The 40797-nt window shown below is 37.9% G+C and carries 45 protein-coding genes and 1 pseudogene; 10 read left to right on the top strand and 36 right to left on the bottom strand.

The window, feature by feature from the left end; genetic code table 11:
- Positions 1 to 37: 37 nt before the first annotated feature.
- The 6 genes from bshC to IE222_RS24000 all read right to left on the bottom strand — a co-directional run bounded on the left by bshC (position 38) and on the right by IE222_RS24000 (position 6301).
- A complete protein-coding gene (gene bshC / locus IE222_RS23975) occupies positions 38 to 1672 on the bottom strand; it encodes a bacillithiol biosynthesis cysteine-adding enzyme BshC (protein ID WP_191276915.1) in 1635 nt (544 codons plus the stop codon).
- Positions 1673 to 1763: 91 nt separating this feature from the next.
- On the bottom strand, positions 1764 to 2159 hold the full coding sequence (locus tag IE222_RS23980; RefSeq protein WP_191276916.1) for a DUF3397 domain-containing protein: 396 nt from the start codon (positions 2157 to 2159) through the stop codon (positions 1764 to 1766).
- Positions 2156 to 3061 (bottom strand): 2-dehydropantoate 2-reductase, encoded by a 906-nt coding sequence (locus IE222_RS23985; protein WP_191276917.1) that lies wholly within the window; start codon positions 3059 to 3061, stop codon positions 2156 to 2158. The genes IE222_RS23980 and IE222_RS23985 overlap by 4 nt, the downstream gene beginning before the upstream one ends.
- 121 nt (positions 3062 to 3182) lie before the next feature.
- Entirely contained in the window at positions 3183 to 4724 is a 1542-nt protein-coding gene (locus IE222_RS23990) for an acyl-CoA carboxylase subunit beta (protein WP_191276918.1), read from the bottom strand.
- Between the two features lie 13 nt (positions 4725 to 4737).
- A complete protein-coding gene (locus tag IE222_RS23995; protein WP_191276919.1) occupies positions 4738 to 4950 on the bottom strand; it encodes a biotin/lipoyl-containing protein in 213 nt (70 codons plus the stop codon).
- A gap of 13 nt (positions 4951 to 4963) precedes the next feature.
- Positions 4964 to 6301, bottom strand: coding sequence for an acetyl-CoA carboxylase biotin carboxylase subunit (locus tag IE222_RS24000; protein WP_191276920.1), 1338 nt, complete (start codon positions 6299 to 6301; stop codon positions 4964 to 4966).
- A 238-nt stretch (positions 6302 to 6539) separates the two neighbouring features.
- On the opposite strand from IE222_RS24000, the gene IE222_RS24005 reads away from it, so the two are divergent.
- Entirely contained in the window at positions 6540 to 7004 is a 465-nt protein-coding gene (locus IE222_RS24005) for an N-acetyltransferase (protein WP_191276921.1), read from the top strand.
- Positions 7005 to 7045: 41 nt separating this feature from the next.
- Here IE222_RS24005 and IE222_RS24010 read toward each other — a convergent pair whose 3' ends face one another.
- The 4 genes from IE222_RS24010 to IE222_RS24025 form a co-directional block, all read right to left on the bottom strand.
- Complete coding sequence (locus IE222_RS24010; protein ID WP_191276922.1) at positions 7046 to 7678, bottom strand: RsfA family transcriptional regulator; 633 nt, start codon at positions 7676 to 7678, stop codon at positions 7046 to 7048.
- A gap of 92 nt (positions 7679 to 7770) precedes the next feature.
- The gene (locus tag IE222_RS24015; RefSeq protein ID WP_191276923.1) at positions 7771 to 8529 is read right to left on the bottom strand and encodes an enoyl-CoA hydratase/isomerase family protein; all 759 of its coding nucleotides are present in this window, start codon (positions 8527 to 8529) and stop codon (positions 7771 to 7773) included.
- A 127-nt stretch (positions 8530 to 8656) separates the two neighbouring features.
- Positions 8657 to 8830: a 50S ribosomal protein L32 gene (gene rpmF / locus IE222_RS24020; RefSeq protein ID WP_042456138.1), complete on the bottom strand. Its 174-nt coding sequence runs from the start codon at positions 8828 to 8830 to the stop codon at positions 8657 to 8659.
- A gap of 43 nt (positions 8831 to 8873) precedes the next feature.
- Positions 8874 to 9398, bottom strand: coding sequence for a YceD family protein (locus IE222_RS24025; RefSeq protein WP_191276924.1), 525 nt, complete (start codon positions 9396 to 9398; stop codon positions 8874 to 8876).
- Positions 9399 to 9627: 229 nt separating this feature from the next.
- On the opposite strand from IE222_RS24025, the gene IE222_RS24030 reads away from it, so the two are divergent.
- On the top strand, positions 9628 to 10845 hold the full coding sequence (locus IE222_RS24030; RefSeq protein ID WP_191276925.1) for a nucleotidyltransferase: 1218 nt from the start codon (positions 9628 to 9630) through the stop codon (positions 10843 to 10845).
- Between the two features lie 16 nt (positions 10846 to 10861).
- On the opposite strand, the gene IE222_RS24035 is transcribed toward IE222_RS24030, so the two are convergent.
- Both IE222_RS24035 and IE222_RS24040 read right to left on the bottom strand, forming a co-directional pair.
- Entirely contained in the window at positions 10862 to 11890 is a 1029-nt protein-coding gene (locus IE222_RS24035; protein ID WP_275671502.1) for a SepM family pheromone-processing serine protease, read from the bottom strand.
- Between the two features lies 1 nt (position 11891).
- Positions 11892 to 12677 carry a patatin-like phospholipase family protein gene (locus IE222_RS24040; protein WP_191276926.1) on the bottom strand — a complete coding sequence of 262 codons (786 nt, stop codon included), beginning with the start codon at positions 12675 to 12677 and terminating at the stop codon, positions 11892 to 11894.
- 324 nt (positions 12678 to 13001) lie between these two features.
- Here IE222_RS24040 and spoVV point away from each other — a divergent pair, with 324 nt between their 5' ends.
- Positions 13002 to 14222: a dipicolinic acid transporter SpoVV gene (gene spoVV / locus IE222_RS24045; RefSeq protein ID WP_191276927.1), complete on the top strand. Its 1221-nt coding sequence runs from the start codon at positions 13002 to 13004 to the stop codon at positions 14220 to 14222.
- Positions 14223 to 14264: 42 nt separating this feature from the next.
- On the opposite strand, the gene coaD is transcribed toward spoVV, so the two are convergent.
- The 9 genes from coaD to IE222_RS24090 form a co-directional block, all read right to left on the bottom strand.
- Positions 14265 to 14753, bottom strand: a complete 489-nt coding sequence (coaD, locus tag IE222_RS24050; protein ID WP_191276928.1) for a pantetheine-phosphate adenylyltransferase — start codon at positions 14751 to 14753, stop codon at positions 14265 to 14267.
- 12 nt (positions 14754 to 14765) lie between these two features.
- Positions 14766 to 15326, bottom strand: coding sequence for a 16S rRNA (guanine(966)-N(2))-methyltransferase RsmD (gene rsmD / locus IE222_RS24055; protein WP_191276929.1), 561 nt, complete (start codon positions 15324 to 15326; stop codon positions 14766 to 14768).
- 345 nt (positions 15327 to 15671) lie between these two features.
- Positions 15672 to 15947, bottom strand: coding sequence for a YlbG family protein (locus tag IE222_RS24060; protein WP_191276930.1), 276 nt, complete (start codon positions 15945 to 15947; stop codon positions 15672 to 15674).
- A gap of 119 nt (positions 15948 to 16066) precedes the next feature.
- On the bottom strand, positions 16067 to 16498 hold the full coding sequence (locus IE222_RS24065; RefSeq protein ID WP_191276931.1) for a YlbF/YmcA family competence regulator: 432 nt from the start codon (positions 16496 to 16498) through the stop codon (positions 16067 to 16069).
- Positions 16499 to 16557: 59 nt separating this feature from the next.
- On the bottom strand, positions 16558 to 16974 hold the full coding sequence (locus tag IE222_RS24070; RefSeq protein WP_191276932.1) for a hypothetical protein: 417 nt from the start codon (positions 16972 to 16974) through the stop codon (positions 16558 to 16560).
- A gap of 99 nt (positions 16975 to 17073) precedes the next feature.
- Positions 17074 to 17313, bottom strand: a complete 240-nt coding sequence (locus IE222_RS24075) for a YlbE-like family protein (protein WP_191276933.1) — start codon at positions 17311 to 17313, stop codon at positions 17074 to 17076.
- A gap of 21 nt (positions 17314 to 17334) precedes the next feature.
- Positions 17335 to 17742, bottom strand: a complete 408-nt coding sequence (locus IE222_RS24080) for a YlbD family protein (RefSeq protein ID WP_191276934.1) — start codon at positions 17740 to 17742, stop codon at positions 17335 to 17337.
- A 183-nt stretch (positions 17743 to 17925) separates the two neighbouring features.
- A complete protein-coding gene (locus tag IE222_RS24085) occupies positions 17926 to 18951 on the bottom strand; it encodes a CAP domain-containing protein (RefSeq protein ID WP_223282876.1) in 1026 nt (341 codons plus the stop codon).
- Between the two features lie 182 nt (positions 18952 to 19133).
- Positions 19134 to 19565, bottom strand: coding sequence for a CBS domain-containing protein (locus IE222_RS24090; RefSeq protein ID WP_191276935.1), 432 nt, complete (start codon positions 19563 to 19565; stop codon positions 19134 to 19136).
- A gap of 184 nt (positions 19566 to 19749) precedes the next feature.
- Here IE222_RS24090 and IE222_RS24095 point away from each other — a divergent pair, with 184 nt between their 5' ends.
- Positions 19750 to 20109: a YugN family protein gene (locus IE222_RS24095; protein WP_191276936.1), complete on the top strand. Its 360-nt coding sequence runs from the start codon at positions 19750 to 19752 to the stop codon at positions 20107 to 20109.
- A 54-nt stretch (positions 20110 to 20163) separates the two neighbouring features.
- On the opposite strand, the gene IE222_RS24100 is transcribed toward IE222_RS24095, so the two are convergent.
- The 7 genes from IE222_RS24100 to cyoE all read right to left on the bottom strand — a co-directional run bounded on the left by IE222_RS24100 (position 20164) and on the right by cyoE (position 26775).
- Positions 20164 to 20628, bottom strand: coding sequence for a DUF420 domain-containing protein (locus tag IE222_RS24100; protein ID WP_191276937.1), 465 nt, complete (start codon positions 20626 to 20628; stop codon positions 20164 to 20166).
- 110 nt (positions 20629 to 20738) lie between these two features.
- Positions 20739 to 21641, bottom strand: coding sequence for a cytochrome c oxidase assembly factor CtaG (gene ctaG / locus IE222_RS24105; RefSeq protein ID WP_191276938.1), 903 nt, complete (start codon positions 21639 to 21641; stop codon positions 20739 to 20741).
- Between the two features lie 165 nt (positions 21642 to 21806).
- Entirely contained in the window at positions 21807 to 22142 is a 336-nt protein-coding gene (gene ctaF / locus IE222_RS24110) for a cytochrome c oxidase subunit IVB (RefSeq protein WP_191276939.1), read from the bottom strand.
- A gap of 2 nt (positions 22143 to 22144) precedes the next feature.
- Complete coding sequence (locus tag IE222_RS24115) at positions 22145 to 22774, bottom strand: cytochrome (ubi)quinol oxidase subunit III (RefSeq protein ID WP_191276940.1); 630 nt, start codon at positions 22772 to 22774, stop codon at positions 22145 to 22147.
- Entirely contained in the window at positions 22774 to 24639 is a 1866-nt protein-coding gene (gene ctaD, locus IE222_RS24120; protein ID WP_240009801.1) for a cytochrome c oxidase subunit I, read from the bottom strand. The genes IE222_RS24115 and ctaD overlap by 1 nt, the downstream gene beginning before the upstream one ends.
- A 30-nt stretch (positions 24640 to 24669) precedes the next feature.
- Entirely contained in the window at positions 24670 to 25728 is a 1059-nt protein-coding gene (gene coxB, locus IE222_RS24125; protein WP_191276941.1) for a cytochrome c oxidase subunit II, read from the bottom strand.
- A gap of 120 nt (positions 25729 to 25848) precedes the next feature.
- Positions 25849 to 26775, bottom strand: a complete 927-nt coding sequence (gene cyoE / locus IE222_RS24130; RefSeq protein WP_191276942.1) for a heme o synthase — start codon at positions 26773 to 26775, stop codon at positions 25849 to 25851.
- Positions 26776 to 27370: 595 nt separating this feature from the next.
- Between cyoE and IE222_RS24135 the strand changes: the two genes are divergently transcribed.
- Entirely contained in the window at positions 27371 to 28276 is a 906-nt protein-coding gene (locus IE222_RS24135) for a COX15/CtaA family protein (protein WP_191276943.1), read from the top strand.
- Between the two features lie 34 nt (positions 28277 to 28310).
- Here IE222_RS24135 and pyc read toward each other — a convergent pair whose 3' ends face one another.
- From pyc to IE222_RS24150, 3 genes are all read right to left on the bottom strand, one after another.
- Complete coding sequence (pyc, locus tag IE222_RS24140; protein WP_191276944.1) at positions 28311 to 31751, bottom strand: pyruvate carboxylase; 3441 nt, start codon at positions 31749 to 31751, stop codon at positions 28311 to 28313.
- Positions 31752 to 31815: 64 nt separating this feature from the next.
- The gene (locus tag IE222_RS24145; protein WP_191276945.1) at positions 31816 to 33024 is read right to left on the bottom strand and encodes an FtsW/RodA/SpoVE family cell cycle protein; all 1209 of its coding nucleotides are present in this window, start codon (positions 33022 to 33024) and stop codon (positions 31816 to 31818) included.
- Positions 33025 to 33202: 178 nt separating this feature from the next.
- Positions 33203 to 33484, bottom strand: coding sequence for an Fpa/YlaN family protein (locus IE222_RS24150; protein WP_191276946.1), 282 nt, complete (start codon positions 33482 to 33484; stop codon positions 33203 to 33205).
- Positions 33485 to 33657: 173 nt separating this feature from the next.
- On the opposite strand from IE222_RS24150, the gene IE222_RS24155 reads away from it, so the two are divergent.
- Positions 33658 to 34155: a peptidyl-prolyl cis-trans isomerase gene (locus IE222_RS24155; protein WP_191276947.1), complete on the top strand. Its 498-nt coding sequence runs from the start codon at positions 33658 to 33660 to the stop codon at positions 34153 to 34155.
- 87 nt (positions 34156 to 34242) lie between these two features.
- On the opposite strand, the gene IE222_RS24160 is transcribed toward IE222_RS24155, so the two are convergent.
- Positions 34243 to 35571 carry a PhoH family protein gene (locus IE222_RS24160; protein ID WP_191276948.1) on the bottom strand — a complete coding sequence of 443 codons (1329 nt, stop codon included), beginning with the start codon at positions 35569 to 35571 and terminating at the stop codon, positions 34243 to 34245.
- Between the two features lie 190 nt (positions 35572 to 35761).
- Between IE222_RS24160 and IE222_RS24165 the strand changes: the two genes are divergently transcribed.
- Positions 35762 to 36346 (top strand): YhcN/YlaJ family sporulation lipoprotein, encoded by a 585-nt coding sequence (locus tag IE222_RS24165; RefSeq protein ID WP_191276949.1) that lies wholly within the window; start codon positions 35762 to 35764, stop codon positions 36344 to 36346.
- A gap of 15 nt (positions 36347 to 36361) precedes the next feature.
- Positions 36362 to 36667: pseudogene (locus IE222_RS26535) on the top strand (transposase); the annotation flags it as partial.
- A gap of 242 nt (positions 36668 to 36909) precedes the next feature.
- On the opposite strand, the gene IE222_RS24175 reads toward IE222_RS26535, so the two are convergent.
- Complete coding sequence (locus IE222_RS24175) at positions 36910 to 37365, bottom strand: pyridoxamine 5'-phosphate oxidase family protein (RefSeq protein WP_191276951.1); 456 nt, start codon at positions 37363 to 37365, stop codon at positions 36910 to 36912.
- A gap of 166 nt (positions 37366 to 37531) precedes the next feature.
- Here IE222_RS24175 and IE222_RS24180 point away from each other — a divergent pair, with 166 nt between their 5' ends.
- On the top strand, positions 37532 to 37732 hold the full coding sequence (locus IE222_RS24180) for a YlaI family protein (protein WP_191276952.1): 201 nt from the start codon (positions 37532 to 37534) through the stop codon (positions 37730 to 37732).
- A gap of 50 nt (positions 37733 to 37782) precedes the next feature.
- On the opposite strand, the gene IE222_RS24185 is transcribed toward IE222_RS24180, so the two are convergent.
- Genes IE222_RS24185 through typA form a run of 3 tightly spaced genes read right to left on the bottom strand, consistent with a single transcriptional unit; the run spans position 37783 to position 40257 of the window.
- Positions 37783 to 38073 carry a hypothetical protein gene (locus tag IE222_RS24185; protein WP_191276953.1) on the bottom strand — a complete coding sequence of 97 codons (291 nt, stop codon included), beginning with the start codon at positions 38071 to 38073 and terminating at the stop codon, positions 37783 to 37785.
- 15 nt (positions 38074 to 38088) lie between these two features.
- Positions 38089 to 38403, bottom strand: coding sequence for a YlaH-like family protein (locus tag IE222_RS24190; RefSeq protein ID WP_191276954.1), 315 nt, complete (start codon positions 38401 to 38403; stop codon positions 38089 to 38091).
- Between the two features lie 15 nt (positions 38404 to 38418).
- Positions 38419 to 40257, bottom strand: a complete 1839-nt coding sequence (gene typA, locus IE222_RS24195; RefSeq protein WP_191276955.1) for a translational GTPase TypA — start codon at positions 40255 to 40257, stop codon at positions 38419 to 38421.
- A gap of 140 nt (positions 40258 to 40397) precedes the next feature.
- On the opposite strand from typA, the gene IE222_RS24200 reads away from it, so the two are divergent.
- Positions 40398 to 40583 (top strand): YlaF family protein, encoded by a 186-nt coding sequence (locus tag IE222_RS24200; protein ID WP_191276956.1) that lies wholly within the window; start codon positions 40398 to 40400, stop codon positions 40581 to 40583.
- Positions 40584 to 40797 lie beyond the last annotated feature (214 nt).

The following is a 40797-nucleotide window of genomic DNA, read 5'->3' on the forward strand; positions in this document are numbered from 1 at the left end:
TAACAATTGGGGTGCAGTTCACTTTGGTGGGGTTTCTTTACAATTTGATTACCTTGTGGCTTCCGTCAAATGAATATGACAAAGTCATTAAATCTCGGATAAAATTTATTCCATACTGATTTAAATAATAAAAGATATTCCAAACCCTCTCTTGCGGAAATCCGTCTGGTCTTAATTCCAAATCAACACGGGCAAACTTCTGTAACACGACATCATGTTTTTGCTTTATTGCTTCTTCAATCCTCGCCTGCATGAAGTTAATTTCCTTTAGAAGGTAAGATTCATTCTTCTTAAGAAGTGGTAAAAGACCACGATCCACCTCTTTTGTTTTCACCTCAATATTTTGGTACTGTTCCACTAGCTTTTCTTTAGCAGCAGAAAATAATTCTTCAACTTCACGGTCCTTAATTGCCTCTAAAAAATGGTCCTTAGCACGAGTTGTACCAGACTGTAAGACATGAGAGAGATCCAAATTTAATTCTGCTAAATCTGTTTCAACTGATCGATCAAAAAAAGTAATATTTAATCGCGGGACTATTGGCGGCATTTTAATATGAAAATGCTCAAAGACCAGCTTCAGTTCTGCCCAATAGGAAATTTCACCTGGCCCTGCAATAAAGGCAATAGTAGGAAACAGCCACTCCTGCATTAATGGTCTTGTTACCACATTATTACTTAGATAGACAGGATTTTCGTTTGCAAGATCCACCAATTCCTGTTTTGCAAATGAAACTGTACCGCTTTTACCCACGAAACGTTCTTTTTCCAGATCGTATTCAAGTAAAATCCGTTCTTGTCGTTTTGCATCATAATAAAATAAATTAGCTGAATGTTCACCTGCTTCAATTGCTAGTGGAAAACCTGCTTTTTCTATTTCCTTTTGCTGCTCTAACAAGGAAAAGGTGATGGAATCACGATGTTCAATCTGCTGTTTAAGAAACTCCTTCTGCAGGCGACGAAAATCTGCATTTCCCGAATCAACGATTAGCAGTCCATCTTCCTTAAACAGCTCCATGATTATATTGGCAAAAAAGTCTACGAAGGTTGTCGATTTAGAAATTTGCTCTGCGGCAAATTCTAACAATTTGTTTGTATACTCTGTCTCCCCAAACGTTTCAATGACATTTTGCACCCAAGTAAGACAAATTTCTTTGTCTAACAAGATATCTGATACCATTTTCTTTTGCCATACTTTTTCCGGATAAGTCCATTTATCTACCCTGTTTTGAACAGGAACGTTTATATGATTTACTTCTTGAAAATCATGGTCTTCGCCTGCAATCCAAAAAACAGGTACAACCGGAACGCCTAATTCTTTTTCCTTTTGCTCCGCTAGTTTAACAATCGATATCACTTTATGTATAGAATAAAGCGGTCCAGATAAGATTCCTGCCTGCTGTCCGCCAATGACAACAACACTATTTGGTTCTTTTAACTTTTCAATCGATTTATCGACTGCCTTAGAAGAAGGATAGCGCTTCATGAAGTGCTTAATATGATCAGCTAATTCTTCTCTGTGAAACTGTCGATCATTTAACTCAGTTAATCGATTTATATCTTCATTAGAATCATTATATCGATAATGAAAAAACGGCTGAATCATCGCAGATTGTTCCAAATAATTAGAAGCAAACCGGTTGGTTGCGGGTATAGAGAGATTTAAAATCTCCATTCATTTACTTCCTTTCTGGTCATCCAAATTCATTCTCTTTAGAAGTATACCATTCACCGCCCATTTTGAAAAAAAACTTTGCTTAATTTTTTTAAGTCGCGAGAGAATACATGATGGCTCGATAAATTAATCCATAAAGCGTTAACCCAACATAGGCTAGGAAAAAAATAATAAAGTTAAAACGCCAAAATCCTTTTAAAACCTTTTTAAAATCAATTTCCCCTTTGATTTTCCAATGCACAATGACAAATACCATGGCTATAAAAATGATAACGAGAAGGATACCTCCTAAAAATGAATAACCCCAAATCGTTTTTATTAAAAAATGGACTGAAATAATAAATAAAAGCGTAGTGTAATCAAGTGCTTTATGTACAGACCTTCGGGTATCCTCTGATATGAATTTTAGAATGACAAAAATTAGCAAGAAACCCAAAATCGGCATTGAAAATAATAGTGTTATAACAGCCGAAAGGATGCTGGTCATATTTTTACCTCTTTTCCACCAGTTTCTTTCCCTTTAATTAAATAATAAAAACTCTCTATTAGAGGTGTCTTCTTACCTTTTTTGACCGCTTCCGCTAAAATAAATCCTAATATTGCGTCAATTTCAGTTAACCTTTGTGCCTCTAAATCTTTTAACATCGATGAACGATTGTCTGCTGTTGTATGACAAATATTGATTAATTGCTCAAGATGTGCTTGGGTATTTTCCAATTCAAGTATTTCTGCGACTTCTTCAAAAAGCTTTTCTAATACCCTATAATAATTTGAATTGTACACAAGAGCTCCATTTTCGACATTAAGAATAGCTGTTAATGGATTAATAACTGCATTCACCATTAATTTTTTTACGAGCATATCATGATATTGGTCTCTAACCGCAAACGGAAACTCAACTGGTACAGAAGAAACAAATTGAATTAAAGGCTCACATTCTCCTTTAAATACAGCAACATTAGTCATCCCCATACCATTATGACTTACAGTATAAGGATTTTCTCTAAGGGCACCATGTTCAATTGAACCAACAAATATATTTCGGGCACGAATGGATTCCAGCTGCTTTAAATGCCCCATCCCATTTTGCAAAAACAACAGGTTTTTAGGGTCAGAGGGCAATTGATTTATTTTTTCAATAATATCAACCAACTGATATTGCTTTACAGCAATAATCGAAATATCCTCAGCTCCCTCCCATTTTGAAAATGGCAAGGCAGTTACAAAAGTGATAGTCCTGCCGGAGCCTTTTTTTAATAAAATGCCATATTTATTAATTTCTACTGCCTGCTCTTCAGTCTTTGTGTAAACATTTACATCAAAAGCTCTGCTTAGATAGGCCGCAAATAACAATCCAATTGATCCCGAACCGACTATGCCAACCTTCATTTGACATCCCTCATTCTATCGAAAGTCTTTACACGTATTTTATCAAAAAATGTCAGTCCTTTGTATGGGCTGATAAGAAAAAATCCCTTGCCGCCCAATTTTACGACAAGGGATTTTCCATTTAAACAGGGTAAACCGGGTGTTTTCTTACACTGAAGGTAAGTTCTTTCGTTTCGTAGTAACCAAACCGTTCGATCAGGACATTTCTTAATTCAGACGGAGCAACAATTTCATCGACAATTAATTCTGATGCCAGCTTATATATATCGATATGTTCCTTATACTCCTGATGTTTTTCCTGAACAAAGGCGATCTTTTCCTTCTGGTCCTCTATTTCATTTATCTTATTAGAATAAACTGCATTTACTGCAGCCTCCGGTCCCATGACCGCAATTTGCGCTGTTGGTAGAGCAATGCAGCAATCCGGTTCAAAGGCAGGTCCTGCCATGGCATAAAGACCAGCACCATAGGCTTTCCTAACAATACAAGAGATTTTAGGAACAGTTGCAGAACTCATCGCCGCAATTAACTTGGCACCGTGACGGATTATCCCTGCCCGTTCTACCTTCGTCCCAATCATAAAGCCAGGAACATCAGCAAGAAATAGTAACGGAATATGGAATGCATCACAAAGCTGGATGAATTTTGCTGCCTTGTCAGCAGAATCAACAAACAGTACGCCCCCTTTTACCTTCGGCTGATTCGCAATAATCCCTACTGCTCTTCCATTGATTCGTGCTAGTCCCGTAATAATTTCCGGGGCAAATAATCTTTTGATTTCATAAAAACTGTTGGCATCTATAAGCCGGTCGATACATTCATACATATCAAATGGCGCATTTTGATTTTCCGGAATGATATCTTCCAGCAATCTCCCTTCTTTTGCCGGAGTTCCTACATACATTTTTGGCATTTCTTTAAAGCTTGCCGGCATAAAGCGAACATATTGTTTTGCAGATTCAATTGCTTCTTCCTCACTATAGACAAGAACATCACCACAGCCGCTAATGGTACAGTGCATCCGTGCACCGCCCATTTCCTCAAGGCTGACCTTTTCTCCAATCACTTTCTCGGCCATGCGGGGTGAACCCAAATACATGGAGGCATTTTGGTGAACCATAATGACAATATCACAAAATGCTGGAATATACGCACCGCCAGCGGCAGATGGACCAAATAAGATACATATTTGCGGAATCATTCCAGAAAGCTTTACTTGATTATAAAAGATTCTTCCTGCACCACGGCGGTTTGGAAACATTTCCAATTGGTCGGTAATTCTTGCACCAGCTGAATCTACCAGATAGAATAACGGGACCTTTAGTTTTTCAGCTGTCTCCTGTATACGGATAATTTTCTCAACCGTACGCGCCCCCCAGGAGCCGGCCTTTACGGTTGAGTCATTTGCCATGACGCACACTGTCTGGCCGCCGATTTTACCAATGGCGGTGACGACACCATCTGCTGGGAGATCGCCAGCGGAAAAATTTCCAAATTTCCCGTCTTCCTCGTATTTCCCTTCATCAAACAATAATGCTAGACGTTCACGAACAAACAGCTTATTTTGTGCTTTTGCCTTTTCATGATATTTTGGCAGTCCGCCAGCATCAATCACTTTTCTATTTTCACTTAATTGACGATTATAGTCCCTAGTTGTCTTCATCCGAATCACCTCCCTAAACTAAAACAATCAATGGATCGCCTTCATTCACAAAATCACCTACATTTACCTTCACTTCTTTTACGATGCCTTCAATGCTGCTTTCAACCGGAATTTCCATTTTCATAGATTCCAGCATAACGACCTCTTGCCCCGGCTGAATCCCTTCACCTGCGTTCACGAATACCTTTAAAACCGTTCCTGCCATGGATGCTGCAATTTCTTTCATTATCTGTCACTCCTTAGTTCACTAATTTATTCGTTAAAAAACTTGTCGTATATTCCCCATTAAGAAAGTCCTCATTAGTAAGGATTGTTTGGAAAAGCGGTGCATTTGTTTTAATTCCCTCTATTGTTAATTCCTTAAAAAAGCTCTTTGCTGCGGCTATTGCCTCTTTCCTTGTCGATCCATAAAAAACACATTTTGCAATCAATGGATCATAAAAAGGGGTTACTGTTCCGCCTTCTTCATATCCGGCATCAACCCGGACTTCCTTTTGTTGATTCCATTTAAATGCGGTGATTTTTCCTGGAGAAGGAAAAAAGCGTACCGGATCTTCTGCGTAAAGCCTAAATTCAATCGCATGGCCGCTTGAATAGATTTCCGGCTGCAATAATGGCAAACTTTCTCCCCTAGCCACCAATATTTGCCATTTTACTAAATCAAGCCCCGTAATCATTTCTGTAACTGGGTGTTCTACTTGTAATCTTGTATTCATTTCTAAAAAATAGAAGTTTTCTTGTTCATCTACAATAAATTCAATAGTACCGGCATTTGAATAGTTTACAGCTTGTGCTGCTTTTACTGCTGTATCGTACATCGATTTTCGAACAGATTCGGAAAGAAAGGGTGATGGTGACTCTTCAATTACCTTTTGATGTCTCCTTTGAACAGAGCAATCTCTTTCGTAAAGGTGGACAACATTTCCATTCTGGTCACCAAATACTTGAACTTCAACATGCCTGGCATTTGAAATATATTTCTCAATAAATACTTCATCAGAGCCAAAATAGGCATTCGCCCGGGATTTTGTGGAAGCATAGGATTTAACGAGCGCTTGCTCATTTTCACAAAGGACCATGCCTATACCGCCGCCCCCGCCGCTCGCCTTTAACATCACCGGATACCCGATCTCCTCAGCAAGCTCCAACGCCGCATCAATGGTTTTTAAATCGTTGCTGCTGCCTGGCACAACCGGTATCCCTGCTTTTTCCATTGTTTGTCTAGAGATAATTTTGTCCCCCATTAATTCTATGGTTTCAGGCTTTGGTCCGATAAAAAAAATTCCTTTTTCATTAACCTGTTTGGCAAACGCTGCATTTTCGGATAAAAAGCCGTAACCTGGATGGATTGCATCTACCTCTTCGGCAATCGCCGCTTCCAATATTTTTTCCGCTTTTAAATAAGACTGTTTGACTTGCGGTTCACCAATACAAACAGCTTTCGTGGCAGCCTTTACAAACGGCATCTCTTTGTCGGCTTCTGAATAAACGGCAATCGTTTCAATTCCCATTGCTTGGCAGGTTTTAATGATTCTAAGTGCAATTTCTCCCCTATTGGCAATTAAAATTCTTTGCATCGTTCTTCCCCTTTCTTAACCCCATTTGGCCTCCAATTATATTTTTCTACATAATTAGTAAAATTTCCTGCAAATTTTGTAAACGCTTTCTAAATCTTTCTTTGAAGAAATTTTTATGATTTTGTTATATAATGAAAGTAATCCATTTTGAATAATATGAAAATTATTCACTTCATGGTATTCAAAAGCAATTAAATATATACGAAATAATACACAAACATATTTTAGGAGGGGCAATATGCAAACAAAAGTAGAAAAATTAAAAATAAACTTTAAGACTTTAGAAGAGTTTAAAAAATTTAAGGAATATGGTATCCAAGAGCTTTCAATGCTCGAAGACCTTGAAGCAAATATAATCGATAACGATAGTGAATCCCCATTTTACGGAATCTATTTCGGTGACAAACTTGTGGCGCGTATGAGTTTATATCAAATTGATGAAAAATTTGACCGTTATTTCACTCCCCCACAGAGTTATGTAGAATTATGGAAGCTCGAAGTTCTGCCTGATTATCAAGGAAAAGGATTCGGCAGAGAACTGGTTGAATTCGCCAAAAGTTTCGGTCTTCCGATTAAAACTAATCCAAGAATGCAGTCATTCGATTTTTTTGAAAAAATGGGTTTTAAAAGCGTAGATTACGAAACGGAACGCGACCGCGGGGAAAATCCACTCCTTTGGTACCCAGAAGGTACGGAGGAATAATCATAAATAATACAAAAAGCGGACTTTTTGTCCGCTTTTTGCTATTTTTCTACCCTTTCCAGGTTACCATTTTTGTCCATTTGGAATTTAACTTTCTGCTGTCTGTCTTCTTCCTGAAAAACAACCATTTTTCTAGCTCTCTCCATAATTTCAATTAAAGATCGGTAATCCTCTTCAATTGCCTTCAAATTTTTAGTGAGTCTTTCATTTTCAGCAGCCAAATAGTATGTCTTCTTTTCCAATTCTTTTATTTTCTCAATAGACTTTTCCCGTTCATTATTTATAATGGCATGTGATTCCGCTTTTCTATTTAGCTCTTCTAAATATTCCATTACATTAGTAAAAGATATTTGATTATTTTCAGTTTCTTTAACAGGGGAAGGCTTTTCATTTTTCGCCTTTTCGATTTCGAGAGTTGGCAATTGATCACTTGCAACCGACTGCAGTTTTGACTCTTTTCGCTGCTTCTTCGCAAGCTCTATGCCAGATTTATATTGCTTTCTCACATATGAGTTCCAGCGGAATCCGCATGCTGCTGCAGTCCTTGAAAGCTGTTTACCCACTTCTTCAAATGCTTGAAGCTGTGTACCGCCCTCGCGAATATGCCTTAAAACAACTTCTGCAAGCAGCAAATCCTCGTCTTGTGACCAGGCATCTTGTCTTGTTTGAGACATAAAGAATATCCCTCCTAGTAGTGTTTTTATCATACATATGCAGCTACTAGAAAAGATAGACTTAAACAAAGCCTGTGTTTTTAAGTCTTTTGTTATTTTTTGTTTAGAAAAGCTTGAATATATTGATGATGTGCGTCACTTTCCCATAAAACAGCACATGTCTTAACCTCTTCTTCAATTCTTACACGCAGCTTCGATTCTACCCATTTATTAATCCATATTTTTTTATAAGCCATAAGAACATTTACATCCAACCTTAATATTTTTTCTAAGAATTGTTCACATGCACAAAGAGGTTCTTCATGATATAGATGATGAATAAACCCAATATCATATAAAAACTCTGCTGTTTGCGGTTCTGCTTCCATAAGCAGCTTCATTGCCGCTTCAGCCGGCAATTTTTCAGCAAGAATGGAACCACCGCCCCAACCTGTAGTAATTGCCTGCATTCCTTGGACAAATCCTGCTTTAATTCCTTTTCTAGCCAGCCGGAAATCGCATGCAGACGCAAGCTCACAGCCGCCGCCAACTGCCGTTCCATTGATTACGGCAATCGTCGGTTTAGAAAGGATGGTCAACGAATAAAGAATATCAGCCATTTTCGATAGCATAGAATACGCTTCTTCTTTTGTGTAAAGAGAATGAAATACAGACAGATCGCCGCCAGAGCAAAAAGCACGTTCTCCTTCCCCGGTAATTACCAGCGCCTTAATATCGGAAGCTCCCTCAGCTTCGCTGATCGCCTTTGATAACCCTTCCATAATATCGTAATTGATTGCATTACGCTTTTCACTTCTTGTAATCGTAAAGACTAAATAACCTTTTTCGTTTTTTTCGATCGTGTATGCCAATTTCCCTCTTCCTTCCTTGCCTATTCATCATAGCTATCTTTATATGTACGTCAGGAAAAATCTATCGCCAAATAACAACAAAAGCACAAGGGCCTAGTGCTCCTTGTGCTTTGTATCGTAGTTAATATTAGTCGTTAACTACTTCTTTCCCTTTGTATGTGCCGCAAGCTTTGCATACGCGGTGAGCAAGTTTCATTTCACCACAGTTTGGGCATTCTACCATACCAGGTACATTTAATTTAAAATGAGTACGACGTTTTCTTTTTGCAGTTTTAGACGTTCTTCTAAAAGGTACAGCCACATCAAACACCTCCTTAAAGAGAATAAAGAAACCATATGGTTCTTTAATTTTTTCCTTGATTGTCATTGTCAAAAAACTTAGCAAGTCCAGCTAGTCTAGGGTCAATTTTTTTGGATTCCGCTTCTTCAGAGATAACCTCCCAATCCTTTCCGGACTGCGGCGCGGCCTCCTCAGATTGACCGTCCTCACAAAAGACCTGCATCGGTATTTCAAGTAAAAGAATCTCCCTTATAATGGGCTTTAAATCAATTACTTCTCCTTTTACTTGATGGACTTCCTCTTCAGATTGATAATCTGCATTCTGTAAGAGAAAAGTCTCTGTTGTTTCGACATTAATCGGAAATTTTACATCCACTAAAGTACGAGAACAAGGAAGGATTAAATAACCATTCACCTTAAAATGAAAGGTTGCTTTCGTTGAATCGATATCCCCGCGGCCAGTGACATGCATTGGTGATACCTCTCGTATAGTTGGATCATCTTGTTTTAAATCATCCAACTGAATCGATTCATCAAACGAAAATTCCTTATTTCGATATTTTTGTAATTGACTGATCGTCCATTTCACATGAATCACCCCAAGGCAACAAAGGTAATTATAGCCTTCGATAATATTTTTGTCAATATTTTTTCTTTACACCTCGCAGGGTGATTTTTAGCTTACTTCCTATTTTATCGAAGTTATCCCACTATAGTCTATCCATCTCAATGAATTACAAACATTTTCCATACATTATGCTTATTTTTTATTAATTTTTGCTATAATAGAAATTATTTTACGTAAGGAGAGAAGGTATTTGAAGGCTGTTGGTCTTATTGTCGAATACAACCCTTTTCATAATGGGCACGCCTTTCATTTGCAGGCTTCAAAAGAAGCAGCAAACGCAGATGTGGTCATCGCCGTCATGAGCGGGAATTTCTTGCAGCGAGGAGAACCCGCCCTAGTATCAAAATGGTACCGTACCCAAATGGCATTACAAAATGGTGTAGATCTCGTGTTTGAACTACCATACCATTTCGCTGTCCAAAAAGCAGAAACATTTGCCAGCGGGGCAGTTTCAATATTAGATGCGGCCGGATGTGAGTCTTTATGTTTCGGCAGTGAAAGCGGAGATATTTCAGCATTTTTACAAACGATTAGCTTTTTACAAGAGAAGCAGGGGTTTTTTAATGAAAACATTAAACGGCATATGGCAACAGGTATTAGTTATCCTAAAGCAATTTCCCTTGCCTATCAAGGGCTTTCCGGTGCAGAAAAGTTTTTAAACTTGGCAAAACCAAATAACATTCTTGGCTTTCAATATATAAAGGCCATCCTTGAGCAAAATAGCAAGCTAGAGCCTTTAACAATAGCTAGAAAACATGCAGATTATCACGATGAACATTTTGCATCTGAAACGATTGCAAGTGCAACTAGTATTCGAAAGGCTATTTTCTCAGAGGAAATGGAATCAGCAAATATTGGACAATATGTACCGGAGCCAACAAACCGATTATTACAACAATATAAGCGCGAATATGGCGGTTTTCATTGCTGGGAAAGGTATTGGGATCTACTTCAATACCAGCTTGTCACAACCAATTTAGAGGAATTAAAAGAAATTTACGAAATGGAGGAGGGGCTGGAAAATAGATTAATGGCTGCAGCGCTTTCTTCAACAAATTTTCAAGAATATATGCAAAGAATCAAAACAAAACGATATACATGGACAAGGCTTCAAAGATTATCCGTCCATGTCTTAACGAATACAAAGAAAACTGAAATGAAAAGCATGCCCCAAAAAGCTGCCTATTTAAGACTATTAGGGATGACTGAGACAGGCAAAGAATATCTAAACAAGAGGAAAAAACAATTCAATCTGCCCATCGTAGCAAAATTATCAGCATTTAAAGAAGAGGAAATAATACAAGATATAAAAGCCGCTCGGATTTATGCAATGGCTTTCCCAAAAAAAATAAGAACTCAAATGCTGCTGCAGGAATTTAAGCAGCCGCCGATATTTGTACAAAAATAAGATGGTATGAACCATCTTATTTTTGTTTTTGTATAGGCAGTTTCTCTAGGTATTGCACAGCTTCGTCGAAAGTATCAACTGGGATGATTTTCATTTTTGTTTTAATATCCCGTGCTGTTTCTAGTGCGGCTTGATAATTGGAATCTTTGGCGCCTTTTTCATTTGGAGCAAAGAAGATATCCGCCCCTGCTTTATCGGCAGCAACAATTTTTTGTTCGATCCCGCCGATGGGGCCAACGTTCCCTTCTATATCCATAGTACCTGTTCCAGCTATTTGATAACCTTTAGTTAAGTCTTCCTTTGTTAACTGATTGTATATTTCCAAAGTAAACATCAGCCCTGCAGATGGCCCGCCTATATCGTCTGTTTTCACTTTAACTTTTGGATCTACTACAATTTCTTTATCGTCAACTAATGTAATGCCGATACCCGCCCGCTTGGGGTCCTGTTTTAATGGTTTAAGGGTCAAGGTAACTGACTGTTCTGCCTTTTTCCTCGAAAAGGTTAATGTTACCTTATCACCGGCACGTTTTTTCCCCACATAGCTAATAAATTTATCTGAAGAGGAGAATGTCTGTCCGTCAATCTTATAGATCTTGTCACCCGCTTGAAGAGCACTAGCGGCAGGCATCCCAGGTAATACCTGCATGACATATATCCCTTTATATTTATAATGGACAGGCAGGCCTGCTTTACGGTATGCAACCTCAATTGCATTTAGCTTTGATGCTGCCATTAAATGAAGCTGTCTGACATTGTACTCTTCTTCTGTTTCCTGCTTATTTAGAATCATATCAACGGGATATATTTCTTCATATTTTCGCATTTTTGCTTCCAAGTAAGAATAAATATTTGCTCTTCCCATTCTAACTGTAGTTAACATAAAATTTCCTTTTTCCTTAAAACCATTTTCTACCGTAATAATGGGAGCAAGCTCCTTTGCCATCCCTGGCTTAGAAACATAATATGGCAGAGAAAAATACATTCCGGCAATTAACATAAATGTAAATATGACAAAAGAACCAATATATATTTTTTTTCGCAAACTAAGGTCTTCCCTTCCATTTTTCAATTTCAGCTGTTATTTGTTCAAGTTGTTTTTTCGTTTCATCCTCTCCATGTTTAATAATTTCTTCGATATTCGTGAAAGCCCTGGAGCTAAAATCCTCTACAGGCGGTCTAATTATGATATTCGCCGCACTTTCCTGGTTGTTGATAATTTCAGTTTGCATGATATCTATACTTTGCATTATCACATCATAAATGGAAGTGATTTCAGCACCTCGCTTTACTCTTGAAACATCAACAGCAATGACAATGTCTGCTCCCATTTCCTTTGCTACTGAAATTGGAACCCGGTCCGTCACTCCTCCATCCACAAGAAGTCTACCTTGATATCTTACCGGAACAAAAATCCCCGGAATAGAGATACTCGCTCTTACTGCCTCAGCAGCAGGTCCTTTAGTAAAAATCACTTTTTCCCCAGTTAATAAATCAGTAGCGATTATGGAAATTGGGATTGAAAATTCCTCAATATTTTTTCCGTGGGTAAACATTCTAATAAACTCTTTGACTTTCTTTCCGGTAATAAAGCCCATCTTGGGAACGGTAAAATCCAAAAAGTACTTTCTCTTAAAGGCAGTCGATAATGTATATAAACGATCCAAGTCTATACCTGCTCCGTAAAAACATGCAACAAGAGCCCCCATACTGCTGCCAGCAATTAAATCAATTGGAATATCTGCATCCTTTAATACCTTTATTACACCTAAATGAGCAAACCCGCGTGCACCGCCGGATCCTAGTGCTAAGCCAATTTTAGGGTGCTCCATAAGTAACCTCCTGCCCTCATCACGAAACAAGTTTCGCTTAATTTAGGAAATCTCGTACAATCTTATGGTCTAAATTAATGTTCTATGAGTATATTTCTTTTATATGGGGACAGGCAAAACTAAAGCAGCAAGCCGCCTCGGTCAGCACCGCCAAGCACAAAACGAACCAGCTGAAAGGTTGCTTATTTAATCTTTGGACCGATTGGCTTTTGAACTTGAGACACTAGGCGCTAGATCTGAATAATGTTAAGAATTATTCCTATTTTACCATTTCAATAAATAAATTTTCTAGTAGCACCACCTTTTAGGAGGGAGGACTCTTGATTGTTCCGATCTAAACTTAAAACCATTATCTTATCATTATCAGTCACAATCTTAGCAGCATCACTGATCTTTTTTCCGCAAGAGGCTCTTGAAGCCTCAAGAAGGGGACTTAATATGTGGTGGAAGATCGTATTTCCTTCGCTCCTCCCGTTTTTCATTGTTTCCGAATTATTAATTGGCTTTGGGGTTGTCAGGTTTATTGGAGTTATGCTTGAGCCATTGATGAGACCCCTATTTCGTGTGCCAGGAACGGGGGGTTTTGTGTGGGCAATGGGGCTCGCTTCTGGCTTCCCAGCAGGAGCAAAATTTACTGCCAGGCTGAGGGAAGAAGGGCAGCTAACACGAATAGAGGCGGAAAGACTTGTTTCGTTTACAAACTCCTCCAATCCCTTATTTATATTCGGTGCTGTTGCGGTAGGCTTTTTTCATAACGCGAAGCTTGGAATCATTTTGGCTTTAGCACATTATTTAGGGAATCTTTTCGTAGGAATTGTCATGAGGTTTTATGGAAAAGAATCATCTAGGGGAATAAAGGAAAAACAAAAAAAAGTTACAATCCGCGGAGCGCTATCGGAACTTCATCAGACAAGATTGAAGGATAACCGCCCAATAGGCAAGCTGCTTGGAGATGCTGTTAATTCATCGATTCAAACATTGCTTATGGTAGGCGGATTTATTATCATTTTCTCCGTCATTAACAAAATTCTATATCTATTACAAATTACAGCTGCCTTAGGCAAAGTGGTAGAGGTCCTATTCTCAAGCCTTGCCTTCCCGGAGATGTTAAGCATACCGTTTATATCAGGTATTTTTGAAATCACTTTAGGCAGCCAGCTGACAAGTTCTGTCCAGGATGCCACTCTTCTGCAGCAAGCGATGATTACAAGTTTCATTTTAGGCTTCAGCGGCTTAAGTGTTCAAGCCCAGGTGGCCAGCATTTTGGCGCAGACAGATATCCGTTTCCATCCATTTTTTTTCGCAAGGATTTTACAAGGGATTTTTGCCAGCATTTTCACTCTTTTATTTTGGAAGTCTGTTTACCTGCGTTTGAGCGATCAAGAACAGCCTTCAAACGTGCTCCCAGTCGGCTTTTTTGAGGAAGGATCATGGGCACATGATACATATCAAAAAATACTTGAACTTGGACCGTTAATTACCCTTTTTTCACTTTCCTTGTATGTCTGTATTTTATTCTTTCGTTTAAAAAGGACAAGAATGTAAAAAGCCGGGGACATTTAGATATCGAGTCCCCAGCTCTTTTCATTACTGCGATCCTTTAAACTTCTTTTTTAATTCTCTTTCAACTACAGGAGGAACCAGCGTTGAAATATTCCCATTATATTTGGCTGCTTCCTTCACAATACTTGAGCTTAGAAATGAATATTGATTGTTGGTCATCATAAAAAAAGTCTCAACATGGTCATTTAAATAACGGTTCATTGAAGTAATCTGCATTTCATACTCAAAATCTGAAACCGCCCGCAGGCCCCTTAAAATAGCTGTTGCATTCACACTTTGAGCATAGTCTACGAGGAGACCGGAAAATTCATCCACCAAGACGTTGGGAATCTCCTTTGTTGCCTCCTTTATCAGGTCAATTCGCTCCTCAACAGTAAACAATGGGTTTTTCGATGAATTGTTCAATACCACGACATGAACCTTATCGAAAACCTTTGCACCCCTGCGAATTATGTCTAAATGACCGTATGTAATTGGATCAAAACTCCCTGGACAAACGGCTATGCTAGCCAAATAATCTCCCCCTTATTCCCCTTGTACTCTTGAATAAATAGTTACAGCAATAATACCATATTGTTCGTGTTTTATTTGTTCCAGTCCCCCAACTGTATGAGGTAATTTTACGTCAAAACTATGCTCACAGACAACAATTCCGTTATCGTTTATTACATTTAGTTCGTCCATTTTTTCCATTAAAGAAATAAGCTGTTGTTTTTTATAAGGCGGATCCAAAAAAACATAATCAAAAACAATTCCCCTTTTTACCAATGCCTTAACTGCACGGTCGGCATCATTGCGATAAACCTCAATCCTTTTTTCAAAACTGCAAGCCTTAACATTTTCATAAATAGTTTGAATGGCTTTTGCATCTCGGTCAATAAAAATTACCTTTTCAATCCCTCTGCTAAGTGCTTCAATTCCTAAACCGCCGCTGCCTGCGAAAAGATCCAATCCTAAACCGCCATCAAAATATGGTCCTATCATATTAAAAATTGCTTCTTTTACCTTATCAGTTGTAGGTCTTGTAGATTTTCCTGGTACTGCCTTAAGGGGCCTTCCCTTACTAACGCCTGATACTACCCTCATGAATATCACCACATTTTATACAAAAATCGATTTTCTTTTACATCCTATCATAATTCATTAGTAGGAGACAATCATACCTGTCAGAGTTAAGCACTCAACTAAACATAAGAAAAATATAAAAAAATACGTATAAGCTTTTTGGTTGTGGAAATAATGATAGTAACAACATCAATTCGAGGATGTTGTTGCCAACCGCGGAGAAGACTTACGTTTCCCCATAAGTTCTTCCTCCGGTTTCTCCTCTCCCTTTGCCTTCTATCCTTTTTGGGATATAGAAGGACCCTGTAGTTATTCTACGGGGTTTTTTTTTGTCCAAAAATAAAAAGGTGAGACATTTTCTCACCTTTAAATTCCCATTTTATAATCATATTCCTTTGCTTTATCCGGTGTTGAATTCTCATACTCCATTTTCAAGAAAGGTTTGTATGATGGTTCTACCTTTTTAACAAAAGAAAAAGAATTCAACTTATCCATTACCTCTTGAATATCTTCTTGATTACAATATAGCACAACGTATTTAAGCTTCTTTGAAACATAATGGACATTGCCAAAACGTCTAAGCATTTTGGCGTGTTTTAAAGAATAAAGCCAGACGACAAGTCCTTGTCTTTGTACAAACATCCCCGTTTCCCCTTCAACAAACCTCATATTACATAAAGTCTAGCATAATAAAACGATCTATTTCAATTTAAACTTGTACAGACAGAAAAAAATTCGGACAATTTAACGATTTTCTTGTATTATCCGCAGCCACAGCTTCCTCCGCTGCCGCAGCCGTGACCAGAATCAAAAAACGGATTGCCAGTTGGGACTTTAATGTGTGATGATACAGCCCCCCCGATCGCTTTACTGATTTGATCAAGCAAGCTTTGAAGGTCATTTTCCGCCAATTTAAAGGCTGCAACATGCGGATCCAAATCCATTTCCCTTTTATATTCACGAATTTGGATCATAACCCTTTTGTAATCAGGATGATATTTTCCAAACCGTTGCACTTCTTCATATAGGTCTTTCAGGCGTACAAAACGCTGAATCTTTTTTTGCGTTTCCGGATTTTTTTGCATTTTATATAAACAGACTTGATATTGTTCTGCAACGTCTGATTCTAAAACCATTTTAGCCAAGTCTTCAGCGTATTCCAATAATTGCACTCTTTCTAATGTAGCAAGCATGTAAAGCTCACCTCCAACAATCATTTTAGCATGAAATATTGGAGAAAGCGAGTGACCGTTTATTTAGGTATATCCACTATAAACTCTTTATCAAGACCATATGGAACATTATTTAACTTAACTACTTCCAGCTTTATTTTATGATTACCAGGTGTCAGTCCTTTAATGATAAAGGCTGCTGAATCAACCTCTGATTTTCTTTTTCCATTAATCCACACAACGATTTTTCCAACTTTTTGCTTTGAATAATCGGACTGACGAAATGTAATTCCCGTTACAATACACTCAACAAAAACATGATTTCCCTTTGTTTTGTATTGTACAAATAGCGCGGGGAACGGATGCCCTTGTGTATTAGAATAATTGGTATTATGTTCTACCACTGAATTTTTTAAAGCTGCTTCGGCATTTGGCGTTTGATCTAAACAACCAGCGAGGATTCCGATTACTAGGATAAAACAGATCGTTTTCTGCAATTTAATCACTCCTTATGGTTGTATTGTTCGCCTCTCATATAAATTTTAGTCTTATTGAAAAACAATAAAAAAGGGCACATTATAATCAATGTGTCCACGCTAATTTTGTTCTTTCATGGTTTGAAACATCGAGTACATCATTGAAGCCATTTGCACCCCATTAGTGAATTTCTCAACTTGGTGGGGAATTGTTTTTTTAAAATAATGCAATGATGCAATTTCAAGTGCCTGGAGGTCATATGGATTTCTTGATAATTTCCGGTACCATAGAGGCTGTTCACGTACAAATCGCTTTAAATCCTTTTGCTGGTCCAAATAATCTAATACTTCTCTACGCACTTTTAACCCTCACTCTCATACCTAATCTTGCCTAAAGGAAAAAGGATTCTTTGGTCCTGCCGGAGGGTTTGTTGGAGTGCCTCCGCCGCCATTTCCCTGAAATTGTGCTAATATCCCTTGAATAGCCCCAACAGCCTGACTAAGGTTATTAAGATGGGACTGCACTTGATTTGCATCCATTTTCTTTACCATTCCCATAATATTTGACATAAAGTCCCCTTTTGATTCAGTAATACCTTTTTGATCTTCTGGCTGACTTTCATTTCCAAGCGTCTCCCACCGCTTATCATCTTCTCCTAATAAATACCAATCTTCATATAGTTCCTGCCATGTCGAATGGCCTTTCCTTACCTCTTGAATAAGTTTCGGATTATTCTTTACAAATTCCTTAAATTTTTGGACGGATGGGTGTAATTTTTTTTGCGTCATTTTATTCACCTCTGCCGTAATCATACCTAGGATACAATATGAAAAAAATTAAGAAAGGTGAAAATCCAATGGTTATATTTATTTTTTATTCTTAATGAGATGTAATAAGAAAGCTTCTTAATATCCATAACAAGTACTGTAAACAATTAAAGACCTCCAAAAAATGTATTGGAGGTCTATTCTTTATTGCTCTGATTTTTGAATAAAATTTTGCGTATAGTATTCTTGAAACACACCTACACCCAAGTGAGTATAATCCTTATTTAGTAAGGATTCCCTATGACTTTTACTATTAAGCCACCCTTCAACCACGGCTGGTCCATCTGTATATTTAGCTGCAATATTCTCACCGGCAGCTTGATAAACTACTTTAGCCTTATTAAGACGATCCGTAAGGCTTCCAAACTTCTTCGATGTATGAGAGAAGTCATTATTTTCTGCCATGTCTTTACTATGCATATAAGCAGTATCCGCTGTTCCTTGATCCCAGACCAATGGGTTTAATTGATATCTGATTCTTAGTACATTGGTAATATCAAATATTTCCCTTTCTGCTCCATCTTCAATTAACTGCCATTGTTCTGTACTTGGCACAGTTTCTTCTATTAATTGGCCGCTATATACCAGCTCATAGGGACGCTGTTTAATTAATGTTTCAGCATCTAAAAACCGTACACTCGATAGTACCCCTTTAAATTTATCAATGTATAACTGGGCATATATATTCCCAAGCTGAACAATTGGACTAAGATTTAAATCGGTATCATTCAATTCAAATCGATATGAATTTCCATTTAAGTCAATATTAATATTGGTATCAATATATTGAGTGTTAAAAATTTCTTCGACCGGCTGACCAATTTCAAACGGTGCAACATCCAACTTTTCGCCAAGAGCAAATAACGTTACAACACGGTTCTTTTCGACTCCCACCTGTAAATACCGTTTATTGTCTTGATTATAAACATACCATTTGTAGCCATATAATGTTTCATCAATCCGTTGTGGTGGTCCTAATTCTTTTTTTACGTGCGCTGTATTTTTACCAATTAATAATGCTAATCCTTCTTTTGGACGCTCAGCCACGGGAGCTTTACTCCGTTTGAAATCCGGCTCTTCCAATAATGGCTGATTCATTTCTAGCTTATGGTTTTCTTTTATTAAAACGTTATCTTGTGGATCATTATTAATTGAAATGTAAAAACCCACGGTTAAAAAAACTGCTGAAAGAATTAATATTCTAAATAATGTCCGCAGAGGCTATCATCCTCTCTAACCTCTCTAATGATTGTTTAGGTAAGATAATTATATCATTACTCATTATGATAGAAATAGTCATTCTTATAAAAAACAAAACAGGTACGTGGATTGTACCTGTTTTTTTAATTCCTTTAATGTTGAGGTGGAGCGGTTTGCTCCGAAATTTCCGTAAGTGCTTCTTTCGCTTGGTCGTCTGTTAATTTTCGAATCGCAAAATCACCTAGTGATACTATTCCAATTAATTTCTCATTCTCTACAACAGGCAGCCTGCGAATTTGGTGTTCCGCCATTAAGCGTGCCGCATCTCTGGATGTTGCCTCAGGTGAAATGGTAATCAGTTCTTCACTCATCACTTTCTCAACCTTTGAGGATGGAGGGTTCTTTTCTGCAACACCTCTTATTACAATGTCACGGTCTGTAATCATACCGACTAGTCTTTCGTTATCCACTATGGGAATCGCACCTACATTTAATTCTTTCATCTTAACAGCCACTTCGTATACGTTGTCTAAAAGGGTGCAGCACTCCACATCTTCTGTCATGATTTCACGGATCTTTTCCATTTGTATCACCCCACATTTTTTGAATTCGGACGATATTATCTTTTCCTAACAAGAATGAATTATTCGTTAAATGAATTCGTTGCAAGTTAGGGCATTTTCATCTATTATTAAATTGAATTAATATTGCTATATAACCAAATAATGAATATTATGGTATTGGCATTTGTTTATAGGAGGGATTCAAATGAATTTTGAAAATACTGGTATTGAAAAATTCAAAGCGGATATAAACCGACTAGATGAAATCATGGAAGAACACGGTTTAGTTCGTGCCGGTCAATGGGACTACGAGCGGGTTACATACGATCGAAAATTTGAATTAAGAGAAGGAACCTTCTATCTTCGCCTTCAAGGTTACGCCCTTGATGGGGACGTAGATACCTTCACAGCTACAATTCAACTTATGACACCTGCCTTGGGCAAGCACTATTATCCACATGGTGTTGAATATGGTGCGGATGAAAAATTCCCAGCAAGCCTTGTAACTCAATGCAAAAAAATTATTGAAGAAGTCAAAGCAGAAGTAGAAAAAATTGCTATTTAATAAGCATATATAAAAGACGCATAGTGTCCTATGCGTCTTTTATTACAGCTTTCATTATAAGCCTAGTATCGCTTTAATCATTGAAGTCGTCTCTCCGCCTTTATAAAAGACGTATAACAATAAATAAACAGCAATACCAGTTATTGAAGTAAAAAACCAAACAATACTTGTAATGGGACCTAGTTTACGATGAAACGCCAGCCTATTCTTATAACCGGAATATAAGGATAAAATCCCCAACACTGCTCCAATTGTCGCCAATGTAATATGGAAAATTAAAAACATCGTATAAAAGATTTTTATTTCATCTGGTCCGCCAAATGAAGTATTTCCGATAAAAATAGTTCTCGTTGAATAAATAATAAAGAAGATAAGTGCAAAAACTGCGGCTAAGAACATTGTTTTTTTATGTGCTTCAACCTTTTTCTGCTTTATCTGCCACCAGCCTATTGCTACGGTAATACCGCTTAAAACAATAAATGACGTACTGATTGTCGGTAAAATCGGCAAAGAATTCATTTTAAGTCCTCTCTTTTTTCATAATCTCTAAAATCATTTTAATGTAGTTCCCAATCTATTTCAAATCATACCAATTTTTTTCGCAAAAAAACTCCCATAGGAACTGGGAGTTATTTTGCGGGTGTTGGATTTAAAATTTGATTGACTTCCTTCTCGGAATCTTCTTGATCTTTTCGATACCATTCAAAAAACACTTGCGCCAATATTACCGCATAGATGATTTCCTGGATGATTTTCATCACAACACCGCCAAGCCGTTGGTCATCTACAACATGCATGGATGTAAACAGTTCCGGTCCGCTCAAATTTAAATTTGAGAAAGCGGCAGGTCCTACACATAAGCTCATGACTTTGCCCCATACTGCCGGGTCAGAGTAAGTAGCATATAGCGGTGTATCAGCAAAAATGATCATAGCACAGGCTGGGGTTAATAACATGCTATTGGCAAATAAAAAAGCGACCTTTTTGATTCCGCTTAATGGCTGGTACTCCGGAAGCGGGCTAATTAATGACCACCACATGCAAACGGCGGCTGCAAATAAAAGAATGGAGTAACTGCCGTGATAAAAACGATTTTGCATTATAGAATCAAAGACAATTGGAATATGGTAAAAGGAAAATAAACCGTTAAACAATAGAACGGACACTACAGGCTTAGTCAACAACTTAAAAACCGCATTGATCAATCTAATTTTCAAAATGGCTCTCCATAGCCATGGCGGAACTGCTTTGATAAACATGGGGGGAATCAGCAATACTAAAAGAACCATTGTTATTCCATGAATATAAAACATTAAATGACCCAATAAATCAAGCGGCGAGCCTTTAATGGCGTACAAAATGATAATGGATGCCAGGAACAAAATGGCTTGTTTTGCTGTCAATGGCTCACTACCGTGGAATTTTGATCGGTACTTAATAGTAATGAGAAAAAATAAAGCAGTAAGAATAAGTAAAACAGCTAAAAAATACGGGCTCCAAAGGGCTTTAAAACCAAATACATTTAACGGCACCTTGATTTCACCTCAATTAATGATAAAGAATTCATTCTTTATTATACCCTTTAAAATAAGAAGACACAAAAAAGAAAATTACCTAAAAAAGAAAATCGGCTAAAAGCCGATTCTTCTCTTTTGTTTAATTAATATCCTTTCAGCGGCATTTTATACAGCTAAGTACTACCACCAGATAATTGTCATAAAGGCTAATACAATTACTAGACCCAAGAATAAGCCTGTAAACAAAAACATGCTTGGCGCTTCATGCCCTTTATGGCTCATATGCATGAAGTAAAAGAGTTGAAATACAACCTGAACTGCTGCTAAAAGAAGAATAAATGGAACAATAAACGAAGCTGTAAATCCTTTTAGAGCTACAACCGCAAATGCTATAAATGTTAAGAAAATCATAAGAGTGAAGGATATGACTTGATGGCGCATTTCCTCCACATTTTTCTTGCGGCGATATTCAAGGTCAACTCTTGGGTTACTTGAGCTTAATGGCTGATTTGTCATTTTTATCCCACCATCCCCATTAAATATACTACCGTAAAGATGAATACCCAAACAACGTCGATAAAGTGCCAATAAAGACTGGCTACATAAAATTTAGGTGCATTGTAAAGGTTTAGTCCACGTTTGTAGTTGCGGATCATTAAAGCTAAAATCCATCCTAATCCAAAGCATACGTGTGCACCGTGGAATCCAACCAACGTGTAGAACGCAGAAGCAAAGGCACTGCTAGTAAAAGTATGTCCGTACTCATGAACATAATGATTAAACTCGTAAATTTCAAGACCTAAGAAACCAAAACCTAATAAAACAGTGATACCAAGCCAAATCATCATTTTTTTAAACGCAAAGTTTTTCATATGGTACATGGCATATACACTTGTTAACGAACTTGTTAACAAAAGCATTGTTGCTACAAGTGTCAGCGGAACTGAAAAGATATCCTTTGCCAAATGATGAGTAGAATCAGGAACCTTATCTTTTAATGAAAGATAGGTGGCGAAGAGAGAAGCAAAAAGAACTGTCTCTCCCCCTAAGAATAACCAAAAACCTAAAAATTTATTTTTTGCTTCAAGGGTGGATTTCTCAGGCGAAGCAGGCCATGTTTCATACGTTAACTTTTCTTCAGCTTGCATTATGCCTCAGCCCCCTTCTCATCTTGTAATTCTTCTTTATGAATGTGAAAACCATGATCATCTTTTAGTGAACGTACTAACATGGATCCGAATGTCACGGCCAAACCTAAGATTAAAACAGGAATTGCCCAAGGTTTATCATTAACATGATACATTGCACCAAATGCTGCAATAAATAAACCTAAAGAAATCATAAATGGAATGAATGAAGCGTTTGGCATATGAATATCCCCTAGCGGTTCAGCAGGTGTCATGCCTTTTTTGCCTTCCATTTTCTCTAACCATAAAGCATCTAAACCTCTAACAAGCGGAAGCTGTTTAAAGTTATAGAATGGCGGTGGTGACGGAATAGCCCACTCGAGTGTTCTTCCGTCTTCCCATGGATCATTACCAACTTTAACATTTTTCACTTGAGTAACTACGATATTTAATAACAAAAGAATTACACCAGCAGACATGAAAGCTGCCCCAACAGAACTTACCATGTTTGCCGCATCAAATCCTTGTCCCGGAAGGAACGTAAATACGCGGCGAGGCATGCCCCATAGACCTAAGAAGTGTTGAATAAAGAATGTTAAATGGAAACCAATAAAGAATAACCAGAAGGTAATTTTCCCTAATGTTTCGTTTAACATTGTACCAAACATTTTTGGCCACCAATAATGTGTTCCCGCAAGAAGTGCTAGAACAACACCACCGACGATAACGTAGTGGAAGTGAGCTACTACGAAATACGTATCATGATATTGATAGTCTGCGGCCGCAGTTGCAACCATGACCCCTGTTACACCACCACATACGAACGATGGAATAAATCCAAATGCATAATACATTGGAGTGGTAAACTTAACGCTTCCTCCCCACATCGTGAACAGCCAGTTAAAGATTTTAATACCGGTTGGAACCCCGATTGCCATTGTAGCTACAGCGAAAATAGCGTTCGCTACAGGGCCTAAACCAGTTGTAAACATATGGTGGGCCCATACCATGAATCCTAAGAAACCGATTAAAACAGTCGCAAATACCATGGATGAGTAACCAAAAAGACGTTTTCTAGAGAAAGTTGAGAAAATTTCCGAGAAAATACCGAACGCAGGAAGTATTAAAATGTATACTTCAGGGTGTCCGAATACCCAGAAAAGATGTTCCCAAATAATCGTGTTACCGCCCATTGCCACTTCAAAGAAGTTAGCCCCAAACAAACGGTCAAACATCATTAATGTTAAGCCAACTGTTAATGGAGGGAACGCAAATAAAATCATTGCTGATGCAACAAATGTTGACCAAGTAAACAGCGGCATCCGCATATAAGTCATACCAGGTGCACGCATATTAATAATCGTTACAAGGAAATTAATACCGCCCATTAACGTACCAAAACCGGAAATCTGTAAACCTAATACATAGAAGTCAACACCATGACCTTTTGAGTGAATGGCAAGTGATGCATAAGAAGTCCATCCAGCATCAGGCGCTCCTCCTAAAAACCATGAAAGGTTTAAGAAAATACCACCAAAAAAGAATAACCAAAAGCCTAACGCATTAACAAATGGGAATGCAACATCACGTGCTCCAATTTGTAACGGCATAACTGCATTCATAAACGCGAATAAAAGCGGCATAGCAGCTAAGAAAATCATTGTGGTTCCGTGCATTGTAATGATTTCGTTAAATGCGCCTGCACTAACAAAATCATTATTTGGAACTGCAAGCTGGATACGGATAAATACAGCTTCAAGTCCACCTATTAAGAAAAACAATCCACCTGCTATGAGATATAGGATGGCGATCTTTTTATGGTCTACTGTTGTTAAATAGTCCCAAACAGTTGCGCCGAATCCCTTTTTTTGAGCATAGGTACTCACAATTTAACCTCCCTTTCTTTCCAAATCCCCTTAGTCCTGAACCTTTAAGCCCATTAAATATTCAGCCAATGCATCGAGTTGTTCATCCGTCATATCCGGATATTTACCTGTCATCTCGTTACCTGGTTTATACGTTTCAGGATTTTTAATCCAATTTTTCAATTCTTCTTTATTGTGTTCTAGAATACCTGCAACACGGGCTCTTTCACCAAAATTGGTTAAGTTTGGTGCAACACGGGCTGCTTCTGGTTTAACATCAGGAGTCACAGCATGACATCCAATACAGCTCTTATTGAAAATTTCTTGTCCCTGTGCGGCTACATCTGTTTGTGCTTTTTCTGGTTCTTTTACAGCTTTCATATTAGAAACCCAAGCATCAAATTGATCACGGCTGATCGCTTTTACTTTGAAATCCATTAAGGCATGGGATGGTCCGCAAAGCTCGGCACATTTTCCATAGAACAGATTTCCAGCTTCATTTGCCTTTTTGTCGTCAAACACTAACCAGAATTTATTGATGTTATCAGTGTTTGTATCCAACTTACCGCCGACTGCCGGAATCCAGAAAGAGTGTTTAACATCTAATGATTTTAAGTCAAAATAAACTTTCTCATCCGTAGGTACAACAAGGTCCTGACTGGTAACAATTTTTTGTTTTTCATACTCAAAATCCCACCAGTACAAATGAGAGCGTACTTTAATAACTAACGCATCTGAATCCTTCTTATCCATTTCTTTTACATCAGCAAGTTTAAAAGTTGCCGAAACTGTTGGAACAGCTAAAATTAACAGTAAAAGAATCGGAATAACAGTCCAAATAATTTCTAATGTATGACTTCCTTCAACCTGTTTGGGAATTCGGTCATCTTTTCTCCGGAAACGGAAAAAAACAATGATAAAAATAACCATTACTATAATAATTACTCCAACCATGATATAAGTACTTAACTTCATTAAATCATATTGGATATCTGCAACTTCACCGGCTGGCCTTAAAGCCGAAACGAACGGTTTCCCGCTGCAACCGGAAAGTGCAAGCGCCAACATCGCAAATAACGAAACTAGACGCCAATTCGCAAGCCTTTTCATAGCTTCATCAAACCCCTCTTTCGCTTAAAAATTCTTTTTAATGTTTGATCAAAGAAGTATGTAGTCTCTTCCTATATAATAACCAAGCGGTCAACCTACAGGAGAGAGCAGTCAGCAAAACTAAATCAATGTAACAAGAACCATCGCTACAAAAATAATAGTTAAATATTGCAATGAGTAAACAAACATTAGTTTTGCCCACTTTATGTCATCTTTGATCCTATATCCATAAATCCCTAAAGCAAGCCAGCCCACATTTAAAAGCATAGCTAGAATTAGAAATGGGATTCCTAATTTAATAAGAAGAAACGGAATTGGCAGTAATACCGCCACCCAAAATACGATATGAATTTTGGTAGTTTTAAAGCCCTTTACAACTGGGAGCATCGGAATGCCTGCTGCTCTGTATTCATTTACACGTCTCATGGCAAGCGCATAAAAATGCGGAGGCTGCCAGGCAAACATTAAAATGAACAAGGCCCACGCCATCATATCAAGATTCGCATCTACTGCAGCCCAGCCTATCAAAGGAGGTACAGCACCAGAAATACTTCCAATAATCGTATTAGATACTAATTGCCGTTTTGACCACAATGTATAAAGGAAAACATAACTAAAAACTCCAAGCAGCCCTATTACTGTTGCAGTTACAGTCGTTAAAAATAAAAACAACGTTCCAAGTGCAATTAGGAATATACCTAATCCTAATACTTTTGCAGGAAGAACTTTACCAGTTACTGTTGGTCTAGTTTTAGTTCTTTCCATTAGATGATCAATATCTCGATCAACATAATTATTTATAACACAGGAGCCTGCAATGATAAGTGAGGAGCCTGCTACGGTATAAAATATAATATCCAGATTATCTAAAAAGCTTTGGCCGGTAAAATGTAATGCAAGCCACAGCCCCGTAAAAGTAGTAATCAGGTTTGAATTTACAATCCCAATTTTAATCAGGGCCATAAAATCTTTCCAAGCAGATGTTTGATAAGAATCCAGTGGCAAACTTGCTGCACCATTTTGGGTGGCAGCCTTTGAGTTAGACATCCATTTCTCCTCCTAAATTTCTTAATACCAATATTCTCAAACAAATAGCAATCAATACTAAAATTTATGATTTAATTTCGAAAGTTACGTATGTATACTTGAGCAGCAAAATAATTCAGTGATTGTCACAACACTTTCTCTGTATATTAAATCACACTTTTAGTTATTTTTGTGAATTTTTTTTGAATAATTTTTGTCTAATTTGTGAACGAGTTTATTTTCTCCTGATTGCTACTGTTTTTTCCACATTTTTAAAAAGATTATGTGGAAATTTAAAATATTGATGGATTATAAGGATTTTAATGGACTTATTATGTAGAATTTTAAAAAGTAATTATTCTAATTAAGTATACCTACTTATAGTTCTAACAAACTCTTATCAAAGTTTCAACTATTTTCACTATAATAATAGGGGGAAATAAAAATTATTTATTTAACCGCTGATTTAAAAAAATAATTGATTGAATTCCTGTTCTTTTCGCGCGGAATTAGTTATGATGGATAGGGGTTTTCCCATGTGTGCTTTGCAATCATTATACTGTCAGCAATAACCAAATACAAATTTTTGAACTTAAAATTAAGAAGGTGAATGTTTTTGCGTCGATCTTTGAAGTGGTTGGCGGTTGCCACTACAATTGTTATGATATTTATTTTATTAGGCGGGGCATTAGTAACAAAAACTGATTCCGGAATGGGCTGCGGCAAATCTTGGCCATTATGTCATGGACAATTTCTTCCCACAGATATTAGTCCGGAGTTAGTTATCGAGCTTGCCCACCGTCTAGTCTCTGGCGTGGGCGGATTTATGGTATTAATTCTATCCATATGGTCGTGGAAAGCAATAGGGCATATTAGAGAAACAAAATTCTTATCCTTTCTCTCGATTTTCTTCTTGGTTTTACAAGGCTTGATTGGGGCTGCCGCAGTTGTCTGGGGCCAATCTGATTTTGTTCTTGCCTTGCATTTTGGAATTTCGCTTATCTCATTTGCGGCAGTATTCTTATTGACACTGCTTATTTTTGAAATCGATAAAAAGTTTGATGCTGAAAAACTCTACATTGACAAAAGAATGGGTTTTCATATTGTAGCCATTAGTATTTATAGTTATATTGTCATTTATACGGGGGCTCTTGTACGCCATACTAAATCCAGTCTTATTTGCCGCGATTGGCCCTTGTGCTTAAATGATAGTCCCTCTCTCCCAGGAAATTTATATGAATGGGTGCAGATGGGACACAGGGCAGCCGCAGGTATCCTTTTTCTATGGATTGTATATGTTACTATTCTCGCAATTCGTCATTATAAGGAGGAAAAAGTGCTCTACTGGGGTTGGATTATTTCTCTTGTGCTAGTATCACTGCAGGTTATTGCAGGCGCCTCTATTATCTTCAGCAGGCTGAATCTTTATATCGCCCTTATGCATGCCTTGTTTATTACTTGCTTATTTGGTGTTTTAAGTTATTTTATTCTTTTATATACAAGGTCTAAACGATATCATTAAAAAAAGCTGCCGGTTAATCGGCAGCTTTTTTTTTCTATGCTTTTACTAGTTCAATCATTAAGTCTCCCGTTTGAATTGCATCGCCGCTGGTAACATAAATATCTTTCACCACACCAGAAAACGGAGCTTGAACGGTTGTTTCCATTTTCATTGCTTCAGTAATCATTAGGTGATCACCACGTTCAACCTTTTCACCTTTTTCAACGATTACTTTAATAACTGTGCCAGGCATTGAAGCGGAAATATGGGTTTCATTTTTTGGATCGCCTTTTAATCTGGAGACTACGGTTGCTTTAATGCTTTCATCTTTAATCACAACCTCACGCGGCTGTCCATTTAATTCAAAGTAAATAACTCTTGTACCATCAGCCTGAGGCTGTCCAATTGAGACTAGTTTTACAATCAAAGTTTTCCCTGTTTCAATTTCTATTTCAATTTCTTCTCCTAATCTCATACCATACAGGAAGGTAGGGGTATCAAGAACGGATACATTTCCGAACTGTTCAACCGTTTTAATATATTCTAAAAAGACTTTTGGATATAGTGCATATGAAATAACTTCAAAGTCTGTTACCTGCCTGTTTAATTCCTTATATAACTCTTCTTTTAACAGTTCAAATTCTACTGGTTCCAATAATTCCCCAGGTCGAACCTCGAGCGCCTTTTTACCCTTTAGAATCACCTTTTGAAGCTCTTCCGGGAATCCTCCATGCGGCTGACCAAGGTATCCTTCAAATAATTCAACAACAGAATCCGGAAAATCTAGAGAAGGGCCTTTTTCTAACACTTCTTGCTCAGTTAGATTATTTTGAACCATGAAAAGTGCCATATCTCCGACGACCTTTGATGAAGGTGTTACTTTAACAATATCACCAAACATTTGGTTTACACGAGAATACATCTCTTTGACATCGTCCCATTGATCCCCTAAGCCTACCGCTTTTGCCTGCTGCTGAAGATTGCTATATTGACCTCCTGGCATTTCATGCTGATATACTTCAGAATGAGGCGCCACCATTCCGCTCTCAAAATCTTGATAATATTTTCTAACATCTTCCCAATAATGCGAAAGCTTTTCAAGAGCGTCGATATGAACTGCGGGCTTTCTTTCACTGCCTTGAAGCGCATAATACAATGAATTAGCACTTGGCTGGGACGTTAATCCAGCCATCGTACTTAAGGCAGTATCTACGATATCAACCCCGCCGTCAATAGCACGTGCATAAGTAAAGATACCATTGCCGCTCGTATCATGTGTATGAAGGTGAATCGGAATATCAACAGTGGCTTTTAATTCGGAAATTAGTCTGTAAGCAGCTTCCGGTTTCAATAATCCCGCCATATCTTTAATTGCCAAAATATGTGCTCCTTGATTTTCGAGCTCTTTTGCCAGATTTTTATAATATTCCAGGTTATACTTTGTTCTTGTTGGATCCAAAATATCGCCTGTGTAACAAATAGCAGCCTCTGCAATCTTGCCGCTCTGCCTTACGGCATCAATTGCAGTTTCCATTCCTTTTACCCAATTTAAACTATCAAAGATTCTAAAAACATCAATTCCAGCGCTAGCGGATTGTTTAACAAATTCCCTTATAACATTATCTGGATAGTTTTTATAACCAACTGCATTTGCACCGCGGAAGAGCATTTGAAATAACACATTAGGAATTTTTTCCCTTAGCGTTAATAATCTCTCCCATGGATCTTCTTTTAAAAATCTGTAGGCAACATCGAAGGTTGCTCCGCCCCACATTTCAAAAGAAAATAAATCCGGCAAAAGTTTTGAAGTCGGTTCTGCAATATGTGAAATATCAGTTGTTCTCATCCTCGTTGCTAACAATGATTGGTGAGCATCACGGAATGTAGTATCCGTTAATAAAACCTGTTTTTGATTTTTCACCCATTCAACAAGTCCATCTGCACCTTGAGTATCCAAAATTTGTTTCGTTCCTGTTTTCGCCGGATAATCATATGGCAGTACTGGAATTCTTGGATTCACAAAAACCGGACGCTTTTTCTTTTCAATCCCCGGGAAACCATTAATTGTCACATTCCCAATATAATTAAGCATTTTTGTTCCCCGGTCTTTGCTGACAGGGAAAATAAATAATTCCGGAGTTGTATCAATAAAAGAAGTATCATATTCACCATTTAAGAATTTTTCGTGCTTTACGACATTTTCTAAGAATGGAATATTTGTTTTAATGCCCCTTATTCTAAACTCTTGCAGGTTTCGAACCATTTTTGCTGCAGCCTGCTCAAATGTTACTGCCCATGTGGAGAGTTTCACAAGCAATGAATCATAATATGGGGTAATCACGGCTCCCTGGAAACCGTTTCCTGCATCAAGCCGGACACCGAAACCGCCCCCAGAACGGTAGGCCATGATTTTTCCAGTATCAGGCATAAATTGATTTAAAGGGTCCTCTGTTGTAACCCTGGACTGGATGGCATACCCAAATAACGGAATTTTATCTTGGGCAGGGATACCGATGATTGGACCATACAGCTCATGTCCCTCCGCTACAAAAATTTGTGTTTGGACGATATCAATCCCAGTTACCATTTCCGTAATAGTGTGTTCTACTTGTACACGCGGATTTACTTCAATAAAATAAAAATCGTTTCCGGCAACAAGAAATTCCACAGTTCCTGCATTTATATAGCCGACATTTTTCATTAATTTCACAGCTGCATCGCAAATTTGTTTCCGTAAGTCATCTGAAAGAGAACTAGGTGCGATTTCAACAACCTTTTGATGACGTCGCTGCACTGAACAATCCCGTTCATAAAGATGTACAATGTTGCCATGTTTGTCACCAATGATTTGAACTTCAATATGCTTGGGCTTTTCAATTAATTTTTCAACATAGACTTCATCATTGCCAAATGCTGCTTTTGCTTCCGATTTTGCCCGGGTAAATGCCTCTTGTACTTCTTCCCGGTTTCTAACAATTCTCATACCTCTTCCGCCGCCGCCAAGAGCCGCTTTAATCATTATTGGGTACCCATATGCATTGGTAAATTCCTCTACTTCGCTTAAGTTCTGTACAGGTCCGCCGCTGCCAGGTATGACTGGTATGCCAGCGAGTTCTGCCTGATGTCGTGCCTTCACTTTATCGCCGAACATATCTAAATGTTCACTTGTCGGCCCAATGAAAATAATACCTTCCTCTTCACACCGCTTAGCGAAATGAATATTTTCAGATAAGAACCCATAACCCGGGTGTATGGCATCGGCACCGCTTCTTTTAGCAATGGCAATAATGCCGTCAATATCTAAATAGGCATCAATCGGTTTTTTTCCTTCTCCTACTAAATAAGCTTCATCCGCCTTATAACGGTGGTAAGAACCGGAATCTTCTTTTGAATATATTGCAACAGTACGAATATTCAGTTCAGTACATGCGCGAAAAACCCTTATTGCTATTTCTCCTCTGTTTGCAACTAAAACTTTATTTATTTGTCTTGTCACCCAAAAGCACCTCTTTTATATGTAGTTAAAACCGCAGGACCTTTAAGTGGTCCTGACGATTTGCTTAAATATAATAAACCTTTCCATCTCTATGCTGCACACCATTTTTATCTTGTCCCTGTTTGTTCTTGTATTTCTTTTCAAATTTCACAAACATGGATACATTGACAAGTATCCCCGCTGCAGCAGCAAGCATTAACAGTGAAGACCCTCCGTAGCTGACGAAAGGAAGGGTAACGCCGGTCAGGGGAATAAGTCCTGAAACTCCCGCAAGATTAATAAAAGATTGTATCCCAATCATGCTTGAAATACCGATTGCCAGGAGACTTCCGAATGGGTCCTGGCATTGAAGCCCGATATAAATTCCTCTTAAGACAATATACGAGAGCAAAAGAATCACAAACCCTACGCCCCAAATCCCCAATTCTTCAGCAATGACAGCCATAATAAAATCTGTATGTGATTCCGGCAAATACCCTAGTTTTTGAATACTTTTCCCGAGCCCAAGTCCATTTATCCCGCCTGATCCAATAGCAATATAAGAATTGGCTAATTGGAAACCAGCACCTTGGACATATTCCTCAGCAAATGGGTTTTCCAATACCGCGAATCGGCTGGCACGCTTTTCCGAAAAAATATGCCCCTTCATTGCAAAGACAAGCGGGATAAGAACAATAAGCATCATAATAAGTAACTTCGTGATGTTTTTGAAATTCATTCCCGAGCAAAGCACAATTGTCCCAGCAATTAGGGCAATAATACTCGCGGTTCCATAGTCAGGCTGCAGTATGATTAAGAAGCAGACGATAAATAAATAGGCAAGCGGCGGTAGAACACCTTTGTTAAATTGATTGATATAGGCTTGCTTTTTGGCATAAACCGCTGATAAATAAATAATCACACCTAGTTTAACAAATTCCGACGGCTGAATCCTAAAAGAGCCAATCCCATACCAGCTTTGTGCACCACCGGCTACAACACCAAATACAAACAAGCCCAAAAGAGTTGCAATCGATCCGACTACAATTAAGACTAATACGTTAGTGAACTTCATGATCTTATATGGAATGATGGCTGTCAAAATAAAAATTATAAAAAATCCCATCAGCCATAGCTTTTGTTTTTGATAGAAAAAATCACTGTTCACTTGGTATCTCTCTGAAACTGCCCATGCCATGCTGGCGCTGTAAACCATCACTAAACCAAATGCACACAATAAAAAAATGGCGATGATCAAAGAATAATCATATGATTTTAATATTTTTTTCCCCATTAACGACGTCCTCATTTTCAAATTGATTGATATCATTCTATTATAATAGAAAATGAACACTATGGCTTGAAGAAAGGACAATTTGTTACAACATTTTAATATAGAAGATTCAGAAAAGTCAATTCAAAATAATAATAAAAAACTCAAACAATCTTGAAAAATTGTTTGAGTTTTCCCATTACTTTCTCAGGGATGCATCGTGAAGCGCAGATAATTCTTTTTCTAATGTATCAATAATCGCTTTACCATCCTTACTTTCAATTAATCCCAATCGAACAGCAAAGTCTATTTCTCTAGACAGACCAAACATTTGTGTATCCAATACCTCTTCATAAAGAGGGCATTGAGGCATCGTGAGATTGTCCATTTGCACTTTAATAAGCTTTAAAATTTTAGCAGCGTCAGCCTGTAATAAGGCATATGCTTTCTCATGGTGATTCACGATCATTTCAGACGCCAACATTGATCCCCCCATTTCAGAGCGATTTTATTCAACTTATCTATAAATTTTACCGTTTACAAGCGAAAATTGCAAGGACTATGAAGTCTGTTACAAGAAAACTGTTTAGAATTATGAATTTGTTTCGAGAAACGCTATACTTATATTGGTTAATCATTAGGGGGTATACATGGATGGAAAATATTATTATTATTTCTGGGAAGGTAAGATACTCAATTACACTGGATCCGAGTACGTGGATTTTTGATGATCGCCGGCTTGATTTAACGACTTATTTCACAAGAGAAGAAGAAACTGATAATACTATAGAAGAATATACAAAAGCGGTTTCTAAACATTGGGACCGCGAAATTATGGAAGGTGCTGTCTTTCCACCAACATTAAAAACAGAGAAAAAATTTGAAAAAGAAAAAGTTTTAACCGGAACGTTTGGTATGCTTTTTAAGCCCTTCCTACAAAACTCCGAACCTGAAGCAGATGCTGCCTTTCTTATCATTAAAACGAAGGACGGGGAATTAGAACTGCCTTTAAAAGAAGCAGATGGGCTTATATTGAAGTTTTCCGATAACGGCAAACCACTTACAGCCGATGGACCAGTCCATGTTTATTTCGGGGACGGTTCTAACGTGAAGCACCCAATAAAAAATGTAACCGAATTTATCGTAAAATAGATATTATGGAAAGTCTCGGCGTTACTGTATATCTTGAATGAAGCAACGGGTGCCTTTGGCACCCGTTTTCTTGATCATACTAATTTCTTACAACAAGTCAGCTGCCAACCTAGCCAAACCTGACCTCTCCCCTTTTAAAAGCTTTACATGACCTGAAACAGTTTGGTTCTTAAATCTTTCAACAACATAGGTTAATCCATTATTGTAGGCATCAAGATACGGATGATCAATTTGTTCGGGGTCGCCCATCAGGACAATCTTACTGCCCTCACCGACACGGGTTAAAATCGTTTTCACTTCATGTTTTGTAAGATTTTGGGCCTCATCAATGATAATAAATTGTTTTGGAAGGCTTCTGCCGCGAATATACGTCAATGCCTCCACTTCAATAGAACCCATCCCTGCTAAAATTGCATCTAATTCCCCTGGCTTTTTTGTATTAAATAGATATTCCAAATTATCGTAAATTGGCTGCATCCACGGTCTTAATTTTTCTTGCTTTTCTCCTGGTAAAAAGCCTAAATCTTTTCCCACCGGGACAATCGGCCTTGCAACTAATAATTTTTTAAACTCCCGAAAATCTTCAGTTTGCATTAATCCTGCTGCAAGAGCAAGCAATGTTTTTCCTGTACCAGCCTTCCCGATTAAGGTAACGAGCGGTATGTCCTTGCGTAATAATAATTCGATTGCCATAGTTTGCTGCACATTTCTTGGATGAATGCCCCATACATGTTCTTGATTTAATGCAAGTTTCTTTACCTTTTTACCGGTATGGTCTACCATACCAATTGCCGAAGCCGAACTGCCAAGTGCATCTTTGATAATAAGGAATTGATGTGGATAGTAGGAATATTTAACAATTTCTGTTAACAGTAGTTCCCCTTTATCATAAAATTGTTTGACTTTTTCAATTGGAACGTACACTTCAGAAAAACCAGTATAAATGTGGTCAATTTCTACTACACGATCGTTTAAAAAATCCTCTGCAGTCATTCCCAGCGCATCTGCCTTTACTCGCACAAGCGCATCCTTACTTACAAGGATAACAGGCTTACCGCCCTCTTTTGTTTGTTCTTCTAAGAATAAATTCTTTGCAACAGCAAGAATTCGATTATCATTCGTTTTTTCAACAAAAATATCTTGGAGCTCATGAAATGAGCGGTGATTAAGCTCGATTCTTATCGTTCCACCGTTCTCCAGAGGGATTTTTTCATGAAGCTTACCTGTAGCTCTAAGACCGTCTATTAACCTTGATACATGCCTTGCATTCCTCCCTATTTCATCCATATACCTTTTCTTTGAGTCCACTTCCTCAAGGACTACAGCTGGAATCACAACTTCATTATCTTCAAAGGAAAATATGGAATTCGGGTCTTGTAATAATACATTTGTATCTAAGACGTATATTTTACTCAAAGCAACGCCTCCTGGTTCACATGGTGTAAGACCAATTAATAGATTTTGCCAACCCCTTAAATGGATGGGACATTGGTAAAATATATGTTTATTGGAATAAAGATAGAAGGAAATCCGCACAATAAATGTGAGTGAATAATAGTTGTTTACTTCGAGAAGAGACAAGAAGGCAAATGGAGGCTGATATTAAATGAAAAAAATTTTAGCTGCGATGGTTATATGTTTTTTCTTAGCCGGATGCAATAACGATAATCAAAATGCCGAAACTAAAAAACAATCATTAGTTAACGTCAAAAACAGCTACATCGAAAACGTGGACAGGAAGTCTGGCCAAGAAATTTCAAAACGATTAGTGGACCTTGCAACAAGTATCCCTAACGTAAATGATGCAACAGCGGTAGTATTAGGAAGATATGCGATTGTGGGAATTGATGTAAATGCCAAACTCGACCGTTCACAGGTTGGAACCATTAAATATTCTGTTGCGGAAAGCTTAAAGAAAGACCCTTATGGCGCTAATGCAGTAGTAGTAGCTGACCCGGATACAACCCAAAGATTAAGAGAAATACAGTCCGATATTAAAAACAATAGACCGATTCAGGGGATCATGGAGGAGCTTGCAGACGTTGCCGGACGTTTAATGCCAGAAATACCAGGTGACTTAATCACACCCAATCCAAAAAGAGCAACTGATAAGCCGGACAACAATCTCGATACAAATGAAGAGGACAAATTAAAAAAGGAACAAGAAAAACAATCTAATTATCATAAATAATAGTTAACGAAAAAAGTATCCCAATGTACACGCTCAAAAAATAAGGTGAAGTTCGTTACACGACATGTATGGGAGGAGCACAATGAAAAGGTAAGGTAAAATCGTTTATCAAAATCGGGTAAAATGCTTTATAAATTCAGAAAAAAAATGAGCGAAGTTTCGCAAACTCGGGAAGAGCTGCATGGGCTTCGCTATTGCCGGTTACGGGGATTGATGAATGCAAGTGAACAGGCTCTGCTTACCGTAGCTTGCCAAAATATAAAAAAGATTGCAACACACTTGGCAAGTTTAGAAAAAGTGTGTAGCATTACTTTAGGTTGATTGCCTTCCTGTTGGTTGGAGCGGAGGACACTTGACTCCTTGCGGGATCGAGAGGTCACGGGAGACCCCGCAGGCGCCCAAGCGCTGAGGAGGCTCCCGGACCTCCCCGCGGAAAGCAAGAGCCCGGAGCGGAAATCAACAGGCCTGTTAGCAGGGACAATCTTTTAATAAATATCGATATTATGTTCAAAAAAAATTGCCGAGAAAAATACCCTTTCTCGACAATCTGAGCTTAGTTTGCACTAAGCTTTTTTCATTGCATCCATGACTTGTTTATCCAGCCGTTCTGCTGCTCTTTTATCGTATGTTTTATCATATTGTACTTCAGAAACAATTTTAGATCCATAAAACATAACATCTCGTACTTCTTTAATTGATACTTCAATTAAAGCAAGCTTTAACGGAACGTCCTGGAGTCTCTCCTCTTTCATTACAGCATCCCCTGCAATTGAGTATGTAGATTCATTTGCGATCAAATTAATGACCACTTTGTTGTTCTTCGCAATATTTTCAAGAATTCGTGAACGATTATCAACAGCAAAATAAATGGTGCTATCATCCTTTGCTAACACCCATGAAATGGCGCTTACATTCGGACCGCCTGTTTCATAATCAATGGTTGCTAATGTCACAAATCTTTCTTTTTGTAATTCATCATATAAAGGCTGAATCAGCCTCGGTTCTACTTGGTTTGCCATTTTCCCTAACTCCTTTATTCTTTCCTCATTTGATAACATACAGTTATTCTCATATTACTACTATGGCGATTTTTCAGCAACTTAAACACATGTTATTACCAAGTATGCTAATACCATGGTATATTATAAATAATCTTTTAAGTAAATAATTTAAAGAGGTGCCCTAATGAGAGTAAAGTGTGTAATTTGTGATAAAATCGATACGCTTGACGATGAATCGATAATTGCCAAGCGGCTTCGAAATCGTCCAATTCATACATATATGTGTTCAGATTGTCATGATCGCATTCGTGATAAAACAAATGCCCGTATAGAAACCGGAAATTTCAGGCTATATCGCTCAAGGCCAGATAAGGATGAATGGTGAATAAAAAAGCCTCATGTCTTTCTTTATTGAAAGAACATGAGGCTTTTTTATTATTCTTCTTCCGGGTAGTTTACATATTTATCCGGCTCCAGATTAATTTGATTAAGCATAATCTCAATTAACTCACGTGGAAAACGTGTTTTTTTGCTTTCATTTTCATGGTAATAGGTAACATAATACAAAACATCATCAACAGTAATATCGATATTACTAATTTTGTACTCGGAAAGCATTTCTTCAAAATGATTTTTCGTTTCCACAGCAGCCGTATCTTCCGGACGTGCATCACAAACAACCTTAATTGTCAGCCAATTATATAAAACATCCTGTACCGAACCCATTTCCTCTAACCCCCGTTATTTTGCCTCGGCTTTCTGTTTTTTTGATTGGTTTAAACGTACTTTGTAAATGATTAAAATCAAAGCCGCTACAACTAAACCTTCAGCCACCGGAAGAAAGACCCCAAAAAAAGTAAAGATTGTACACCCCAGGATTAAAAACGTATAAATGATTATGTTTTTTCCTAGCGGCAGTTTCTTTGCAAATCCCAGTTTAAAAACGATAATAGATAGAATCACAATGGTAAGGTAAAGAAGCCACATGCCAACCTTTGGCTGTTCATTCACTTTATATAATGCAGCAAAGAAGGAAAGCCTGTCACCGACATCCATGTTTTATAACCTCCACTAGCTCATTTCAGCATATTTTTTCTTTTTTGCCATCTTTTCACGTTCGTTTTTATCCAAAATTTTCTTCCTTAAACGGATGGATTTTGGTGTGACCTCACAATATTCATCTTCATTTAAATACTCTAAAGATTCTTCAAGCGTTAAGATCCGAGGCTTTTTAATCACAGATGTTTGGTCTTTTGTTGCAGAACGAACGTTAGTCGCTTGTTTCACTTTTGTAATGTTAACAGCTAAATCATTTTCCCGAGTATTTTCACCTACAATCATACCTTCATAGATTTCTGTTCCAGGTTCAACAAAAATTGTTCCACGGTCTTCTACCTGCATTATACCATAAGTAGAGGCTTTTCCAGATTCCATTGAAACAAGAACCCCATTCCGTCTTCCGCCAACTTGGCCAGATAGCATTGGCTGATAACTGTCAAAAGTATGATTAATAATTCCGTATCCGCGTGTAAGTGTTAAAAACTCAGTTGTATAACCAATTAATCCCCTTGCAGGAACATTAAAGATTAACCGAACCTGGCCATTACCGTTATTTATCATATCCAATAGTTCACCTTTACGAGCACCAATGGATTCCATTACAGAACCAGTATGGTCTTCAGGAACATCTATTTGAACTCTTTCAACTGGTTCACAGCGCACCCCGTCAATTTCCTTAACGATAACTTCAGGTTTTGATACCTGCAGTTCATACCCTTCGCGGCGCATATTTTCAATTAAAATGGATAGATGCAATTCTCCGCGCCCGGAAACAATCCAAGCATCTGGCGATTCCGTATTTTCAACCCGCAGGCTGACATCTGTGTGTAATTGTGCAAGCAGTCTCTCTTCTACTTTCCTTGCTGTTAAATACTTTCCTTCTCGTCCGGCAAATGGGCTGTTATTAACTGCAAAAGTCATTTGAAGCGTCGGTTCATCAATTCTTAATACCGGCAGGGCTTCCTGATGTTCAACTGGACAGACTGTCTCACCAACGTTAATATCTTCCATTCCAGAGACAGCTACTAAATCCCCGGCTTTTGCCTCCTCAATTTCTAAGCGTTTTAAACCAAAGAAACCGAGAATTTTCGTAACCCGAAATGGTTTGACTGAACCATCCAATTTCATTAAGGCAACCTGCTGTCCCACTTTCATCGTCCCGCGGAACACTCTGCCGATCCCAATTCGGCCGACATATTCATTATAATCCAATAGCGCTACTTGAAATTGGAGCGGTTCTTCACTGTTATCAACAGGTGCAGGGATATGTTCAATAATTGCCTCATATAGCGACTGCATGTTATCATCCTGTTTTTCTGGATCAAGACTAGCCGTTCCATTTATTCCTGAAGCATAGATAACCGGAAATTCTATTTGTTCTTCATTCGCACCCAGTTCGATAAATAAATCAATAACCTCATCGACAACCTCAGCAGGACGGGCAAAATCTCGGTCAATTTTATTTACAACTACAATTGGTGCTATATTTTGTTCTAAAGCTTTCTTCAGAACAAAACGAGTTTGCGGCATGCAGCCTTCATAGGCATCCACCACCAGCAGAACGCCATCGACCATTCGCATAATCCGCTCTACCTCTCCGCCAAAGTCAGCATGTCCAGGAGTATCTAAGATATTAATTCGTGTATCTTTATATTGAATTGCGGTATTTTTAGCTAAGATTGTAATTCCACGTTCTCTTTCTATATCATTTGAATCCATTGCGCGTTCTTCAACATGTTCATTTGAACGAAAAATTCCTGATTGTTTTAACAATTGGTCAACCAATGTTGTTTTACCATGGTCAACGTGTGCAATAATGGCAATATTTCTAATATCTTCTCTTTTTTTCAAAGTGTCCCACTCCTATTTATAAAAAACTCTTCAGTTGTATATAGTTTCATGCGCAACTAAAACATTATACCATAATAAGAGTGGAAAACTAAAAACTTTTTCGGTAAAATAATAATAAATTGAGGTATAAGGAGAAAAAAATGATGCAAATAAAATGGTCGTTACTACTTTATGCAATATTGGCTGCTGTAAGCATTATGGGGATTGGTGTGGCCATTGCGGAAAAAAGCTTAATCGGAATAGCCGGCTGTATCATTGTGCTGATTGCTATTATGGGGATGGGATTTAAAACAAAAAAGAAATTGCGAGAACGAGGAGAATTATAAAAAGAAGCCTATTGGGCTTCTCAGATTGTCGAGAAAGGGTATTTTTCTCGGCAATTTTTTTATTTTATCTGAACATAATACCATTATTTATTAAAAGATTGTCCATGCTAACAGGCCTGTTGATTTCCGCTCCAGGCACTTGCTTTCCGCGGGGAGGTCCGGGAGCCTCTCGATCCCGCAGGAGTCAAGTGCTCTCCGCTCCAATCAACAGGAA

Source organism: Neobacillus kokaensis (genome assembly GCF_014656545.1).
Lineage (GTDB): Bacteria > Bacillota > Bacilli > Bacillales > Cytobacillaceae > Neobacillus > Neobacillus kokaensis.

Coding starts and splice junctions, on each gene's coding strand:
- bshC (WP_191276915.1), bottom strand. CDS start 1,672: ATGGAGATTTTAAATCTCTCTATACCCGCAACCAACCGGTTTGCTTCT.
- IE222_RS23990 (WP_191276918.1), bottom strand. CDS start 4,724: ATGAAGACAACTAGGGACTATAATCGTCAATTAAGTGAAAATAGAAAA.
- IE222_RS23980 (WP_191276916.1), bottom strand. CDS start 2,159: ATGACCAGCATCCTTTCGGCTGTTATAACACTATTATTTTCAATGCCG.
- IE222_RS24005 (WP_191276921.1), top strand. CDS start 6,540: ATGCAAACAAAAGTAGAAAAATTAAAAATAAACTTTAAGACTTTAGAA.
- IE222_RS24145 (WP_191276945.1), bottom strand. CDS start 33,024: ATGGGGAAAAAAATATTAAAATCATATGATTATTCTTTGATCATCGCC.
- coxB (WP_191276941.1), bottom strand. CDS start 25,728: ATGAAAAGGCTTGCGAATTGGCGTCTAGTTTCGTTATTTGCGATGTTG.
- IE222_RS24200 (WP_191276956.1), top strand. CDS start 40,398: ATGATGCAAATAAAATGGTCGTTACTACTTTATGCAATATTGGCTGCT.
- IE222_RS24010 (WP_191276922.1), bottom strand. CDS start 7,678: ATGTCTCAAACAAGACAAGATGCCTGGTCACAAGACGAGGATTTGCTG.
- IE222_RS24095 (WP_191276936.1), top strand. CDS start 19,750: ATGAATTTTGAAAATACTGGTATTGAAAAATTCAAAGCGGATATAAAC.
- IE222_RS24185 (WP_191276953.1), bottom strand. CDS start 38,073: ATGGGTTCGGTACAGGATGTTTTATATAATTGGCTGACAATTAAGGTT.
- IE222_RS24100 (WP_191276937.1), bottom strand. CDS start 20,628: ATGAATTCTTTGCCGATTTTACCGACAATCAGTACGTCATTTATTGTT.
- IE222_RS24040 (WP_191276926.1), bottom strand. CDS start 12,677: ATGGAGCACCCTAAAATTGGCTTAGCACTAGGATCCGGCGGTGCACGC.
- IE222_RS23995 (WP_191276919.1), bottom strand. CDS start 4,950: ATGAAAGAAATTGCAGCATCCATGGCAGGAACGGTTTTAAAGGTATTC.
- rsmD (WP_191276929.1), bottom strand. CDS start 15,326: ATGAGGGTAGTATCAGGCGTTAGTAAGGGAAGGCCCCTTAAGGCAGTA.
- IE222_RS24165 (WP_191276949.1), top strand. CDS start 35,762: ATGAAAAAAATTTTAGCTGCGATGGTTATATGTTTTTTCTTAGCCGGA.
- IE222_RS24080 (WP_191276934.1), bottom strand. CDS start 17,742: ATGACGCAAAAAAAATTACACCCATCCGTCCAAAAATTTAAGGAATTT.
- IE222_RS24060 (WP_191276930.1), bottom strand. CDS start 15,947: ATGTTTGTACAAAGACAAGGACTTGTCGTCTGGCTTTATTCTTTAAAA.
- IE222_RS24065 (WP_191276931.1), bottom strand. CDS start 16,498: ATGCTTGCTACATTAGAAAGAGTGCAATTATTGGAATACGCTGAAGAC.
- ctaF (WP_191276939.1), bottom strand. CDS start 22,142: ATGACAAATCAGCCATTAAGCTCAAGTAACCCAAGAGTTGACCTTGAA.
- IE222_RS24115 (WP_191276940.1), bottom strand. CDS start 22,774: ATGCAAGCTGAAGAAAAGTTAACGTATGAAACATGGCCTGCTTCGCCT.
- IE222_RS23985 (WP_191276917.1), bottom strand. CDS start 3,061: ATGAAGGTTGGCATAGTCGGTTCGGGATCAATTGGATTGTTATTTGCG.
- cyoE (WP_191276942.1), bottom strand. CDS start 26,775: ATGTCTAACTCAAAGGCTGCCACCCAAAATGGTGCAGCAAGTTTGCCA.
- IE222_RS24180 (WP_191276952.1), top strand. CDS start 37,532: ATGAGAGTAAAGTGTGTAATTTGTGATAAAATCGATACGCTTGACGAT.
- IE222_RS24155 (WP_191276947.1), top strand. CDS start 33,658: ATGGAAAATATTATTATTATTTCTGGGAAGGTAAGATACTCAATTACA.
- IE222_RS24175 (WP_191276951.1), bottom strand. CDS start 37,365: ATGGCAAACCAAGTAGAACCGAGGCTGATTCAGCCTTTATATGATGAA.
- IE222_RS24000 (WP_191276920.1), bottom strand. CDS start 6,301: ATGCAAAGAATTTTAATTGCCAATAGGGGAGAAATTGCACTTAGAATC.
- IE222_RS24090 (WP_191276935.1), bottom strand. CDS start 19,565: ATGGAAAAGATCCGTGAAATCATGACAGAAGATGTGGAGTGCTGCACC.
- IE222_RS24190 (WP_191276954.1), bottom strand. CDS start 38,403: ATGGATGTCGGTGACAGGCTTTCCTTCTTTGCTGCATTATATAAAGTG.